This window comes from Arthrobacter sp. MDT2-16 (genome assembly GCF_054510925.1).
In genome coordinates, this window is the sequence record NZ_JBTNDP010000005.1 from 228,705 (window position 1) to 286,375 (window position 57,671).

Here is a 57,671-nt window from a genome sequence, read left to right on the forward strand (position 1 = left end):
CTCATCACCATCGGCGAGCCCAAGGTAGATCATCGTCTTGCGCAGTGCGCCAGCCATGGTGACTCCTGTTCTGAGAGAGAGTGGATTGGGGGGTTCCGGGGGGTGGGCCGCACGAAGCGCACCCACCGGTCCGGCTGCCCGTGGTGCCGCCGTTCCAGCTCAGAGGCTACCCCACGGCCGGACGCGGACCGAGGACATCAGAACCGATCCGCAGGTGTGTCGCACCGGCGGCGACGGCGGCCTCGAGATCGCCGCTCATGCCGGCGGAGATGCCCGTCGCCGAGGGGTCCACGGCCTGCACGACGGCGGCGATCCGCAGCAGCTGCGCGAATGCGTCGGCCGGCTCCGCGCCGAGCGGTGCGACCGCCATGACGCCGGCGAGGCGCAGTCCGGTCGTTCCTGCGACGGCGGTGGCCAGCCCGGCCGCCTCCTCGGGGAGGGCACCGCCCCGGCCCGACGTGGCACCGGGATCGAGCGTGAACTGCAGGTAGCACGCGAGGTCCCCGCGCGGGGGCAGCCCCTCCGCCGTCCGCCGTGCCTGTTCTGTGCCCATCGCCTTCCCGAGCGCCGCGACGAGCGGAGCGCGGTCCACCGAGTGCACGCTGGAGGCGTACCTGACCACCGATCTGGCCTTGTTGGTCTGCAGCTGTCCGATGAAGTGCCACCGCACGTCCAGGTCCTCGAGCTCGGTGGCCTTCGCGGCGGCCTCCTGGTCCCGGTTCTCGCCCAGGTCGGTGACCCCGAGTCCGGCGAGGATCCGCGCATCGGACGCCGGGAAGTACTTGGTGACGACGATCAGCTCCGGTTCGCTCCGCCGGGCCGCCGCCGCGGCTGCGGTGATCCGGGCACGGACGGCATCGAGCCTGCCGGCGAGATCTCGGACCCGGTCCTGATCGGGTGCGGCGCCTCCCCCGTCGACACTCACGTCCGCCAGACCAGTCCGGCGATGCGGCCGGCTCCCGGGGCGCGACGGTGGGAGTAGAGTCCCGCGTTCTCCAGGGTGCAGGGCGCTCCGGCACCGGACAGCTGCCCCACCACCACGCCCGCATCGTCGAGCTGACGTCGGACCGCCGCCGGCAGGTCCAGGGCAGGCCTCCCGCTGGGCGTCCGCGATGCGGCCTCGGGCAGGGACTGCGCCATGGCGAGCATCATGTCCTCGGGTACCTCGTAGCAGGATCCGCAGACCGACGGCCCGATCCACGCCGTGAGGTCCCCGGCGCCCTGGTCCCTGAGGGCGGTCGTCGCCTTGGTGACGATCCCGTTGCCGACGCCTGCGCGGCCGGCATGCACGACCGCCGTCGCGCCCGTCCCTCCGTCCGTGACCGACGCGTCGGCGAGGACGATCGGCACGCAGTCGGCCACCAGGACCGCGAGCGGGTGCGTCCCGGTGCGGGACACCATGCCGTCGGCGTCCGGCGCGCCGGGATGGTCCTCCACCGCGCCGGCGGTGGGAACGGTGGATCCGAGGACGGCCACGCGGTCGGAGTGCGTCTGGCTCATGAAGCGCAGCGATCCCGAGGGGATCCCCATGGACGCCTCGAGCCGCCGACGGTTGCCGCGGACCCCGTCCGCGTCGTCCCCGACGTGCAGCGCGAGGTTACCCGCGGCCGCCGAGGTGAAGGCGACCCGGAGCCCCGGACGGACCTCCTCGTTCCAGTAGAACGGGGAGTCCTGTCCGGGACCCGCGGCAGCGTGCACCGACTACTTCAGGAAGTCGGGTACGTCGAGGTCGTCCGAACGGCCGGCCGAGAGGTCGGGCTCCACGATCGCGGGGAGGTCGACGTCGAAGCCGGAGTCGGCGGGTACGGCCTGCATGTTCTGCGCGCGCTGCTGCGACCAGGCGCCGAGGCCGGCGGTCGCCGGTACACGCTGGTGGTCGCTGCCGACGCTCGGGGCCACGGCGGGACGCGATGCGGGTGCAGCGGCGGCGGCGGGCTGCGAGGTGGCGTCGACCTGGTCGAAACCGGCAGCGATGACCGTCACCCGTGCCTCGTCGCCGAGCGCATCGTCGATGACGGCACCGAAGATGATGTTCGCCTCCGGGTGCGCGACCTCCTGGACGAGGCGGGCGGCCTCGTTGATCTCGAAGAGGCCGAGGTCCGAGCCGCCCTGGATCGACAACAGGACGCCGTGGGCGCCGTCGATCGACGCCTCGAGCAGCGGCGATGCGATGGCCAGTTCCGCCGCCTTGACGGCCCGGTCCTCGCCGCGGGCGGAGCCGATGCCCATGAGGGCCGAGCCGGCGCCCTGCATGACGGACTTCACGTCGGCGAAGTCGAGGTTGATCAGGCCCGGTGTGGTGATGAGGTCCGTGATGCCCTGGACACCGGAGAGCAGCACCTGGTCGGCCGAGCGGAACGCGTCGAGCATCGAGACGTTGCGGTCGCTGATGGACAGCAGGCGGTCGTTCGGGATGACGATGAGGGTGTCGACCTCCTCGCGCAGCGTGTCGATGCCGCTCTCGGCTTGGTTGGAACGGCGCCGACCCTCGAACGTGAAGGGGCGCGTCACCACGCCGATGGTCAGGGCGCCCAGGGAGCGTGCGATGCGCGCCACGACGGGGGCGCCGCCGGTCCCGGTCCCGCCACCCTCGCCGGCGGTCACGAAGACCATGTCGGCCCCGCGCAGGACCTCCTCGATCTCCTCCGAGTGGTCCTCGGCGGCGCGGCGACCGACCTCGGGGTCCGCTCCTGCGCCGAGGCCGCGCGTGAGCTCGCGTCCGACGTCGAGCTTGACGTCGGCGTCACTCATGAGCAGCGCCTGGGCGTCCGTGTTGATCGCGATGAACTCCACGCCGCGGAGCCCGACCTCGATCATCCGGTTGACGGCATTGACGCCGCCGCCGCCGATGCCGACGACCTTGATGACGGCCAAGTAATTCTGAGGTGCTGCCACGTCCTGTGTCCCTTGTTCGAATCTGTGTGCTGTACGGGGGCCGCCGAGGTTTCGGCGTGAACCTTCATGTGAAAAAACGTTAACGCTCAGGTTGAGAGTTAATGTTATGTCAGGTAACTTCTATGTTCGACGCTAGGTGTATATGTCCCGCGTTGCAAAGACCGGGCGTTGTGTGTCGGGCGTGTCGGCCGTGTCCTGCCCGTTCGCGCCGTCCTCGAGGGGTCATACTGCGCTCCCCCTCCGCGGCGTCCGCCCCGCTCGTGAGCCGTTCCTCCCGCCGCCTGCCTCACCGGGTGACCGGCCGGTCCGGGGTGCTGACATCGAACTCGCGCACGGGCGGATCACCGGCCGGCATGGCCAGCAGCGCTTCCAGGACCCGGGCCTTCTCCGCGCTGCGTTCGGAGCTGCCCCAGAAGATCCTCTGGTCCCCCGAGAGGGACAGGCGGATGGAGTCGACGCTCGACGCCGAGGCATGGTTCAGCCGCGACAGGACGCCGACGGGCAGCTCGGCCAGGACGGCGGTGATCGAGGAGAACACCTCCGAGTTGACGGCATTGGTCCCGCCGTCGATCAGCGGGAGCTTGACCTCGTCCCGCTGGGCCACGCTGGCGAGCTGCCGGCCCTCGGAATCGATCAGCACGAACTCCTGCCCGTTCTGCAGGACCGCGACGGGCACGCGTTCCCGGACCGTCACCACGAGCGTGGAGGGCGGCTCCGCCGCGATGTCGACGTCCTCGATGGGGGCCTTCGTCGCCAGCAGCCCGCGGACCTGTCCGGCCGAGATCCTGGTCAGCGACGTCCCGATCAACGGGGCGAGGGCGGTGTCCACCTCCTGCGTGGACACCAGTACGTTGCCCTCGACCACCACGGTCCGCAGGGCCAGGGCCGGCGAGAACACGGCGTAGGCCACCACGCCTCCGAGGACCAGCGCCAGCGCCACGAGCGCGAGGAGGGTGTTCCGCAGCCTATGGGACTTCCGCGGCGTCGGGAACTCGAGGACCGTTCCCGCCGACGAGGCACCGGCCGCGCGCCGGTCCGGCGGAGAGGCCGTGCCACCCGGGACAGCGGAGGTCCGGACGGCCCGCGTGGCGGGCGGCTTCCTCGGCGTCATCCGCGGGCCTCCGACGGCCCCGCTCCCGAGGCGCGCTCCCGCAGCAGCGTGACGAGCCGGACGCCGTACTGCGTGACGTCGCCTGCTCCGATGGTGAGGATGATGTCCCCCGGTCGCGCCTGGGCCGTGACGGTGTGCAGCGCGGCGTCGGGGTCCTCGATGTACGAGCCTCCGGACATGAGGTCGGTGATCGTCCAGCCCCCGACGTCGTCGACGGGGTCCTCCCGAGCTGCGTAGACCGGCAGCACTGTCGCGGTGTCGGCGAGCGAGAGCGCGTCCGCGAAACCGGTGGCGAACTCGCGGGTGCGCGAGAAGAGGTGCGGCTGGAAGAGGACGTGCACGCGGTGCTCCCCTGCCACGGTCCGGGCTGCCGTCAGGGCGGCCTGTACCTCCGTGGGGTGGTGGGCGTAGTCGTCGAACACGCGGACGCCGTCGCCCTCGCCGCGTGCCTCGAACCGGCGTGCCGCACCGGAGAACAGCGCCAGCCCCGTGGCCGCGACCGCGGGATCGACGCCGAGTTCCAGTGCTACGGCGAAGGCCGCGGCGGCATTGAGGATGTTGTGGCGGCCGGGGACGCCCAGCTGCAGCTCCTGCTCGGCGTCCAGGCCGTCGACCAGAAAGGAGAGCACGCTGTTCGTGGTGCTGCCCACGGCCCTCGTGGCACTGATCCGGAGGTCGGCGGTCTCCGCGTAGCCGTAGGTGCGGACCCGGCGCGGCTCCCCGACACCTGCCGCAAGGGCTGCGGCACCCGGGTCGTCCGCGCAGGCCACGAGCAGGCCGTCCTCGGGCAGGCGCTGCGCGAAGGCGCGGAAGGCGGCGTGGACGGCGTCGGCGGTGCCGTAGTGGTCGAGGTGATCCGCCTCGGCATTGGTGACCACGGCGATCCGCGGCGCGTAGTTGAGGAAGGAGCCGTCGGACTCGTCCGCCTCGGCGACGAAGACACCGCTGCCGGTCCATTCCGCGTTGACGCCGAGTGCCGCGACGTCACCACCGATCGCGAAGGACGGATCGAGCCCGGCCTCGCGGAGCAGGACCGTGATCATCGCCGTCGTCGTGGTCTTCCCGTGCGTCCCGGCGACCGCGATCGCCTGCTGTCCGTTCATCGCCGCCGCCAGCGCCTGTGAGCGGTGCAGGACGGGCAGTCCGCGCCGCCGTGCCTCGGCGAGTTCGGGGTTGGCCTCGCGGATCGCCGAGGAGACGACGACGGTCCCGCCGTCGGGCACGGCCCCGGCCGTGTGGCCCACGTGCACCTCCGCGCCGAGGGCCGCCAGGGCGCGGAGACCCTTCGAGTCGGCGGCGTCGGACCCCGACACGCGCAGACCCTGCCCGAGGAGGACCCGCGCGACGGCGGACATGCCCGCGCCGCCCAGGCCGATGAAGTGCACGGGTTCGCGCAGTACGGCGGGTTCCGCCGGTGCGCCGGGGTGGGTCCCCGACGTGTGCCGCGCCGGCGGGGCCGGGTGGCCGCCCAGGGGCGCGCGTCCGGCGTTCATCGCGCTCCCTGCGCGGCGTCGAGGACCAGCTCGGCCATCCGCCGGTCCGCGTCGCGCACGCCCTGCGCGTAGGAGGCCGCGGACATGGCGTGCAGCCGTCCGGGGTCCGTGGCCAGCGCCAGGACGTTCTCGAGGATCCAGGCGGGAGTGAAGGCGGCGTCCTCGACCTGGAGGGCACCGCCGGCGGCGACCAGGCCCACCGCGTTGTGCCGCTGCTCGCCGTTGCCGTGGGGCAGCGGGACGAGCACGGCGGGGAGGCCCACGGCGCTGATCTCGCTGACGGTGGCGGCGCCGGCGCGGGCGATGAGGAGGTCGGCGGCGGCGTACACGCGCTCCATGCCGTCCACGAACTCGACCTGGTGGTAGCCGGCGACGGCGAGGGGTGCGCCGTCGCCCCCGGCCACCTGCTTGCCGCGTCCGGTGATGTGGAGGACCTGCACGCCTGCCGCGGTCAGGTCGGGGACGGCGGCGGCGACGGCGCGGTTCAGGCTCGCAGCACCGGAGGACCCGCCGGTCACGATGACCGTGGGGCGCTCCGGGTCGAGCCCGAGGGACGCCCTCGCCTCCGCGCGGGCGGCCGCGCGGTCGAGGCCCGCGATGCTCCTGCGCATGGGCATGCCCACCAGCACCGCGTCGGCCAGTCCCGTGCCCCCGAAGGCGACGGCGACGCGCGACGCGATGCGCGCACCCACCCTGTTCGCCATGCCGGGGTGGGCGTTCGCCTCGTGGATCACCACGGGCACGCGCTGCGTCCAGGCGGCGAGGTAGACGGGCGTGGAGACGTAGCCGCCCACCCCCACGACGACATCGGCCGCGGCGTCCGCCACGATGGCGCGTGCCTGGCGGACGGCCCTGACGAGGCGCACCGGGAGCTTGACGAGGTCGATCGACGGGCGGCGCGGCATGGGTACGCGGTCGATGGTCCGGAGGTCGAAGCCGGCGGCCGGCACGAGGCGCGTCTCCATCCCGGCCTCGGTGCCGACGGCGGTGATGCGGGAGCCGGGTCGCTCCTCGAGGATCGCCCCGGCGATCGCGAGCAGGGGGCTGATGTGGCCGGCCGTGCCGCCACCGGCGAGGACGACCGACACGGGGCGTGCGGGAGAGGGGTGCGTCATGAAGGGGTGGGTTCTCTTCTGGAGGTGGAGGACGTCGGGGTGGCTGCCGCATCCGCGTCGGGCGCGTGCGGCGTCTTGCGGGCGAAGGACAGCAGGACGCCCACGGCGGCGAGCGTGAAGGTGAGGGCGGACCCTCCGTAGGAGATGAAGGGCAGCGGCACCCCGATGACGGGGAGCAGCCCGGTGACCATGCCGACGTTGACGAAGGCCTGGCCGATGAGCCAGACGAGGATCGAGCCCATCAGGATCCGTACGAAAGGATCGGTGTAGCGCAGCGCCACCCGGATGGTGGCGACGGCCAGGATGCCGAAGAGCAGGACCACCACGAGGGTGCCGAGCAGCCCGAACTCCTCGCCGATGATCGCGAAGATGAAGTCGTTGTGCGCCTCGGGGATCCAGTTCCACTTCTGGCGGCTCTGGCCCACACCCACCCCGAACCAGCCTCCGGAGGCCATGGCGAACAGCCCGTTGTCGGACTGCAGGCACAGGTCGGCGCCGTCGTCGCAGTTCAGGCGCAGCCAGGCACTGACGCGCCCGCCGCGGTTGGAGCTGGTGGCGACCATCAGGAGGGAGCCGGCCAGCGCCGCGAGGCCCGCGAGGGTGAACAGCTTCATCGGTGCCCCCGCGAAGAACAGCGCGGCTCCGGCGATCATCATCAGCACCAGGCCGGTGCCGAGGTCGCCGCCGATGAGCACGAGCCCGATCGGCAGGCCGCCGAACGGCAGGGCAGGGATCATCGCGTGCTTCCAGTCCCTGATCAGGGCCTTCTTGCGCTCGAGCACGGTGGCGAACCACAGGGCCAGCGCGAGCTTCGCCGGTTCGGAGGGCTGGAAGGACTGGCCGCCGATCATGATCCAGTTCTTGTTGCCGTTGATCTCCTCGCCGATCACGAGGACGAGGACCAGCAGCACGATCGCGATGACGAGGCCGGGCCAGGCCAGTGCCTTGTAGGCGCGGGGCCCGAGCCGGGAGAGGACGAACATCAGGACGATCCCGATGCCGGCCCAGACGGACTGCTTGAGGAAGAGGTCGAAGCGTTCCTTGCCCTCGGAGATCGCCTCCACGGAGGACGCGGAGAGGACCATCATGAGGCCGATGGCCGTGAGTGCCAGCGCGGCACCGAGGATGAGGTAGTAACTCGATCCCGAGGGCGTGCGGTCCGACCCCTCGAGGAGCATCCAGCCGCGCCGCAGCCGCGCTCGGAGACCCTTCGCAGGCTGCTCCTCGGGCTGGGCTACCGGCGCCGTCGCCGTGGTCGCACCGGCCCGGACGGTGTGCGCCTTGACTGCCGGACTGGCGGGGACGCGCGGGTGCACCGGACCGGACGGGCTCGCGGGCCGCGCCGCCTCCGTGCTCCGTGCCGGCCGGACGGAGGGCTTGCGTCCTCCTGGACGGGTTGGCGTGGCCATCACGACTCCTTCGCGGTTGTCCCCTGGCCGCGTGCCCCGACGGCGGCCATGAAGGCGGTGCCGCGGTGTGCATAGGAGGAGAACTGGTCCATCGATGCGGCGGCCGGTGCCATGAGCACGGTGTCGCCCTCACGGGCCAGACGTGCCGCCTCGGCGACGGCCCACTGCATCAGGGCCTCCCCGGTTGCCGGATCGGTCGATCCGCCGTCGTGCCCCCGACCAGTCTGGGGCTCGGGGTGGAGTGACACCGGGACATCGGGCGCGTGTCGGGCGAGCGCGTCCTGCAGCGGCGTTGGGTCGGCGCCGAGCAGGATCACGGCCCGGAGTCTCGCGGCGTGGTCCTTGACGATCTCGTCGTAGGACACGCCCTTGGACAGGCCTCCCGCGATCCAGACGACGGAGGAGAACGACGCGAGGGACGCCGAGGCCGCGTGGGGGTTGGTGGCCTTCGAGTCGTTGATCCACAGCACCCCCGCCTCGTTGGCGACCACCTGGATGCGGTGGTCCCCTGGCTGGAAGGCGCGGATGCCGTCACGGACCGCCGCCGCCGGGATGCCGGCGGCGCGCACGAGGGCCGCCGCCGCCAGCGCGTTGGCGACCAGGTGACGAGGGACCACCTCGCCGAGTTCCCCGATGGAGGCGAGTTCGGCGGCGGAGTCCTTGCGCTGCTCGATGAAGGCGCGGTCCACGAGCAGGTCCTCGACCACGCCCACCATGCTGATCGACGGCATGCCGGTGGTGAAGCCCACAGCCCGGCAGCCCTCGATGACGTCGGCGTCCTCGACCATGGCCTCCGTCTCCCGCTGCTCCACGTTGTAGACGCAGGCGATCCTCGTCCGCTCGTAGACCGAAGCCTTGGCCGCGCGGTACGCCTCGTAACTGCCGTGCCAGTCCACGTGGTCCTCGGCGATGTTGAGACAGACGCTCGCCAGGGGCGAGATGGAGTGGGCCCAATGCAGCTGGAAGCTGGACAGCTCGACCGCGAGGAAGTCGTAGCCCTGCGGGTCGCGGATGACGTCGAGGATCGGCGTCCCGACGTTGCCCGCCGCCACGGCCCGCTTCCCGGCGGCCAGGAGCATGGACTCGGTGAGGCCCACCGTCGTGGTCTTGCCGTTGGTCCCGGTGATGGTGAGCCACTCGGCCGTGGGACGTCCCCGGCGCTCGCGCACGCGCCAGGCCAGTTCGACGTCGCCCCAGATCGGCACGCCGGTGGCCGCGGCCTCCGCGAGCAGCGGCTGGGTGGGGCGCCAGCCGGGCGAGGTCACCACGAGCTCGGCCTGCCCGCCGTCGACGGGCGGGAGCGCGGCGGCGTGGTCGGCACCGAGCAGGACGTCGCGGGCACCGACGATCCGCAGGGTGTCCGCCTTCGCCCGGTTCTCCTCCGTGTCGCCGGCATCGACGACGACGACGACGGCGCCCAGCTCGATCAGCGTGTCCGCGGCGGAGAAGCCCGAGGCACCGATGCCGGCGACGACGACCCGCAGGCCGGCCCAGTCGGCGTCCCACGTGGTGAGTCCGCTCAGGCGCGGGGTCTCGACAGGGGTGGTTCCGTCCGGTGCGCTCATCCCACGACCCATTCCGCGTAGAAGATCCCGAGGGCCACAGCGACGAAGAGCCCGGCGACGATCCAGAATCGGACCACCACCGTGACCTCGGCCCAGCCCTTGAGTTCGAAGTGGTGCTGCAGCGGCGCCATCTTGAAGACGCGCTTGCCGCCGGAGAGCTTGAAGTACCCGACCTGGATGATCACCGACAGCGTGATGACCACGAAGAGTCCGGCCAGGATCACCAGGAGCAGCTCCGTGCGGGACAGGATGGCGAACCCTGCGATGGCGCCGCCGATCGCCAGCGAGCCGGTGTCGCCCATGAAGATCTTCGCGGGTGAGGTGTTCCACCACAGGAAGCCCACCAGCGCGCCGCACATGGAGCCGGCGATCAGGGCCAGGTCCAGCGGATCGCGTACCTCGTAGCAGACGCTCCCGGCACCGGGTGAGCCGCAGCTCTGGTTGCTCTGCCAGATGCCGATGAGCATGTAGGCGCCGAACACCAGGATGGAGGCACCGGCCGCGAGGCCGTCCAGCCCGTCGGCGAGGTTCACTCCGTTGCTGGCGCCGGTGATGATGAGGTTCGACCAGATCACGAAGAGGATGGCACCGAGGACCGTCCCGGCGAATGCGAAGTCGATGGGCGTGTCTCGGATGAAGGACACGGCCGTCGACGCCGGGGTCCGCCCCTCGGCGTTCGGGAACTGGAGGGCGAGGACGCCGAAGACCACGCCGACGGCGGTCTGCCCGATCATCTTGGCGGGGGCGCTGAGGCCGAGGCTGCGCTGCTTGGAGATCTTGATGTAGTCGTCCGCGAAGCCCACGAGCCCCATGCCCGCGGCCAGGAAGAGCAGCAGCAGGCCGGAGGCGCTGGGCCCGCCCACCGGGGAGCCGACGGCCATCATCAGCAGGTGCGTCAGGAAGTACGCGAGCAGCACCGACCCCACGATCACGGCCCCGCCCATGGTGGGCGTGCCGCGCTTCGTGTGGTGCGCCGTGGGTCCGTCGTCGCGGATGAACTGGCCGTACCCCTTGTTGACCAGGAGCCTGATGAACAGGGGCGTGCCGACGAAGGCGAAGAACAGTGCCGAGGCCGAGCCTATGAGGAGTGCTATCACGGCTGCTGGGCCTTTCCGGAGGCGTCGGGTCCGTCCGCCTCGATGAATACCGGGGAATCCTGCTCCTGCGGGGTACCGGACGGGTCCGGCCGGGCGATGCGGTCGCCGAGGAAGCGCAGTCCCGCGCCGTTGGAGGACTTGAGGAGCACGATGTCGCCGGGCGCGAGTTCGGCCGCGAGCATCCGCTCGGCCGCCGCGACGTCGTCGACGTGCACGGCCTCGCTCCCCCACGAGCCCTCGAGCACGGCGCCGTTGAACAGGGCCCGCGTGTTCGGTCCTACGCAGACGAGCTTGGAGATGTTGAGCCGGACCACGACGCGGCCGAGGAGGTCGTGCTCCTCGATGGAGCGGTCGCCCAGCTCCAGCATCTCGCCGAGCACCGCCCATGTCCGCCGGTGTCCGGTACGTCCGAGCTCGGCGAGGGTCCGGAGGGCAGCACGCATCGACTCGGGGTTGGCGTTGTAGGCGTCGTTGATGACGGTCACGCCGTCGGCCCGCTCGGTGCGTTCCATCCGCCAGCGGCTCGCGGCCCCCTGGGTACGCAGGCTCGACGCGATGTCCGCGGGAGCGCAGCCGACCTCGTAGGCGACGGTCGCGGCGGCCAGCAGGTTCGTGGTGTGGTGGAGCCCGAGCAGCGGGGAGACGATGTCGTGCTCGCTGCCGTCGGGGAAGCGGAGGGTGAAGGACGGGTTGCCGTCGGCCGTCGTCGTGCTGTTCCGTGCCCGCACCACGGGCGCGCCGTCCGCCGTGAAGTCGTCCGACGCCGTGAAGAAGGCCACGCCTGCACGGGTGCGGCCCTGCATGGCGAGGACGCGTTCGTCGTCGGCGTTGGCCACTGCGGTGCCGCCGGGGGTGAGGGCCTCGAAGAGCTCGCCCTTGGCGCGGGCGATGTTCTCCACGCCGCCGAACTCACCGGCGTGGGCAGAGCCCACGCCGAGGACGACGCCGACGTCCGGCTGCACGAGCGAGGCGAGGTAGGCGATGTGGCCGGGCTTGGTGGCCCCCATCTCGATGACGAGGTACCGGGTGTCCCAGTCCGCCTCGAAGACGGTCAGGGGCACGCCGACCTCGCCGTTGTAGGAGCCGCGGGGCGCCACGGTGGGTCCCTTCGCAGCGAGGACGCCGGCCAGCAGGTCCTTCGTGGTGGTCTTGCCCGCGGAGCCGGTGATCCCGATGACCGTCAGCTCGCCGTTGGCCCGCAGGCGGCGGACGGTCTCGGCGGCCAGCGCGCCCATGGCGAGGACGGCGTCGGGCACGACGACGGACGCGAACGGCACGCCGTCGGGTCCGGTCACCTCACGCTCGGCCAGGGCGAGGACGGCGCCGCGCTCGAAGGCGGCGCCGACGAAGAGGTGCCCGTCGGACTCCTCGCCGGGCTTGGCGACGAAGAGCGAGCCGGGGCCGCTCTCCCGGGAATCGGTGGCTGCGGAGGTGACGGTGAGGGCGGGATCGGCCCCGATGAGGGCTCCGCCGGTGAGTGCCGCGATCTCGGCTGCGCTGAATTCAATCATGACGGTTCAGGACTCTATCCCGGCCGGGGAAAGCCCAGAGAATCCGTGCCTTGTCAACGCGGACCGTAGCTCCACGCGGTCGTCGAGGGACAGATTGACGCCCTTCACTTCCTGCCAGACCTCGTGTCCGCGGCCCGCGATGATGACGGTGTCCGCGGCACGGGCGAGGGCGACGGCGCGGTCGATCGCCTCGGCGCGCGGGAAGACCTCCAGCACCTCGCACGCGAGTCCCTCGTCCCGGACGGCCGCCTCTGCGCCCTCACGCACCGCGCGGCGGATGACGGCGTCGTCCTCGTCGTGGGGGTCGTCGTCGGTGACGATGAGGATGTCGGACAGGCGTGCGCCGACGGCGCCCATGACGGGGCGCTTCGACTCGTCCCGCTGTCCGGTGGCGCCGAACACCGCGATGACGCGGCCGCCGGGCCTGCGGACCGAGCCGAGCGTGCGCTCGAGGGCATCGGGGTTGTGGGCGAAGTCGACGATCGCGGCCGGCTCCTCGCCGACGAGCTGCATGCGGCCGGGGACCTCGGTGGTGAAGGGGTCGGCGGCGTCGAGGGCGCGCTGGAGGTCCGCCAGCGGGACTCCCGAGGCCAGGACCATGACGGTCGCCAGGGCGGCGTTGGAGATGTTGAACGTCCCGGGCAGGCCGCTGCGGATCCGCAAGCGCTCCCCCGTCGGCGACCGCAGCACGAAGCCGTGCCCGAGCCCGCTGGGCTCGACGTCCGTGACGGTCCAGTCGGCCGCCGTCCCGCCGTCGGGCGCGGGATCGGGTGCGGGGTCGGTGCGGAGTGTCAGGACGGGCACCTCCGCGGACGCGGCGAGCCTGCGTCCCCAGGGGTCGTCGACGATGACGACGGCCCGGCGGCAGCGCGCCGGCGTGAAGAGCGATGCCTTGACCGCGTAGTAGTCCTCCATGGTGCCGTGGAGGTCGAGATGGTCCTGGGTGAGGTTGGTGAAGCCCGCGACGTCGAAGCGTACGCCGTCCACCCGCCCGAACTCGAGCGCGTGGGAGGACACCTCCATGGAGGCCGCACCGAGACCGCGCTCGCGCATCAGGGCGAGGAGACCGTGCACCTGCGGGGATTCGGGCGTGGTCAGCGCACTGGGGATGGCCTCGCGGCCCGCCCGGATCTCGATCGTGCCGATCAGTCCGGTGGAGTGCCCGAGCGCCTCCAGGAGGGCGTTGAGGAAGTAGGTCGAGGTCGTCTTGCCGTTCGTGCCCGTGATGCCGAAGAGCGTGGGTGCCGGAGCGTCGTCGGGCTGGCTGTCGAAGAGGACCCGGGCGAGGGGGCCCACGGCACGTCGGGGGTCCGGGACGACGACGACCGGCGGGAGGTCCGCGCCCGAGGCCGCGGCCAGGTCCTCGATGATGCGGGCGCCGGCGGCGTCCGTCAGGACGGCGAGTGCTCCGGCGCGGACGGCCTGGTCGGCGAAGTCGGCGCCGTGCCGCGTGGCCCCCGGTAGCGCGGCGTACACGTCGCCGGGCAGGACCGCCCGCGAGTCGAGGGTGATGCCGGTGACGGTGGGGAGATCCACCGGGACGGTCGGACCGGCAGGTGCGCCGATGGCGGCGAGGGCCGCCGACAGGCTGACCGGGTGCGGGGCATGCGGCCGCATCAGGGCAGCGGCGCTCCCCTGCGGCGTGTTCGATTGCACGGTGTTCTGGCCTCCGGGTCAGTATTCGACCGGGTAGATGTCCGGTTTGGTGGTCGAGGCCGGGACGTTGTCGGCGTTCAGGACCTGCTTCATGACCTTCTGGAAGGACTCGCCGGGGATCAGGTAGTAGAGATCGCCCTTGGGCCTCTGCAGCGTGATGACGACGACGTACTTCGGGTCCTCGATCGGTGCGATCCCGGCGTAGGACAGAGTGTAGCCGTCGTAGCCGCCAGACGGGCTCGGCGCCTCGGCGGTTCCCGTCTTGGAGCCGACCCGGTACTGCTCGAGCTCCCCGGACTTGCCGGAGCCCTCCTGGGTCACGGTCTCGAGCATCTTGCGCATCTCGGCGGCGGTGCCCTCCGAGACCACCTCCGTGCCCTCGGCCTGCGGCACCACGTGCTCGGTGCCGTCGGGGTCGATGTAGGCGTCGATGAGCCGTGGCTGGAGGCGGACGCCGTCGTTCGCGATCGTCTGGTAGACCATGGCGGTGTGGAGGGCCGTCTGTGTGAGGCCCTGGCCGAACAGCACGGTGTACTGCTGGCGGTCGTCCCACTTGTCCGGCGTGGTGAGCAGCCCCTGGTTCTCCTCGTTCATGCCCGTCCCGAGGGGCTCCCCGATCCCGAACTTCTTCAGCCAGTCGTAGCGTTCCTGCTTGGTCAGCTTCTCGCCGATCTGGACGGTGCCCGTGTTCATGGATTTGGCCAGGATGCCCGCCGCGGTGCGGTGCTCGGTGCCGTGCTCGGAGGAGTCCTTGAAGGTCTGGTCGCCCACGGTGTAGCGGTTCTCGAGCGTGAACTTCGACGTAGGCTCGATCAGTCCCTCCTCCAGCGCGGCAGCCAGCGTGATGACCTTCGTCGTCGAGCCCGGCTCGAAGGACGCGCTCAGGGAGTTGGGGCGACGCTGCTCGGGAGGGGTCGCCGTCGGGTCGTTGGGGTCCGGCGTCGTGGACTCGGCCATGGCGCGGATCGCACCGGTCGCGGTCTCGACGACCACGATGTTGCCCCATTCCGCCTTGTAGTCCTTCACCTGGGAGGCGATGGTCTGCTGCGCGAACCACTGCAGGTCCTGGTCGATGGTGAGCCGGACGTCCTGCCCGTCCACCGCCGGGATGTCCTCGTTGGTGGCGTAGGGGATGCGGATGCCGTCCCCGCCGATCTCGAACGTCCGCCGGCCGGGCGTGCCCTCCAGGGCGTCATTGAGGGAGTACTCCAGGCCCTCCTGGGGCTCACCGTTGGCGGACACGAACCCGATCACCGATCCCGCCACGGGGCCTGCGGGGTAGGTCCGGACGCTCGTCTCGTCGGCGTAGACGCCGGGGAAGCCGACGGCCATGACGCGGTTCTTGACCTCGGGTGTGACGGACTTCGCGACGTAGTTGAAGGTCGCCTCACCCATGATCGCTTCCTCGAGGGTCGCGGCGTCGATGCCGAGGATCGCCGACAGTTCGGTGAAGCCCTGCTCGATCGGCACGTCGGTCTCGCGCCGGACGCCGTTCTCCTCCTCCGGATCCTCCACGGTGCGGCTGAACTGTTCGACGGCGCTGAGCCGCTGGTCCACCACGATGTCGTAGCGCTCGACGCTGCGGGCGAAGTACTTCCCGTTCTTGTCGACGAGCGAACCTCTGACGGGCTGCACCTCGGTGGAGGTGAGCCGCTTGGACAGTCCGGCCTGCGCCATCCCGTTGAGGTCGAGCGCCTGCAGCTGGAACAGGCGTACGCCGAGGACCAGGAGGAGGATCAGGACGAAGGCCAGCCCCACGCGGAGCCGGGTCGAGCCGAGGGCCAGGCGGAGGCTGTCAGGGCTGCCGGAGCGTGCAGGGGTCACGGAGGAATCCTTGTCGATCGTCAGGTGCTGTGCGGGATGCGGCAGTCGTCGGCGTGTCGCCCCGCTAGCGGTCGGATCCGAGCTGCTCGGGGGCCGGGATGGTGCCCGAGGCCGAGCTGCCCGTCCCGTCGCCTGCAGCAGCGGCACCGGCATCGCCGTCGGCCACGGAAGGGGCCTCGCCCGCGTCGGCCGCCGGCTCCTCGGCGACCGGAGGGGAAGCGACGGCGGCCGGCGCCGGCTGCACCGTGTCCAGTCGGGGGGCTGCGATGAGCGCCCCGGGCTTGGGCCCTTCCTTCGCGGGCTCCGGCGTGCCCGTCATCCTCTTCGTCTCCAGGTCGATGGTCCCGAATGTCGGGGAGGAGACCATGCCGAGCTTCGTCGCAGCGGCCGCGAGGTTCTGGGGGGCTTCCTTGCCCTCGATCTCGAGCACGAGGGCCTCGTTCTGCTGGCTCAGCGCCACCTGCTGGTTCCGGAGCTGGACGAGTTCGTACTGGGTGCCGGAGACGGAGATGTTGAGCATGAGCACGGCCGCAAGTGCCGCACCGAGCACGAGCAGGATGAAGACCGCGAAGGGCACGCGCCGCCGGGCCGGGCGCGCGGGCACCACGGAGAGCGGCGTGCGAGGTCTCGGCTGCGGGGCCACGGCACCCGGGGCGCTCCCGGTCAGCCGCTCCGGGGCGACGGCGAGGGCGCCGTGTCCGGCGTAGGCAGTGGCGCGGTGGCGCTTCTCAGCAGTCAATACCTGGCTCATCTGGTCTTCCTGTCGACGGGTGCTGCCTTGATGCGTTCGACCGCGCGCAGCTTGGCGGATGCCGCACGTGGGTTCTCCTCGATCTCCGCTGCCGTCGGCGCTTCCGTGCCGCGCGTGAGCGAACGGAGGTACGCCTTGTGCTCCTCGAGCTCCACCGGGAAGCCGACGGGTGCCGAGGACCTCGTACCCGCGGTGAAGGCGCTCTTCACGATGCGGTCCTCGAGGGAGTGGTAGGACATCGCGACGACCCTGCCGCCCAGGACGACGGAGTCGACGGCCGCCGGGACCGCGCGCTCCAGCACGGACAGCTCCTGGTTGACCTCGATGCGCAGCGCCTGGAAGGTCCTCTTGGCGGGGTGTCCCCCCGTGCGGGCTGCGGAGGCCGGCACCACGCCGCGGATGACGTCGACGAGCTGGGAGGTCGTCCGGAGGGGCTCGGCCTCCCGTGCGGTCACGATCGCGGAGGCGATCCGCCCCGCGAACTTCTCCTCGCCCCAGGTGCGGATGATGCGCAGGAGGTCCTCGGAGGCGTAGGTGTTGACGACCTCGGCGGCCGTGATGCCGCTGCTCGTGTCCATGCGCATGTCCAGGGGCGCATCGTAGGAGTAGGCGAAGCCGCGATCGCGCTCGTCGAGCTGCAGGGAGGAGACGCCAAGGTCGAAGAGAACGCCGTCGACGCCCTCGATCCCGAGGTCGTCCAGCACCTCGGGCAGTTCGTCGTAGACGGCGTGGACCAGGTCGGTGCGGTCGGCGAAGGCCGCGAGGCGCTCCCCGGCCAGGCCGAGCGCCTCGGTGTCGCGGTCGATGCCCACCAGGTGGGCCGCGGGGAAGCGCTCCAGCATGGTCTGGGAGTGGCCGCCCATGCCCAGCGTCGCGTCGACGACGACGGGGCGGCGCCCTGCGGCCTCGGCGGAGGCTACGGCCGGGGCGAGGAGTGAGACGCAGCGGTCGCGGAGGACGGGGACGTGCCGGTCACCCGTCGGCCGGTCTCCGCCCATGCGTCCACTCCCTCCTGCAGCTCGCCGTAGATCGTCCCAGTGTGTTGCTGCAGGCCGGCGGGAGGCGGTTTCCTTCTCTTGAATCAGACCCCCATCCGGCCGGAGGGTCATCGCCTGGCTCCGGGGAAGTGGAGCCAGGTGGTGGACCGTGTCCGGCGGCTGGAGATCTCATCCAAGAGGATTCGCCCATCCGCGAGTACTTGCTGCGTCGTCGTGCTCTTCGTGCCTGTCGTGCGTGTCCTGCCGTATTTCAGATGATGCCCGGGAAGGCGTCCTCATCCGTTTCGGAGAAGGCCGTCTCCTTCTCCGTCAGGTAGGTGTCCCAGGCATCCGCTGCCCAGATCTCGGCGCGGCTTCCCGCTCCGATCACCGCGAGCTCCCGGTCCAGTCCTGCATACGTCCTCAGAGCCGGCGGGATGGTGATCCTGCCCTGCTTGTCGGGGACCTCGTCCGAGGCTCCCGACAGGAAGATGCGGTTGTAGTCCCTCGCCTGGCGTGACGAGATCGGTGCCGCGCGCATCTGCTCGTGAACCCTCTCGAATTCACTCATGCTGAAGACGTAGATACAGCGTTCCTGGCCCCTGGTGAGGACCAGTCCCTCGCTCAACTCCTCACGGAATTTCGCAGGGAGAATCAGCCTGCCTTTCTCGTCGAGGCGGGGGGTGTGAGTTCCGAGGAACATCCCTGACCGCCTGTTCTGAGTCCGCCAAGCCCAGCTCGTTGCTGCCTTGCTCTTATATTCCCCACTTTACTCCACAACTCTCCACGGTCAATGCATCCGCGCCGTGGCGCGCCCATTCCTGTGCCTCTCCGGGACCCTCCCGGCGCCTTGATCCCGGCAGCCCGTCGGGTCACGGACTCCGGGGAGGGAAATGGAGGAGGAACACATCGTTCGGGGCATGCGCGGACGCCTGGAAACGGTTCAACCGGTTAAAAGGGAAGAACCCGCCGCGGCGGGTTCTTCCAGGGGCTGTGCAGATCCGTCGGGATCGTGACGCAGGGGTCTAGCTCTGGTCGCGCTTGCGCTCGTCCCACTTGTCCTCGAGGCCGGACATGAAGCCGCTCTTCCCGCCGGTCGGGGTCTTCGCGGGCCTGCCGGGCGCTGTGCCCGCCTCCACCTGCCGGGACTTCGTGGTCGCGAAGTAGACACCGGCCCCCATGATCAGGAAGCCGAGCACCCCGACGACGGTCAATGCGTAGACGATGCCCGCGAGGAGGACCAGGATGCCTGCGATGGTGATGAGTGACCCGATGACCAGGCGCCGGGTCGACATCGATTTCCGCGTGTCCGAAGCCATCGAGTGGGCGAATTTGGGATCGTCGGCGTGTAATTGCTGTTCGAGCTGATCAAGCAACCTCTGCTCGTGTTCCGAGAGTGCCATGACCGCCTCCTTGAAGTGGATACCAACGTTCCTTTACCCAGACAACGACCCGCACCCGGCTCCGGTTCCCGGCAGGAGTGCCGTGGACCGCTGGTTCCGGATGGCGGAAAGTAGTGCTGGACGGCAGGTGTCTGCCTGCTTAAAGAGTAGTTTGCTCCCTGATGGGTGCAAAGTCACAACGTGGTGTTGTTCATGCGCTCCGCGGGATGCTACCCGACCCCTGGGTACCGTTCATTCGCGCGCTGTCCGGGGGTCCGTGACGGCCCGGTCCGGAAGCGGCCCGGAGGGGTAGGCCGGCCGGCGGGAGTACCCGGCCGGCGGTGTCGCAGCCGGCGTCCCGGTGGACATCTCCTCGGCGCCCGGGTGGGTCTCTCCGTCCACCCGCTGCCGGCCCTTGGGGCGGAGGAGGCCGGCGGGCATCACGCCCGCATCGCCGAACTTCCTGTTCACGTCGTCCAGTGCCCTCTCGGCGATCCGCCAGTTGTCGTCCCGCCGGTCGATGGTGAGCTGCGTGGACCCGTCCCCGCCCGTCTCGAGGGACTCCGCCCGCAGGCCGATCAGCCGGACGGCCATGGGCCGGTCCCCCAGCGCCGTGAGCAGCGCCGTCGCCGCTCCGTACAGTGCATTGGCACTGTCCACGGGCTCGTCGAGCTTCTTGGACCGCGTCAGAGTGGTGAAGTCGGCGTAGCGCAGCTTCAGCGCGACTCCCCCGGCACGGTGGCCCGAGGCACGGAGCCGGGTCGCCGTGCGGTGCGCGAGCCTCAGCAGCTCCCGCCGCAGGACGTCGGAGTCGTCGATGTCGCGGGAGAACGTCTCCTCGGCGCCGATACTCTTCTCGGGCCGGGCGACCACGACCCGCCGGGGGTCGCGACCCCAGGCGAGGTGATGGACGTGCTCCCCCGAGGACCCGAGCAGTTTCCTGAGCGTCGGGACCGGGGTGTGCGCGACGTCCTCGACGGTGCTGATGCCGATCCGCGCGAGAACCTCCTGCGTCTTGGCCCCGACACCCCAGAGCGCGGATACCGGCAGGGTGTGGAGGTAGGCGACGGTCTGATCCCCCGGGATGAGCAGCAGTCCGTCGGGCTTCGCACGCGCGGAAGCGATCTTGGCGACGAACTTCGTGGTCGCGGCTCCCACGCTCGCGGTGATGCCGAGCGTCGACTGGATCTCGGCGCGGATCTGCTCGCCGATCTCGCGCGGGCCGCCCAGCCGGCGCATGGAGCCGCCGATGTCGAGGAACGCCTCGTCCACGCTCAACTGCTCGACCTCGGGTGTCACCGAGCGGAAGATCCTCATCACCTCGCGGGAGACCTCCGAGTACCGCCGATGGTGGGGCGGCAGGATCACCGCGGTGGGGCACCGCCGCATCGCGATACTCATGGGCATCGCCGACCGCACGCCGAACCGGCGTGCCTCGTAGGAGGCGGAGAGCACCACGGACCGCCCGGACGGAGAGCCGACGACCACCGGGACGCCGCGCAGGTGGGGGTGGTCCAGGAGTTCGACGGAGACGTAGAACGCATCCATGTCGATGTGCAGGATGCGGCACTCCGCGTGCTCGACCCGCTGCGATACCTGATTCCTGGACACGCATCAATCGTACGCAGCGCCACTGACGCCGGGACGGGCAGCCGGGGCGGGCAGCCGGGACGGGCAGCCGGGACGGCGCCCCCTCGACGACCGACTCCGGCCGTCGAGGCAGGCACGGGGCACGGCGGGCACGTCCGGACCGACGGATAGAGTGGGGTCACCACGTCCAGCCGACCCGCCCGGGAGATCCATGCTGTCCGCACCCGCTACACCCGAGAAGGACGGATTCGTTCCCGATGCCATCTCCGAGGAGCAGGACCGGTTCCGCTCCTCGCTCACCAGGACCATCGAGGACTTCCTCGCCGAGCAGCGCGACGTACTGGTGGGCATCTCGGGAGAAGCACTGCCCCTCCTCTCGAGCATCGCGACCCTGACGAGTGGCGGCAAGAGGATGCGGGCGCTGCTCTGCTACTGGGGATGGCGGGCTGCCGGCGGGTCGCCGACGGCGCCTGCCCCGGTGGTCGCGGGGACCGCGCTCGAGTTCTTCCAGGCTGCCGCCCTGATCCACGACGACATCATCGACCGGTCGGACACACGGCGCGGACGGCCCAGCGTCCACCGGCAGTTCACGGCGCGGCACACCGACGCCGGCTGGCACCTCGACCCCGAGCGGTTCGGGGTCTCGGCGGCCATCCTGGCGGGCGATCTCTGCCTCGCCTTCAGCGAGGAGCTCTTCACGGCGGCCTGCGCCGGCACCACGGGCGACGCCGCCCGCACGATCTTCAACCGCATGCGGACCGAGGTCATGGCCGGTCAGTACCTCGACCTCCTGGAGGAGGCCGTGGGGCCCGACCAGACGCCGGAGGTCGCGGCGGAACGCGCGCTGAACATCCTCCGGTTCAAGTCCGCCAAGTACTCGATGGAGCGTCCGCTCATGCTCGGCGGGGCCCTGGCGGGCGCTGACGACCGTCTGCTGGCGGCCTACTCGGCGTTCGCCCTGCCGCTGGGCGAGGCGTTCCAGCTCCGCGACGACGTGCTGGGCGTCTTCGGCGATCCGGAGGTGACGGGCAAGCCGGCAGGGGACGATCTCCGGGAGGGCAAGCGCACCTTCCTGATCGCCCGCGCTCTTCAAGCGAGCTCCGGGGAGGACCGCGCCAGGATCAATGCGATGCTCGGCGACACGTCCCTCGACGACAACGCCGTCGCCATGCTGCGCAGCCTGATCGTGGACAGCGGTGCCCTGGTGCACACGGAGCAGCTCATCGCGCAGAAATCCGGGGACGCCTTCGCGGCACTGGAGCGGCTCGGGATCGATACCGTCTCCCGGCGCGCCCTCCACCTGCTCGCGGAAGCGGCGGTCACGCGCAACGCCTGATGCCCCGGACGCCCCGGTTCCGCATCACGCGGTGACGGAGTCCACCCTGCCTCGGGCGGACACACGCTCCTACCAGGCGGCTGCCTGGGCACGGCGCCGGATCTCCGTCTTCCGCCCCTCACGCAGGGCGTCGATCGGACGACCCGGCAGGGATTCGTCCTCGGTGTAGAGCCAGCGGATGATGTCCTCGTCGCCGTACCCGGAGTCCGCGAGGACGAGCACCGTCCCCTTGAGGCTCTCCAGGACTGCTCCGTCGGCGAGGAAGTCGGCCGGGACGCTGCGGATGTTGCGTTCCCCGATCCGTACGCTGACGAGCGACCTCTCGCTGATGAGCGAGTGCACGCGCGTGATGGGGAGGCCGAGGGCCTCGGCGACCTCCGGGAGGTTCAGCCAGGCCGGTACGAGGTGTTCGAGTTCAGTCACCGTCCAAGGGTGCCACGCTCCCGCATCCATCTCCACTCGACGGCCCAGGGGCGCTCCGAGGCCCGGGAGACCGGCGCAGGACCGGCGCAGCTCCGGAGCAGGACCGACGCAGGATTCCCACAGGACTGGAGCAGCCCCCGGCAACACGGCCATGCCTCCGGCGCGACACGCCAGAGCGGAGGTTCAGGCCCTTTGGAGACCTCTTGTGCTACTCCCCTTTTCGTGTAAGTTCACAGGAGTCACAGAAGCAACAGTAACAACACGTGACACAACAGCATCACCAGCACTTGCATGTGCCCAGCCGGGAAGCACCATCTCGGGTACGTGCGTCCGCGCGGACTCAGCCGCCAACAGACGAGGAACGAAAACATGACTGCCCAGCGATCGAATGCACCGCTGAACGGCACCCGCAGGAAGGCCGCCGGCGCCAGCCGTCGCGGCCTGAACGTCGCCGTGACCACCGCCGCCCTGCCCGCGGTGCTTCTCTCTTCCGTCGCCTTCGCCCAACCGGCGACGGCAGCACCCGCTCCGCAGGCATCTGCGGCCCGCCACCTGGCCGCGGCCCCCACGCAGGTTCCCGCGCGGGCCGTCGTGCCCGCCGCCCTCGTAGCCGGTACCGTCCCCGCGCAGAAGACCGCGGTGACCGTGCAGACCGCCCCGACCGCGCCGACCGCGCCGAGCGAGTACACCATCAAGCCGGGAGACACCATCGGTGCCATCGCCAGGCTCCATGGCCTGTCGACGGAGGCCGTGCTCGAGCTGAACAAGTTGACCGCGCGCACCATCATCTACCCCGGACAGAAGATCAAGCTGACCGGCAGTGCCGCACCTGCCCCCGGAGCGGCCCCCGCCGCTCCTGCGCCCGCTCCCCAGCAGTCCGCCGGGACCTACGTGGTCAAGCCCGGTGACACCCTCGGCGCGATCGCCATCCGCAATGGGGTGGGCCTCCAGGACCTCCTGACCGCCAACAAGCTCTCCATGACCTCGGTCATCTTCCCCGGGCAGAAGATCACCCTGGGCGGTGGCGCACCGGCACCCGCCCCTGCACCCGCGCCCGCACCGAACAAGCCCGCAGCCGCACCTGCGCCGGCTCCCGCTCCCGCTCCCGCTCCCGCCGGCACGTACATCGTGAAGCCCGGTGACACCCTCGGCGCGATCGCCTCCCGCAACGGTGTGGGCCTGCAGGCCCTCCTGACTGCCAACAACTGCACGATGACGTCGGTCATCTACCCGGGACAGAAGCTCACCCTCACCGGCGGGGTCACCGCTCCGGCTCCCGCGCCGGCGCCGACGGGCCTCGTCCCCTCGACGTTCTTGGGCTACACCTACCCCGACAAGGTGGTCGCGGACGCAAACTCGAACAAGGCGCTGCTCAACTCGATGCCCGCGCCCTCGCCGGCCGAGATGCGGCAGATCGTCGCCGACACGGCGCGTTCGATGGGCGTCGACCCGAGCCTCGCGCTCGCGTTCGCGCACCAGGAGTCGGGCTTCAACCAGCGCGCGGTGTCCCCGGCGAACGCCATCGGGACCATGCAGGTCATCCCGTCCTCGGGCCAGTGGGCGAGCGACCTCGTGGGCCGCAAGCTGAACCTGCTGGACCCGTACGACAACGCGACCGCCGGCGTCGCGATCATCCGCTCGCTCGTCCGCACGAGCCCATCGCTGGACATCGCGATCGCCTCCTACTACCAGGGTCAGTACTCGGTGCAGAACCGCGGTATGTTCGAGGACACGAAGCGGTACGTCGCGTCCATCAAGGCGCACCAGAAGAACTTCGCGTAGGCCGTCCCGGCCCGGGTGCCGGGCCGGGCGGAGGGGGTGGGATCGCGTGGTGGTCCTGCCCCCTTCGTCTGCACCCGATTAGTATCGGAGGGTGCACCAGCTACGGAAGGATCCGCTCGAGGGAGCCACGGTGGACGGGCGGTACGTCGTCCATTCACGGCTGGCCCGCGGCGGCATGTCCACCGTGTACCTGGCCACCGACCGCCGACTCGACCGACGGGTCGCGCTCAAGGTCCTCTACCCCCACCTCGCCGAGGAGCCCGGCTTCACCGAACGCTTCGAGCAGGAGGCGAAATCGGCCGCGCGCCTGTCGCACCCCCACGTGGTGGGCGTGCTCGACCAGGGCGTCGACGAGATCGGGGGGCAACCCGTCGCCTACCTCGTCATGGAGTTCGTCTCCGGCAGGACGCTGCGGGACGTGCTGCGCGATCACGGCCGGCTCACGCCGCGTCACGCGCTCACACTGCTCGACGCCGTCGTGGAGGGACTCGCGGCGGCCCATGAGGCGGGACTCATCCACCGCGACGTGAAACCCGAGAACGTCCTGCTCTCGGACGCGGGGGCCGTGAAGATCGCCGACTTCGGTCTCGCGCGCGCCGTCTCGGCGTCCACCGGGACCGCCACGCTCGTCGGGACCGTCGCCTATCTCTCCCCCGAACTCGTGCTCGGCAGGCCGGCGGAAGCCCAGAGCGACATCTACTCGACGGGTGTGATGCTCTTCGAGCTGCTGACCGGCAGGCAGCCCTTCACCGGGGAGACCCCCATCCAGGTGGCGCTGCAGCACGCGCAGTCGGACGTCCCCGCACCGTCCTCGCTCCTTCCCGGCCTCGCCCCCGACATCGACGAACTCGTCCAGTGGTGCACCTCGCGGGACCCCGAGGACCGCCCGGTGGACGGCGCCGCGCTCCTCGGCGAACTCCGGCACATCCGGGCAACCCTCAGCGAGGAGGACCTGGACTTCGACCCGTCCGACGTGCCGGATCCCGGTCCGGAGCAGGACCAGCTGACCGCCGCCGTCGTCCCCCGCCTCCCCGCCGGTGACGAGCGGACCGAGGCCCTGCCGCGCGATGCGTTCCTCCCCCGCGCCGCAGGCGCACACACCGCGCAGCAGCGGTCCGGACGGACCGAGGTCCTGCCCGCGGCCGGACGCCGGGACGACCGTACCGGTGTCATCGATCGCAGCCACCATGCGACGAGGGTCATCGGCGCCATGCCGGCGACGCCCCCGCCGGGTGCGCCGTCGTCGATCGGCACGGCCCCCTCCGGACAGGCCGGCGGCCCCGGCACCGGCGAGGCGTGGGCGCCCGACACGCACGACGGTCCGTCGAGGACCCTGCACAAGGCGGAGCCGGACGACGGCGCCCGACCGGCAGCCAGGCGCCCCGCCGGCAGTTCGGTCCGCCCGCCGTCCAGGAGGCAGCAGGCGCGCGAGGCACAGCGACCACAGAAGACGCTGCAGGGCCGGGCGGCGCGCCGGTCCGTGCGGATCCTCGCGGTGCTGCTGGTCCTCCTCGCGGGCCTCGTGGCCGGTGCAAGCTGGCTCTTCGGTGCCGGCCCGGCGGGAACGGTGTCGCTGCCCGACGTCGCCGACACTCCCCTCGCCGAGGCCCGTACCGTCCTCGAGGGGCAGGGGCTCGCGTCCCTGTCCACGGAGGAGGTCTTCGACGAGCAGGTCACCGCGGGGCTGGTCGTCGGCACCGACCCCGCCGCCGCGTCCCTGGTCCGCCGCTTCGAGCCCGTCGAACTACTCGTGTCGAAGGGCCCCGAGCTGTCGACCGTCCCGGACGTCACGGGACTTCCCGAGGAGGAGGCCGTCGCGGCTCTCGAGCGCGCAGGGCTCGGGGCGACGGTGACCGATGCCCGGAAGTACAGCCAGACCGTGCCGGAGGGCGCCGTGGCCCGTCAGGACCCGTCCGGCACCGAGGTCCGACGCGGGACACGGGTCACGCTGACGCTGTCGCAGGGGCCCCGCATGGTGGGGGTCCCCACGGTGTTCTCGTTGCCGGAGGAGCGTGCGATCGCGACGCTCGAGGCCGCCGGTTTCAAGGTGCAGGTCGACTACACCTTCGGCAGCGCCGTCCTCGGTCTCGTGGCCGGCCAGAGCCCCGCGGGCGAGCAGCCCGAAGGCACCACGATCCGGATCACGGTCACCTGACGCGCAGGCGGACCGGACGCGACGGCGGCCACCGGTGGTGGCCGCCGTCGCGTCGTGTCCAGGGCAGGGTCACCCTGCCCTGGGGTCAGCTCTTCGAGAGGGCCCCGGCGACGAGGAAGGCCATCTCGAGCGACTGCATGTGGTTCAGGCGCGGGTCGCACACCGACTCGTAGCGTTCCAGGAAGGCGTCCTGATCGATCGGGTCGGCGCCGCCGAGGCACTCGGCGACGTCGTCGCCCGTCATCTCGACATGCAGGCCGCCGGGGAACGTCCCCAGGGCGTTGTGCACCTCGAAGAAGCCGCGCACCTCGTCGATCACGTCGTCGAAGTTCCGCGTCTTGTACCCGTTCGGCGAGGTCACCGTGTTGCCGTGCATCGGATCGGTGACCCAGAGGACCTGTGCCCCGGAGGCGGTGACGCGCTCCACCAGGGACGGCAGCTTCTCCCTGATGTTCTTCGCCCCCATCCGGGTGATGAAGGTGAGTCTGCCCGGCTCGCGGTTCGGATCGAGCTTGTCGATCAGGGCGAGGGCGTCGTCAGCCGAGGTGGAGGGTCCGAGCTTGACGCCGATCGGGTTGCGTACGCGCGACAGGAAGTCCACGTGCGCGCCGTCGATGTCGCGGGTGCGCTCCCCGATCCACAGGAAGTGCGCCGAGGTGTCGTACGGCAGGGAGGTGCGCGAGTCGATGCGGGTCAGTGCACGCTCGTAGTCGAGGAGCAGCGCCTCGTGGCTGGCGAAGAACTCCACGCGCTTCAGCGCTTCGAAGTCCGTGCCGCAGGCGTCCATGAACCGCACGGCCCTGTCGATCTCGCGGGCCAGCGACTCGTAGCGCGAGTGCGCGGGGTTGGCCATGAACCCCTTGTTCCAGTGGTGGACCAGCCGCAGGTCCGCGAACCCGCCCTGGGTGAACGCCCGGATGAGGTTCAGCGTCGATGCGGACGTGTGGTACGCCTTCACCATGCGCGAGGCGTCGTGCCCGCGGCTCTCGGGGGTGAAGTCGTACCCGTTGACCATGTCGCCCCGGTAGGCGGGCAGGGTGACGCCGTCGCGGGTCTCGTCGTTGGAGGATCGCGGCTTGGCGAACTGGCCGGCCATGCGCCCCATCTTGATGACGGGCAGCGACGCACCGTAGGTCAGGACGACGGCCATCTGCAGGATCGTGCGGACCCGCGCACTGATCTTGTCCGCCGTCGCGCCGTCGAAGGTCTCCGCGCAGTCACCGCCCTGGAGGAGGAAGGCCTTGCCCTGCGCCGCGGCCGCGAGCCGTTCGCGCAGTACGTCCACCTCACCGGCGAACACCAGCGGAGGAAGGGTCGAGAGTTCCTTGACCGACGCCGAATAGACCCCGGAGTCTTGCCAGGATGGCTGCTGGACCGCCGCCATCGAGCGCCAGGCATCGAGGCCGGCTGTACTGGAGGAGACGGGGTCCGCGGTACGCGGGAGTACGGGAGCTAGCGAATCAGTCACAGGGGAATTCTACGGGCTGGCCGTCGGAGGCCCGATTCGGCCCGTCATGGGATGCCGCTGCCGGGTCACACAGCCGGGTTTCGTGCCGGCGCCGGCGAACGGCACGCGCGGCCGGAGGATGCAGCACTGCGGTCGCGTCGCACGGCGAGCGGACGAGCCCGTCCGCTCACCCGGCGTCGGACTGCTTCGTCGGCTCGTCGGCGGTGGTGCGGTGTGCGGAGGAAGGAGAATCGCCGACCGCCGGCGGGCGGCCGATCTCGGTGACCGCGCCCGGCACCGGAGCGGAGTCGGTCGAGATCCTCACCGCTGCCCTGCGTGTGTCGGCGCCGGGCTTCGGCGTCTTCCGTCCCGCTGCCTTCTCGGCGGCGAGGCGCTCCTTGACCGTGCTCGCGTAGGCGTCCACGTACTCCTGGCCGGACAGTCGCATCAGCTCGTACATGATCTCGTCGGTGACGGAGCGCTGCACGAAGCGATCGTCCTCGAGCCCCTCGTAACGGCTGAAGTCGAGCGGCTCACCGATGATGATGCCCACCCGGCGGATGTTCGGGATGCGCCGGCCGATGGGCTGCACCTTGTCCGTGCCGATCATCGCCACGGGGATCACCGGCACGCCCGTCGCGAGCACGAGCTTCGCGACCCCGGTCTTGCCGCGGTACAGGCGTCCGTCCGGGCTCCGAGTCCCCTCGGGGTAGATGCCGAGGACGCCGCCCTCGTTGAGGATCTCCATGCCCGCGCTGAGGGAGGACGATGACGCCGCCCCGCCGGAACGGTCCATCGGCAACTGGTTCGACAGCCGGAAGAAGAGGGCCGTCAGCCTTCCCTTGATCCCCTTGCCCGTGAAGTACTCGGACTTCGCGAGGAAGACGACCGTCCGGGGGACCACGATGGGCAGGAAGATCGAGTCGGAGAAGGACAGGTGGTTGCTGACGATCACCGCCGGTCCCGTCGCCGGGACGTTGTCGAGTCCCTTGACCCAGGGCCGGAAGAGGAGATTGAGGATCGGACCGACGACGATCCGCTTCATCACCCAATAGAACACGCTGCCAGCCTCCCTGCATGGACGGTGCGGCATGAGGCATGCTGCCCGCTTTTTCTTGTGGAAGCCTACTCTAAGGATGCCGGGCACACGGGCGCCGTCCCGTGGACGCGTGGGCGGGTGACGCGGGAGTCCCCGCGCCGCCTCACCGCGGGACGTGTGCCCCGCCGACCGGAGCGGCGGTCGCACCGGGTACGGCGCCCGACACGCACGGAATCGGTTGACGTGGCGGCGCACGGTGTCCACGATGGAACGAGCACGCCCTCTGATTCCCAGGAAGCCGGGTAGCAACGTATGGGCCCCCGAGGTCAGGAACCGAACGAATCCACCGACGACGCCGTCTGGCAGGACCTTGTCGCGCGCCTGGAGGGTACCGCCGCCGATCCCGGCTCCCCCGACGCCGGCCGCCTCCTTCCGCCGGCCGCACCCGCGGATCCCCTCGGCACCCGGTCGGACGAACGCGGCGGCGCTGACGCGCCCGGCGCGCGCGGCGGCGAGGACCTGACGGACCGCGAGCGCGCGGATGCGATCTTCAGGGACCAGCCGTTCCGGCCCATGGGGCCCCGCGACTACTCCGCACCGCAGAGGGCGGACGAACCGGACGACGACGAGGGCTTCACCCCGGAGGAACCCCCGCCCCTCGGCTCCGGTGATCCCCTGACGGTCCTGGCCTGGGTCGGTGCCGCCGGCGGCCCGATCACGCTGCTGCTGTTCGCCATGTTCTGGCGGGACGCTCCCCTGGCGGCCACGCTCGGCGTCCTCGCGCTGTTCCTGGCGGGTGCCGGCTATCTCGTGACACGGCTGCCGAAGCACCGCGACATCGGCGACGACGGCGCCGAGGTCTAGGCCGCCCGGGCGGGCCACGTCTCAGGTGCCGCTGCGGGAGAGCGTCCGTGACAGGTCGGCCGCTCCGATCAGACCGGCCTCGGGGCCCAGCGCCGCCCGCTCGATGCGCGCCGCCGGCCGGAAGCCGCGACCCGTCAGATTGCGTCCGAAGGCCCGTCGCGCGGGCTCCAGCAGGAGTTCGTCCGCAGCACTGAGCCCCCCGCCGATGACGAACGTCCCCGGATCGAGTGCAGCGGCCAGATTGGCGAGGCCCAGCCCCAGCCACTGCCCGACGTCGTCGACCAGTTCGCGGGACGCGGGATCGCCCTCCATCGCGAGGCGGGTCACGAGCGCACCGGTGATCGCCGAGCCGTCGCCGGGTGCCGCATCGATGATGGCCCTGGCCACCGGGGAGTTCGCGGCGGCGAGTTCCCGAGCCTCGCGACCCAGGGCGTTGCCGGAGGCGTACTGCTCCCAGCAGCCCCGGTTCCCGCACTCGCACCGGTGACCCTGCGGCACGATGATCTGGTGCCCGAACTCCCCGGCGACGCCGTGCCGTCCGCGTTCCACCCGTCCGCCCATGATCATGGCTCCCCCGATCCCGGTGCCGAGGGTGACGCAGACCAGGCGGGACTCACCGCGGCCCGCACCGAAACGCCACTCCGCCCACGCGGCCGCGTCGGCGTCGTTGACCACCGTGACGCGGCGGCGCAGCAGTTTCTCCAGGTTCCTCCGCAGCGGCTCGTTGCGCCATGCCAGATGCGGGCTGAAGAGCACGGTGCTGTTGGACAGGTCCATCCAGCCCGCGGCGCCGATCCCGACCGAACGGATCCGGTACTCCCGCGACAGTTCGCGGACGAGTTCGGTGATGACAGCTTCGACGGCGCGTGGATCCTGCCCGGGAGTCGCCCTGCGCGCCTCGGCGAGGATCCTGCCTCGCACGTCGACGACGCCCGCCGCGACCTTCGTACCGCCGATGTCGACGCCGATCGAGAGCCCGCGACGCGTCGGGTCGGGGACGGTGGAGCGTGCCGCCCGCGCTGCCAGGAGCGCTCCGCGTCCCGCCGACCCCGCATCGGTGTGCGGCCGACGGCCGCGGAGCCCGGCCCGGTCAGGCAGCACCGGCATGCGTCCCCTCCCTCGTCCTGGCGGTATGGCGCTGACGCGCCACCGTTATCGACTTGTACATTACGGGACGGTCATCCGGCCAACTGAACCTATAGGCTGGAATCCGCCTCACCGTCGAGGCGATACCGAAGGAGCTATCGTGCGCGACATCAGCGTTCCCGTCCTCGTGGACGTCCCCCGCCAGACCAACACCACGGACCTGGTGGTACGGCAGGCGGCCAAGCCGTCCAACCCCGCGCTGTTCGCCGTCAAGGGCGCGTCGGGTGAGTGGGAGAACATCACGGCCACCGAGTTCCGGCGCCAGGTCGAGGACCTCGCGAAGGGCCTGATCGCCTCGGACGTGCAGCCCGGGGACAGGGTGGCCATCATGGCCCGCACGCGCTACGAGTGGTCGCTGGCCGATTTCGCCATCTGGTTCGCGGGCGCCGTCTCGGTGCCCGTGTACGAGACCTCCTCCCCCGCTCAGGTCGCCTGGATCCTGAGCGACTCGGGCGCCGTCGGGGCCTTCGTCGAGTCCGCCCGGCACGAGAGCGTGGTCCGCGAGGCCGTCGCCCTGGAGGGCATCGATTCCCTGCAGCACGTCTGGCAGTTCGACGGCGGCGGCCTCGACACCCTGCAGACCGCCGGTGCCGGCACCGACGAGCAGGTGCTGTCCGACCGCCGCTCCACGGCCGGCCTCGACGACGTCGCCACGATCATCTACACCTCGGGCACCACCGGCAAGCCCAAGGGCTGCGAGCTGACGCACGGCAACTTCGTGGAGCTGTCCGAGAACGCCGCGGCGGCCCTCCCCGAGGTGGCCCGCGAGGGCGGCCAGACGATCATGTTCCTCCCGCTCGCGCACGTCTTCGCGCGGTTCATCTCCGTGCTGTGCGTGGCGGCGGGCGCCACGGTGGCCCACACCCCGGACGTGAAGAACCTCCTGCCGGACCTGCAGAGCTACAAGCCGACGTTCATCCTCGCCGTCCCGCGCGTCTTCGAGAAGGTGTACAACAACTCGATGCTGAAGGCCGAGGACGGCGGCAAGGGCAAGATCTTCCACGCCGGGGCGGACGTCGCCATCGCGTGGTCGAAGGCTGAGCAGGCCGGGAGGATCCCGCTGGGGCTCAAGGTCAAGCACGCCGTGTTCGACCGGCTGCTCTACGGCAAGATCCGCACCGCCATGGGAGGCCGCGTGCAGCACGCGGTCTCGGGCGGCGCGCCCCTCGGCGACCGCCTCGGCCACTTCTTCCACGGCATCGGCCTGATGGTGCTCGAGGGCTACGGCCTGACCGAGACCACGGCACCCATCACGGTGAACACGCCCAAGCGCATCAAGATCGGGACCGTCGGCGCGCCGCTGCCGGGCAACGCGGTGAAGATCGCCGACGACGGCGAGATCCTGGCCAGGGGCGTCTGCGTGATGAAGGGGTACTTCAACCGCCCCGACCTCACCGACGAGACGTTCGTGGACGGCTGGTTCCGCACGGGGGACATCGGCGAGCTCGACGACGACGGCTTCCTGCGCATCACGGGCCGCAAGAAGGAGATCATCGTCACCGCCAGCGGGAAGAACGTCATCCCGGCGATGCTCGAGGACACCATCCGCGCCAACGCGCTGGTCTCCCAGTGCGTGGTCGTCGGCGACCAGCGTCCCTTCATCTCGGCGCTCATCACCCTCGACGAGGAGGCCCTACCCGGCTGGCTCGAGCGGCACCAGCTGCCCGCAGGGACCACGATGGCGGAGGCCGCGGAGCACCCGAAGGTCCTTGCGGAGATCCAGGAGCTCGTGGACGACGCCAACACGACCGTGTCCCGTGCCGAGGCCATCAAGGTGTTCCGGATCGTCCCGACCGACTTCACCGAGACCACCGGCCACCTCACGCCGTCCCTCAAGATCAAGCGCGCGCAGGTCCTGAAGGACTACTCCGGGATCGTGGAGTCGATCTACTCCTCCGCGAAGGTCTAGACCTGGCGGTCCCCTCCGACGCCCAACCTGCGCTGGGGACCGGTCAGTCGGCCTCCAGGCCGAGCAGCGCGTTCTCGAGGACCTCGGTGAGCGCCGGATGGATCCAGTACTGTCCGCGAGCCATCGTCAGCGCATCGAGCCCGAAGGACATGGCCTGGACGACGGGCTGGATGATGATCGACGCCTCATGACCGAGGACGTGGGCACCGAGGAGACGCCCCGTGGGGCGCTCGGCGATGACCTTCACGAATCCCTGCGTGTCCTCCATGGCCCACCCGTATGCGGTCGAGCCGTAGTGCCGGACCGCCGTCACGATCGGGGTGCCGGTCTCCTCGGAGTGGTGGAGGGCCTGCTCCCCCGTCATGCCCACCGAGGCGATCTGCGGGGAGGAGAACACGGCGGCGGGCACGAAGCGGTGGTCGCTGGCGCGCAGCGCGTCCGGGTGCAGCAGGTTGTGCGCGACGACTTTCGCCTCATGGTTCGCCACGTGCTTGAGCTGGTAGTCGCTGCTGGCGTCGCCGAGTGACCAGAGACCGGCCACCGGTTCACCCCCGCGCAGGACCCGCTGGTATCCGTCCACCACGAGGCGGCCGTCGTCGTGCAGGTCGAGACCGGCGTCCACCGCGCCGAGGGCGTCGGTGTTCGGGGTCCGCCCCACGGCGACGAGCACGGCGTCGACCACGAGGTCCGCCGGCCCCGCCGGGCCGCTCAGGCGGGCGGTGACGCTGCCGTCGTCGTTGGCGGTGACCTGCGTGACGTCGGTGTCCCGCCGGAGGTCCCACTGACGCGCTGCGTGCTCGGTGAAGGCCTCGGAGACCGATGCGTCGAGGGTCCGCAGCATGCCGCCGGAGCGCACGGCGATGGTCACGCGGGCGCCGAAAGCCCCGAAGACGTGCGCGAATTCCGCCGCGATGTAACCGCCACCGATGATCAGCAGCCGCTGCGGGAACTCGTCGATGCGCATGATGGTGTCGGAGGTATGGACCTGGGGCAGCCCGATGCCGGGGATCTCCGGCAGGACGGCACGGGAGCCGGTGGCGATGACCACCTGGTCCGCGGTGATCTCCTCGCCGGACGCCGTCTCGAAGGCCTTCTCCCCTGTGAGCCTCACGCGTTCCTCGACCAGGGTCACGTTCGCGAGCTCGTCGGCGCGATAGGTCCGACCACTGCTCGAGATGGCGTCGATCCGGGTGAAGATCCGGTCGCGGATGTCCCTCCAGCGCACCCGTTCCAGGGCGAGGTCCACCCCGAGCCGCGATGAGCGCGCGGGCGCGGATGCCAGATCGGCGGGATGCACGAACATTTTCGTCGGGATGCACCCCACGTTGAGGCAGGTGCCGCCGAACGTGCCTCCTTCGACGAGGACCACCTTGCGGTCGTCCCACTCCGGTGAGATGAGCGTGTTGCCGGAGCCTGAGCCGATGATCGCGAGGTCGTAGTGGGTCACACCCGCAGTGTAGCCGCGGTCAGGACGCCAGCTGGTCCACCACGAGCGCCGCCAGCTCCATGACGGCCCTGCGCGTCGCGGGGTTCAGCCGGGCCAGCTCGATCCGCGAGCCCTCGGCCAGGTGCCGGTCGTACGGGATGCGGACCACGGTGTTCACGCGGGAGCGGAAGTGCTGCTCGATCTGCTCGACGTCCACCTGCGTGCCGTTCCCGGAGGACAGGTTGATCACCACGATCGCCCGGGCCACGAGGTCGTGCCGGTCGTGGGCCTCCAGCCAGCTGAGGGTCTCGGACGCGAGCCTCGCCTCGTCCACGCTCCCCCCGGACACGAGCACCACCGCGTCCGCCTTCTCGAGCGTGCCCCGCATGACCGAATGGACCATGCCGGTCCCCGAATCGGTCAGGACGATCGAGTAGTAGCGGCTGAGGAGGTCGGTGACCGCGCGGTAGTCCGAGTCGTCGAAGGCCTGCGCCACGGTCGGGTCCGTGTCGGAGGCGAGGACGTGCAGGCGGGAGCCGTCGCGCGTGACGAAGGCGGCGAGCTGGGAGAAGGACTCGATGGCATAGCGGTTCCGGACCAGCTGCCGGGCGGTGTGGTCGGCACGCCCGGGCGACCGGTCGGAGAGGGTGCCTCGGTCGGGGTTGGCGTCCATCGCGATGATGCGGTCCTCGCGGACGTCGGCCAGCGCCATGCCGAGGAGGGTGGTCACGGTCGTCTTCCCCACCCCGCCCTTGCGGGAGAGCACCGGCACGTAGCGGGTCCGGTCGCCCAGCCGCACCGCGATGCGGTGTTCGAGGGCGCGCTGGACGCGGACGGCGTCGGAGTCCCCGAGGTTCACCCGACCGAAGGTCGCCGTGTAGACGAAGCGGCGCCACCCCGAGACGGGCGGGCGGCGCACCCCGGCCAGCAGGCGATCAGCGGTGAGTGACGACGCCGGTTCCGGCCCGCTGTCCTTCCCGCGCCGGCCCGTCCGCTCGGCTCCGATCGGCACCGCCACCGCAACGCCCGAGCCTGTGCCCCCGGACTGCGTGCCGGGGTTCGAGGACGCCCTCGACGAGGAGCCCGACGGCTGCCAGCCTGTCTGCGCCGCGCCGTCCCCGAGGCCGTCCGCGGGCGACGGGTCGGTGGAGGAGGAAGCGGAAGCAGCGGGGAGTCCGGCCGTGGTGTCACCGGAGGACGGGGCCGGGATGCTGAGCGTGGGCCCCCGGAGTAGCGGGACTCCCGGCACGATGGGGACGCCCTGCGTCGGGTCCGGGGAGACGGAGTTCGGGGACTCGGTGCCCTGCGCCGAGCCATCCACGCCGGCGTGCCCGACGGCGTCCTGCGGCTCGACCCCGGGTAGGGGGTCGCCCGGGGCGGAATCCTCGGGCACGGGGTCCTGGTCGGCGCCCTGCGGCACGGCGCCCGGCAGGGCCTCCGGGTCCGCCGCGGTGCCCCCGGTGCCGGGTGTCGGGGAATCGGTCGGGTCGCTTGGCATGGTGACTTCCGTTCGGTCGATCCGGTCGCTCCGGGCGGAGCCGCGGTACTGATGGTTCCGGCATCCCACTCTAGCCCGACGGCCGGGCAGCCGGTCCGGAGGGAGGTCCTCAGGACGGGGCGATCACGAGGAGGAGGTCACCGCCCTGTGCAGGGCCGGGACCGGTGAAGGCGACGCGCTGCACGGTGCCGGCGATCGGCGTCGTGATGCTCGCCTCCATCTTCATGGCCTCGATGGTCGCGACGGTGTCGCCGGCCGCGACGGCGTCGCCCTCGGCCCGGGACACGGTGACGGACCCGGCGAAGGGCGCGGCGATCTGGCCCGGGCTGCCCGGGTCCGCCTTCTCGGCGGCCCGGGCGTCGCTGTCGATGCTCGTGTCGCGGACGCTCACCGGCCGCATCTGGCCGTTGAGGGTGCACATGACGGTGCGCATGCCCTTCTCGTCCGGTTCGGACACGGCCTCGAGGGTCGCGATGAGCCGGACGCCCTTCTCGAGCTCGATCACGTGCTCTGTCCCCGGCTGCAGTCCGTAGAGGTAGTCGGCGGTCCCGAGGAGGGACACGTCCCCGTAGGTGTCGCGGGTGGCGCGGAACTCCCGCGTGGGCGCGGCGAACAGCAGGGTGTTCAGGGCGTTCCGGCGCTCGCCGGAGGTCCCGGCCAGCTTCGCCTCGTCCGCGGCCGTGAGCTCGGCGTCGCGCGGCTTGAGTTCGCGGCCCTGCAGGGCCTTCGTGCGGAAGGGCTCGGGCCACCCGCCGGGCGGGTTGCCCAGTTCCCCGTTGAGGAATCCGATGACGGAGTCGGGGATGTCGAAATCCTGAGGATTCTGCTCGAACGCCGCCGGGTCGGCATTCCTGCCCACGAGGGCCAGGGCGAGATCGCCCACGACCTTCGAGGACGGGGTGACCTTCACGAGCCGGCCGAGGATCCGGTCCGCGGCGGTGTACATGTCCTCGATGGCCTCGAACCTCTCCCCCAGTCCGAGCGCGATGGCCTGCTGGCGGAGGTTGGACAGCTGGCCTCCAGGGATCTCGTGCCGGTACACCCGCCCCGTCGGGCCCGGCAGGCCCGATTCGAACGGTGCGTACATGCGCCGCACGGCCTCCCAGTAGGGCTCGAGCGCGCACACGCTGCCGAGGTCGAGGCCCGTGTCGCGGGGCGTGTGGGCCAGGGCCGCCACGAGGGCTGACGCTGACGGCTGGCTGGTCGTCCCGGCGAGCGCGGCGCTGGCGACGTCGACGGCGTCGACCCCGGCGTCCACGGCGGCGAGCAGAGTGGCGAGCTGTCCGCCGGCGGTGTCGTGGGTGTGCAGGTGCACGGGCAGGTCGAAGCGTTCGCGCAGGGCGGTCACGAGTTTCGCGGCGGCGGCCGGGCGGAGCAGGCCCGCCATGTCCTTGATGGCCAGGATGTGCGCTCCGGCGTCGACGATCCGCTGGGCGAGCTCGAGGTAGTAGTCGAGGGTGTAGAGCGTCTCGGCCGGGTCGAGCATGTCGGCGGTGTAGCACAGGGCCACCTCGGCGACGGCGGTCTCCGTCTCACGCACCGCCCGGATGGCCGGTTCCATCTGGGTGACGTCGTTCAGAGCGTCGAAGATGCGGAAGATGTCGATACCGGACGCCGCGGCCTCCTGCACGAACGCGGTGGTGACCGCCTCCGGGTAGGGCGTGTACCCGACCGTGTTCCGTCCACGCAGCAGCATCTGCAGGCAGATGTTCGGCACCTCGCGGCGCAGCGCGTCCAGACGCTCCCACGGGTCCTCCCCCAGGAACCGGAGTGCGACGTCGTACGTCGCCCCGCCCCACGCCTCGACGGACAGCAGGCCGGGGGTCAGCCGGGACACACTCGCACCGGCGGCGACGAGGTCGCGGGTGCGCACGCGCGTCGCGAGCAGCGACTGGTGCGCGTCGCGGAAGGTCGTGTCCGTCACCGCGACGGCCGTCTGCTCCCGCAGCGCCTTCGCGAAGCCCTCGGGCCCGAGCTCGAGCAGCCGCTGGCGGCTCCCCTCGGGGGGCGGGGCCTTCCGCTGGGCCTCCTCGAGCTCCGGCAGCTTCTCCCGCGGATCCAGGTGTGCCGGGCGTGCCCCGTGGGGCTGGTTCACGGTCACGTCGGCGAGCCAGGTCAGCAGCTTGGTGCCGCGGTCCGCCGGCACGCGGGCCGTGAGGAGCTCGGGGCGCTCGTCGATGAACGAGGTCGCGACATTCCCGGCGATGAAGTCCGGGTCGTCGAGGACGGCCTGGAGGAAGGAGATGTTGGTCGAAACCCCGCGGACCCGGAACTCGGCCAGGGCGCGCCGGGCACGGGTCACCGCGGACGGGTAGTCCCGGCCCCGGCAGGTGAGCTTGACCAGCATCGAGTCGAAATGGGGGCTGATCTCCGCCCCCGCATAGACGGTGCCGCCGTCCAGGCGCACCCCGGCGCCGCCGGCGGACCGGTAGGCCGAGATACGGCCCACGTCCGGGCGGAACCCGTTGGCCGGGTCCTCCGTGGTGATCCTCGACTGCAGCGCCGCGCCGCGCAGGGTCACCGTCTCCTGGCTGAGCCCGAGATCCGACAGCGTCTCACCCGCCGCGATGCGCAGCTGCGACTGGACGAGGTCCACGTCGGTCACCTCCTCGGTCACCGTGTGCTCCACCTGGATCCGTGGGTTCATCTCGATGAACACGTGCTGGCCGGCGCGTTCGCCGACCGTGTCCACGAGGAACTCGACGGTCCCGGCATTCACGTAGCCCAGGGCGGTCGCGAACTTCACCGCATCACGGTGCAGGGCCTGCCTGATGCCCTCGTCCAGGTTCGGGGCGGGGGCGATCTCGATGACCTTCTGGTGCCTGCGCTGCAGCGAGCAGTCCCGCTCGAACAGGTGCATCACATTGCCCTCGGCGTCGGCGAGGATCTGCACCTCGATGTGGCGAGGACGCAGGACCGCCTGCTCCAGGAACATCGTGGGATCGCCGAAGGCGGACTCGGCCTCCCGCATCGCCGCCTCCAGCGCCTCCGGCAGCGCCTCCCGCGTATCGACCCGGCGCATCCCACGACCGCCGCCGCCGGCCACCGCCTTCGCGAACACCGGGAACCCGATCTCGTCCGCCGCAGCGATCAGCTCGGCCACGTCCGCGCTCGGACGCGACGAGGCGAGCACGGGGATCCCCGCGGCCCGTGCGGCGTCCAGTGCCTTGACCTTGTTGCCCGCCAGTTCCAGGACATCGGCCGGCGGTCCCACGAACGTGATCCCTGCCTCGGCCGCGGCCCGCGCCAGGCCTGGGTTCTCGGACAGGAACCCGTAGCCCGGGTAGATCGCGTCGCAGCCCGCTTCGTGGGCCACGCGGATGATCTCGTCGATGTCCAGGTAGGCACGCACGGGGTGACCCTCGGTCCCGATCAGGTACGCCTCGTCCGCCTTTTGGCGGTGGATGGAGTTGCGATCCTCGTGGGGGAAGACGGCCACTGTCTTCGCTCCCGCCTCGTACCCGGCCCGAAGGGCCCGGATGGCGATCTCACCGCGGTTGGCTACCAGAATCTTCGAGAACATCGCACTCCTGAATCCTTGCGGGTCGGGTCCTGCACGCTGGACTGATAGTACCCGGCAGGCCCCGTCAGTCCATGGCATCGGCCGCATCGTGGGACGCCCTGCCCGCCGGGTCGGCTCGGACCCGGAGTCCAGGGGGCCCTGCCGCGTCGCCCTATGATTGATCGGTGATCATTCAGGACAGCCGAGTCCCGGCGGCGCCCACCGATAGGTACAGGTTCAACACGTGCAGATAGTGAGCATCAGCAGCCTCAAAGGCGGCGTGGGCAAGACGTCGGTCACCCTGGGGCTGGCCTCCGCCGCACTGGCAGCGGGGATCCCCACGCTCGTCGTCGACCTGGATCCGCATGCCGACGCCACGACCGGTCTCGGGGTGCGCCCGTCGGGGCAGATCGACATCGGGCGTCTGCTGAAGAACGCGCGGCGCGGAGATCTCGCTGCCAACCTCGTGCCGAGCGGCTGGGTGGCGACCGCCTCCGGGTCGGCGGGGACGGGAAGTCGACGGCTCGACGTCGCCATGGGCTCGGCCTACTCGGGCATCTACGACCGTCCGGACCTCGCGCGCCGCGACCAGCGACGGCTCTCCACTCTCCTGTCCCGTGTGCAGGGGTACAGCCTCGTCCTCATCGACTGCCCGCCCTCCCTCAACGGCCTCACCCGGATGGCCTGGACCGCGAGCCACAAGGTCCTCCTCGTCGCAGAGCCCGCCCTGTTCTCGGTCGCGGGGACGGAGCGGACCATGCGGGCGCTCGACCTGTTCCGGCGCGAGTTCGCACCGCACCTGCACACCGCGGGCATCGTGGCCAACCGTGTGCGACGTACGTCCACCGAGCACGCGTTCCGGCTCGATGAGATGCGGCAGCTGTTCGGCGACCTGCTCCTGAGCCCTGCCATCCCCGAACAGCCCGACTGGCAGCAGATCCAGGGTGCCGCCCACTCCGTGCACCACTGGCCGGGCGAAGGGGCGCAGCAGGCTGCAGGCCATTTCGACGAACTGCTGAGGGGGGTCACGGACTCCGGCAGGATGCGCAGCCGCACCGGACGACGGTGAGCGCTCACTGAGCCACTGCGGTCGGCGCGGGGCGCGAGGGTGGCGAGAAGGGCTGCTAGCTGATCTTGCGGGTGGCGCGGCGCTTGCTGAGCTCGTCGCCCGGGAAGTCCTGGTCGGTCGCGTGCTCGCTGGGCAGCGCTGCGAGGCTGCCCTCCACCTCGCGCCAGACCCGGCCGACGGCGATGCCGAAGACTCCCTGCCCGCCCTGCACGAGGTCGATGACCTCGTCCGCCGATGTGCACTCGTACACGCTGGCGCCGTCGCTCATGAGCGTAATCTGAGCGAGGTCCTCGACGCCGCGCTCGCGGAGGTGCTCGACGGCGGTGCGGATCTGCTGGAGGGAGACGCCGGTGTCCAGGAGGCGCTTGACGACCTTGAGGACCAGGATGTCCCGGAAGCCGTAGAGGCGGTGCGTGCCGGAGCCGGAGGCTCCGCGGACGGCCGGCTCCACGAGACCCGTCCGGGCCCAGTAGTCGAGCTGGCGGTAGGTGATGCCGGCGGCCTTGCAGGCCGTGGGCCCGCGATATCCGGCGTCCTCGTCGAGGACGGGGAGGTCTTCGGTGAATAGTAAGCCCTGGGCGCTCGCTGGGACACCAGCGCCTGCCGGGCTGGTTGCCTTGCCGGCGTCACCCTTCGGACTCACGTGCTGCCTCCTGGTCGGGTTCCCGGGGAAGTTTGCTCATCCGTCGGAACCTCAGGATGTGCACTCAAGTGTGCCCCGAGCCCCCCACACACGCAATGGGAACTGTATTCTTCGACGTTAGATCGCGGGAGGGGCGAGGTCAAAGACGCTGCCCCGCTAGGTTTGCGTGTCGTCAGCGCTCGAAGTCCTCGGGCTCCACATCGGCGAGGAACTCGCGGAACTGGAGGACCTCCTTCTCCGCGGTCTCCTCCGTGTCGCCCTCCTCCGCGTCCTCGGCGTCGGCGATCTCGACGCCGGCGACGGCCAGGACCTCGTCGGCACAGTAGATGGGGCAGGGCACGCGCAGGGCCACGGCCAGGGCGTCGGACGCCCGCGAACTCACCGTCACGCCGTCGGTGAACACGAGCTGGGCGTGGTAGACGGTGTCCTCCACGGAGGTGATGCGCACTTCGCGGATCTCCTTGCCGGCCGCCGCCACCACGTCGACCAGGAGGTCGTGGGTCATGGGACGAGGCGGCACGATACCCTGCTGGACGAAGGCGATGGCGCTCGCCTCGGGGGCACCGATCCAGATGGGCAGGTGCCGTTCCCCTGCGGTCTCCCGCAGCAGGACCAACGGCTGGTTGGACGGCAGTTCGATACGAACGCCCACCACTTCTACTTCGATCACGGGGAAGCCGCCTAACTGTCCATACGGGCTATGGAACTGTGCACGAGGGCACTGTGCAGTCCCAGGCACAGCTCGCTGATCTCCCGTGCGGTCTCCGCCGCACGTGCCTTCGAGGCGACATCCTTGCGGGAGGCCACCGGGGCCACCACGCGCTCGACCAGACCCAGTTCGCGGTCCGCTGCGGCACGGAAGGGGCGCAGGTGCCGCGGTTCGATCCCGTGGCGCTCCAGCTGCACACAGGCCCGGGTGATCTTCAGCGCGTGCTCGTCGAACCGGTTCTCGACGGCGGTGATGAGTCCGAAGCTCACGAGGTCGTCCACAAGTCGGCGGGGCGCTCCCGCCTCGGCGGCCAGCGTCTCGGCGGTGAGCCGCCGCGCGTGCGCGCTCAGCTCCTGCGAGAGCTGGTCGGAGACGACCCGCGGCGCGAGGGTCATGCCGCCGGGCAGCGACTCGGGCCGCTCGCCGCGGTCGATCGCCTCGACGTAGTCCTTGATGACCTTGAGCGGCAGGTACTGGTCGCGCTGCAGGGCCAGCACGAAGCGCAGGCGCTCGACGTCGTGCGCTCCGTACTTCCGGTACCCGGCGCGTGTGCGCTGCGGCGTGATGAGGCCCTTCTCCTCCAGGAACCGGATCTTGGAAGCCGTGACCTGGGGGAACTCCGCTGCCAGCTCACGCAGGACCTCGCCGATGGTGAGGACACCGGCGATCGGATGACCGGGAGCGACACCGGCCGGACGGCGGGCGGGGTGGGAGGCAGGCATGGAGCGGGCTAGGCCTGTGCTGTCGTGTGCTGCGCGGACTGGCCGGGGACCGTGCGTGCCGCGTAGAAGGTGAGGCGGAACTTGCCGATCTGGACCTCGTTGCCGTTGCGGAGGGTGACGCTGTCCACGCGGTCGTTGTTCACGTAGGTTCCGTTGAGGCTGCGGGTGTCCACGACCGTGAAGCCGTTCTGCGTGCGCCGGAACTCCGCATGCTGGCGGGACACCGTCACGTCATCGAGGAAGATGTCGGCGTTCGGGTGCCGTCCAGCCTTCGTGACGTCCTCGTCCAGGAGGAACCGGGCGCCGGCGTTCGGGCCCGAGTGGGCGATCAGCAGCGCCGAGCCTGCGGGAAGAGCGGCCACGGACGCCTGCTCCTCGCGCGTCAGGTGCCGTTCGTACTCTCCCATGGCGATCTGCGGCGGCAGCCCGATCGAGGTTGTCTCGGGAGACGTCATATTCGGCTCTTCTCCATTTCCGCCAGGATTCCTGTGGTGCACCATCGGTTTTCCTCCCCCTACTGCATGGCGCGGCGGGCTGCTCCGGACTGCGCCACCCCTGCTTCCGGTAGGACTAGCCTACCTGCTGGGAGTAGTCGGCTGAACTCAACAGGTCCTGTACCACGGACGGATCGGACACCTTGATCTCGAGCAGCCAGCCCTCGCCGTAGGGGTCGGAGTTGATGAGCGAGGGATCGTCGTCGAGCGCCTCGTTGCGGGCGACGACCTGCCCGCTGACGGGGGCGTAGATGTCGCTGACGCTCTTGGTGGACTCGACCTCGCCGATCACGTCCGACCCCGTGACGCCGGTGCCCTCCTCGGGCATCTGGACATAGACGACGTCGCCGAGCGCGTCCTGGGCGAAGTCGGTGATACCCACGCGCACGGTGCCATCCACCGCGGGCTCGCTGACCCACTCGTGTTCAGCGGTGTAGTAGAGGCCTTCGGGGATGTTGCTCATGGCTGCCTTTCGGACGCGCGGTCATCGGAGGCGCCTGGGTGCCGTCCGGTACGGATACTGGTCGAGTATAGGCACAACTCCGGGTCCACGTGACGCGCCTCTCACCCCGCCGGGCATGCAGCGGCTCCTCTCCCCCGGGCATGCAAAAAGCCCGTCCCCGCCGGCTGTTCACCGGTGGAAACGGGCCCTGCAGTGTCGGGATGACAGGATTTGAACCTGCGACCCCTTGACCCCCAGTCAAGTGCGCTACCAAGCTGCGCCACATCCCGATCTGCTCGGCCCAGCGGGCCAAACCACTCGGATAACTGTACAGCATTTTCCGGGGCGGGCGGCACACCGGGGAAGGGGTCAGCGGTTCCGGCTGCGCTTCTCGCGGACGCGCATGTTGACCTCGATGGGCGTGCCCTCGAAGCCGAACGTCTCGCGCAGGCGGCGCGTGATGAAGCGGCGGTAGCCGGGATCCAGGAAGCCGGTGGTGAACAGGACGAACTTCGGCGGGCGGCTCGAGGCCTGCGTGCCGAAGAGGATGCGCGGCTGCTTGCCGCCGCGGACCGGGTGCGGGTGGGCGGCCACGAGCTCGCCGAGGAACGCGTTCAGGCGACCCGTCGGGATACGCCGGTCCCAGGACTCGAGGGCGACGTCGAGCGCGGGCACCAGGCGGTCCCTGTGCCAGCCGGTCAGCGCCGAGATGTTCACGCGCGGCGCCCACTCCACGTGCGCCAGGTCCTGCTCGATCTCGCGTTCGAGGTACCGGCGGCGCTCGTCGTCGAGGAGGTCCCACTTGTTGAAGGCCAGGACGATCGCCCGGCCGGACTCGATGGCCATGTTCAGGATGCGGATGTCCTGCTCGCTCAGGACCTCGTCGACGGCGAGGAGCACCACGGCCACCTCGGCCTTCTCCAGCGCCGCCTGCGTGCGCAGCGACGCGTAGTAGTCGGCACCCTGCTGCATGTGCACGCGGCGGCGGATACCGGCGGTGTCGACGAAGCGCCACGTGCGCCCCCCGAGCTCGATCATCTCGTCCACGGGGTCGCGCGTGGTGCCGGCGAGCGGGTCCACGACCACGCGGTCGGAACCGGCCAGCTTGTTGAGCAGGGAGGACTTGCCCACGTTCGGCCGTCCGATCAGGGCGATGCGCCGGGGTCCGCCGGAGCGCTCGATCCCGCCGTGCTCCGAGAACTCCGGGAGGATCCCGTTGACGTGGTCCAGCATGTCGGCGGTGCCGCGCCCGTGCAGGGCGGACACGGGCCACGGCTGCCCGAAGCCGAGTCCCCACAGCGCGGAGGCGTCGGCCTCGTTCTGGATGTCGTCCACCTTGTTGGCCACGAGGATGACGGGCTTGTTCTTGCGGCGCAGCATCCGCACCACGGCCTCGTCGGTCGCGGTGGCGCCGACCGTCGCGTCGACCACGAGCAGGACGGCGTCGGCCATGTCGACGGCGATCTCCGCCTGGCCGGCGACCCGCGCGGCGATGCCCTTGGCGTCGTGCTCCCAGCCGCCGGTGTCCACGAGCGTGAAGTTGCGGCCCGACCACTGCGCCGGGTAGGACACGCGGTCGCGGGTGACGCCTGGGGTGTCCTCGACGACGGCCTCGCGGCGGCCGAGGATCCGGTTCACCAGGGTGGACTTGCCGACGTTCGGGCGGCCCACGATGGCGAGGACGGGGTTGAGGCGGCCCTCCGCCTCGTCGTCGAAGTCCTCGTCCTGACGGGCGAGGAGCGCGGCGTCCTCCTCGTCGAGCTCGTAGTCCTCGAGGCCGGCACGCAGGGAGGCCGCGCGCTGCTCGGCGTCGGCGTCGTCGAGCGTCTCGAGCAGCTCACCGACCTGGTCCTCGCCGGTCGGCTCGTAGTCCTCGTCGGCTCCGGAGGCCTGGTCCGTCGCATCCGGCGAAAGGTTCTCGCTCATTGTTCTGTCCTTCGGTTGGTGGTCGCCGTCTCCCGACGGCAATACTGTCGGGCGGCCGGCGGGCTCGCCCGTGAAACGTGGAGGTGCCGGCTAGTGCGCCACGGTGCGCACGATGCCGAGGACCGCCGTGACGGTCTGCTCGAAGTCGAGGTCGGACGAGTCCAGCGTGACCACGCCGTCCGCCGCCTGCTGGAAGTCCACCACGGTGGAGTCCTTGGCGTCGCGCTCGGTGACCTGCTGCCGCAGCTGGGCATCGGACTGGGTCCCCCCGAGCTGGTCGCCGCGGCGACGCAGCCGGGCCTCCTCGGTGGCCGTGAGCAGGATGCGCACCTCGGCGTCGGGGGCGACGACGGTGGTGATGTCGCGCCCCTCCGCGACGATCCGGTGACCGGCGCCGGCGATCAGGGCGCGCTGGCGGCGGATGAGCTCCGCGCGGGCGCCCATCGTGGTCGCGACGGCGCTCACGGCGGAGGACACCTCGGGCTCGCGGATGGCGGCGGTGACGTCGTCGCCCGCGATGGTCACCGACTCGTGGTCGGGGCTGGTGCTGATGAACAGCTCGATGTCGCGTGCGGCGGCCTCGACCGCGGCGCCGTCCTGCAGGTCCACTCCCGTGGCGACGCAGTGCAGCGTCACTGCCCGGTACATGGCGCCGGTGTCCAGGTACGCGGCGCGGAGGCGGCGTGCCACCTCGCGGCTGACGCTGGACTTGCCGGATCCGGACGGGCCGTCGATGGCGACCACGAGGGACTTGCCGAGGCGGAACCCCGAGTAGGGGCTCGAGGACGCCGTGTGCGCCGCCGGTCCCGGGGCGGCGGTCTGCGTGGTGTCTGCTGATACCTGGATCACTGCACTACCTTCCAGCCCCGCCGTGTCAGGGACTCCGTCAATTCGTGGCGCCGTCCGGGGAGGACCGAGAGCTCCGCGAGTCCTACCTCGCGCCCGGGCGAGTGTTCGAGCCGGAAGTCCTCGACGTTGATGCCGGTCTGCCCGATCTCGGTGAGGAGCTTCGCGATCTGCCCCGGCACGTCGTCGACGAGCACGGTCAGGCGCGCGAAGGAGTTCGGCGGGGTGCCGTGCTTGCCGGGGACCCGGGCCTGCCCGGCGTTCCCCTCGGACATCAGCTGCGCCATGTCGAGGCGTGCTCCCCCGGCCGTCGGGTCCTCGAGGGTGCCGATCAGCCGGTTCAGGTCCTCGCGCACCCCGTACAGGATGTCGACGAGCCGGCCCGCGTTGGCGGAGAGGATCTGCACCCACAGGCGGGGGTCGCTCGCCGCGATGCGCGTGACGTCCCGCAATCCGTTGCCCGCGAGCGAGAGTGCATGCGCCGGTGAGTCCTGCAGCCTGCTCGCGACGAGCGAGGAGACGACCTGCGGCAGGTGGGAGATGAGGGCGACGGCCTCGTCGTGCTCCTCGACCGACATGCGCGCGGGCACGGCGCCGAGATCCACGGCGAGGGACTCCGCGCACAGGACGGCCTCGGGGGCGCTGCCGCTGTGGGCGCACAGCACCCACGGTGCGCCGCTGAACAGCTCGGCGCGCGCCGCGACGGGACCGGACTTCTCGCGGCCTGCCATGGGGTGCGTGCCGATGTACCGGGACACGTGCGCGGCCACCCCGGGGGTCGCGAGGAGCTCGCGCAGGATGGCCTCCTTCACGCTGCAGATGTCCGCGACCACGGCCTCGGGGTAGGCCAGGAGCGCTTCGGCGGCCACCCGTGCCGTGACATCGGGGGGTGTCGCGACGACGACGAGTTCCGGGACCACGCGCTCCCCCGCGTCCCGTGCCTCGGAGAGGAGCCTGCCAGCTCCGATGTCGCGGGCCACGGCCTCGGTGGACGGTGAGCTGTCGGACAGGACGACGTCGATCCCGCGGGCGCGCAGGCCCAGCCCGATACTCGCCCCCAGCAGGCCTGCCCCCACGACGAGGACGGGACCTGCGAGGTGCGTCCCCTGTTCCGTGCGCGCGACCATCGGCTAGAGGCCCACCGATGCCAGCAGGTGCCCGACCTCCTGGCGTCCGAGCACGCGGATGCTGCCCTGGCGCTGGTCCCCGATGCGGATGGGGCCCACCTGGGTGCGCACCAGGCGCTCGACCGGATGGCCGACGGCGTCGAACAGGCGCCGGACCACGCGGTTGCGTCCGGAGTGCAGCACCACCTCGACGAGGATGTGCCCGGGCGTCGAGTCGACGAGCTTGAAGGAGTCCACCTGGGCGAGGCCGTCCTCGAGCTCGATGCCCTCCTTCATCTGGGCGCCGACGCCCTGTGCCATGGGCCCGCGGACCTGCACGAGGTAGGTCTTCGGCACCTCGTAGGACGGGTGCGTGAGCCGGTTGGTCAGTTCACCGTCGTTCGTGAGCAGGAGCAGGCCCTCCGTCTCGGCGTCGAGCCGTCCCACGTGGAAGAGCCGCTCGCTCTTGTCCTTGTTCTTGAGGAAGTCGCTGATGCACCGCCGCCCCTCCGGGTCCTCCATCGTGGAGACGACGCCGCGCGGCTTGTTGAAGACGTAGTACTTCAGGTGCTCGTTGAGCTGGAGCCGGATGCCGTCCACATGGATGGCCACCTGCTCGGGGTCCACCCGGACGCCGAGTTCGGTGACGATGTTTCCGTCCACCTCCACGCGTCCGTCGAGGATCATCTCCTCGCACACGCGGCGGGAGGCGACACCGGCGAGCGCCATGATCTTCTGCAGGCGCACGCCCTCGGGGTTGTGGACGTCGATCTCGTCGGCCGGGCGGCCGGCACGCTTGGGCTTCGGTGCGCGCACCGGGCCGAGGTCCTGGCCGAACCGCTCACGCCCGAAGGCCTTGGCACCGGGCGGCTTCGGGCGTCCGCCCTGCCCGCCGGAGCGCGCTCCCGGCGCTGCACCGGGCCGGCCGGGCTTGCTGCCGGCGCGCCCGCCGGTCTTGGCACCGAACCGGCCGGCCGGTGTCCCGGCCGACGGCCGACCGGCCGCCGCGCGGGCCCGGCCGTCGGCGGACTCGCGACGGTCGCCGCCGGCGGGCGGACGCCCCTCGGACGACCGGCCGCCCTCCCGGCCGCGATCGGCGGCGGAACGCGGGGCCGCCGGACGACCGCCGCGGCGCTCACCGCGGTCGGGGAACGAGCGGCCCTCACCGGGACGACCGCCGGTGTGCTCCCCGCGCTCGGAGAAGGGCCTGCCCTCGCCGGTCCGTCCTGCGCCGCCCTGCCCGGAGCCGTTGCGGGGGGATGCGCCCCTGCCGCGGGCACCGTCGGGGCGTCCGGCCGATCCGCCGCGGCGCGGCGTGTTGCGTCCGGAACCGGATCCTGGCGGCTGTGTCATGGAGAAAATCCTTCGTGTAGGTAGTGCTCAGTACGTCGTCTCGTCATACTCCCCAAGGCTCTCGAGGCCCGGCAGGTGGGGAGCGATCCGGGGCAATTCGTCGACGCTGCCCAGCCCCAATCTTTCCAGAAAGAGCGGAGTGGTCCCATAAAGCACCGCTCCGGTCTCCGGATCGGTCTCCATCTCGACAACCAGCCCGCGCTGGAGCAGGGTACGGACCACGGAATCCACGGTGACGCCACGGATCGCGGAGACCCGGGCGCGGGATACGGGCTGGCGGTACGCGATGACCGCCAGGGTCTCGAGCGCCGCCTGCGACAGCCGGGCTGACTGGCCGTCGAGCACGAAGTCGGCGACGACGGACGCGAAGTGCTTCCGGGAGAAGATGCGCCACCCGCCGGCGATGGTCCGCAGCTCGAAACCGCGTGGCGATGGAGCGTCGGTGCTTCGGGGGCCTGGCCCAGTATAGCCGTCGTACTCGCGCTGCAGTCCCACGAGGACGGCGTGCACCTGCTCGACCGGGCGATCGAGCACTGCCGCGAGCTGACCCTCGGCGACCGGCCGGTCGGCCACCATGAGGACGGCCTCGACGGCGCCGCGCAGTCCTCCGGGCAGCTCCTCGACCGGCAGGTCCTGTCCGTCCTCCCGCACGTCGTCCGTCCCGTCCGGTTCATCCATGGTCCGCTCCTCTCCCGTGCACGAGGTCCGGGCCGTCCTCGAAGTCCTCCGCCGGCAGGTCGGCGGTCCACACGCCGTCCTTCGCGCTCCACCCCACCAGCAGCTCCGACAGCGGCGCCGCCTGCTCGAACGACACGGCCCCGTCGCGGAACAGCTCCAGCAGGGCGAGGAACCGGACCACGAGCACCATGCGCGATCCGGCGTCCTCGGTGAGCTGCCGGAAGGTCAGCGGGCCCCTGGTGCGCAGCTGGTCCTGCAGGATCTGCGCCTGGTCGCGGACACTGACGGGCGGCGCATGCAGGTGCGTGAGGCCGACCTCGGCGGGCGGCTCCTGCCGCGGGGCGAGGACCTTCGCGGCGAGCGCGGCGAAGTCCTGCGGCGAGTGCTTCCAGATCAGCTCCGGCAGCAGGCGGGTGAAGGAGGGCTCGAGGGGCACCAGGCGTGCGTGGCGGGCGTCCTCCTCCTCCAGTCGTGCCGCGAGCTGGCGGGCCATCTCCTTGAACGCCCGGTACTGCAGGAGCCGGGCGAACAGCAGGTCCCGGGCCTCGAGGAGCGCGATGTCCTCCTCGTCCTCGACGGCGCCGACGGGCAGGAGCCGGGCGGCCTTCAGGTCGAGGAGCGTGGCGGCGACGACGAGGAACTCGCTCGCCTCGTCGAGCCTCCATTCGCCCTCGGTGGCCTGGATGCGGCGGATGTGCGCGATGAACTCGTCGGTGACCTGCGCCAGCGCGATCTCCGTGATGTCGAGCTCGCGCCGGGAGATGAGGTTCAGCAGCAGGTCGAACGGGCCGCTGAAGTTGGTCAGCTGCACCTCGAACACCGTCTGGTCGGCCACCTACGGGACCCGGGCGGACCCGGAGGGTACCGGCACTAGGGTGCTCCGCCCCTGCTGATGAGCTCCTTCGCGAGACTGCGGTAGGCATCGGCGCCCGAGTGGTTCGCCGCGTAGGAGGTGATGGGCTCGGCGGCCACGGTGGCGTCCGCGAACTTGATGGTGCGCTTGATGACGGTCTCGAAGACCTTGTCCCCGAATGCCTCGACGAGGCGCGCGATCACCTCGCGGCTGTGCAGGGTCCGTGCGTCGTACATCGTGGCGAGCACGCCGTCGATCTGCAGGCGCGGGTTGAGCCGGTCCTGGACCTTCTCGATGGTCTCGACCAGGAGCGCCACCGCGCGCAGGGCGAAGAACTCGCAGATGAGCGGGATGATGACACCGTGCGCGGCCGTGAGGGCGTTCACGGTGAGGAGACCGAGGGAGGGCTGGCAGTCGATGAGGATGACGTCGTAGTCGTCCGAGACCTTGCGCAGCGCGCGGTCGAGGACCTGCTCGCGCGCCACCTCGTTGACCAGCTGCACCTCGGCCGCGGACAGGTCGATATTGGCGGGCAGCAGGTCGATGTTCTCGATCGCGGTGTGCTGGATGGCGTCCTGGATGGAGACCTTGCGGTCCATCAGCACGTTGTACACCGTCACGTCGAGCTCGTGCGGATTGGTGCCGAGGCCCGCGGAGAGCGCGCCCTGCGGGTCGAAGTCGACGAGCAGCACCTTGCGGCCGGCCTCGGCGAGCGCGGCACCGAGGTTGATGGTCGACGTCGTCTTGCCGACCCCGCCCTTCTGGTTGACCATCGCGATGACCCTGGCCGGGCCGTGCGAGTCGAGGATCCTGGGTTCAGGGAACTCCGTCACAGGGCGGCCGGTGGGGCCGAATCCCGCGTCCACTGCGCTGGGCAGAGTTGTGGAACCCTGTTCACTACTCACGTATTTCTCCACGCTTCCATCAGAATCGGTGCGGGCCGGTCGACGATCGGCAGCCGAGTGGCTTTTCTTCTAGTCAACGGTACAACGCCCGCACCGGCGGCCGCGAAGCCTGACCCCGAGCGACCCCGAGCCTTGATCCTCAACCTGAGGTCGAAGCTGCGCAGGTGATCGGACCGGTGACCGGAGGCGGCGGCGGCTCGGATGTGCTCCGGGCCGCCGCCGTCGTCGTGTGTCGGACCTGTCAGGGCCCGGCCTGCCCGCGGATCAGCGGGTGGTGGTGCCGCGCACCGCGGCCTCGGTCCTCGCCGCGGCCCCGTCCTCGACGTCGTCGCTCGAGGCGCCGTTCTCGAAGCGGTGGTCGGTGCTCATGGTGCTCTCGTCGAAGGGCAGGTGCCCCTCGAGGACCTGGTCCACGCGGGGGCGGTCGAGTTCACCCGTCCACTTGCCGATGAGCACCGTGGCGACGGCGTTCCCGGTGAAGTTCGTGAGCGCGCGGGCCTCGGACATGAAGCGGTCGATCCCCACGATCAGGCCGACGCCGTCCACGAGGTCGGGACGGTGCGACTGCAGGCCGCCCGCCAGGGTGGCGAGGCCCGCACCTGTGACGCCGGCGGCGCCCTTGGAGGCGATGATCATGAAGACCAGCAGGGAGATCTGCTCGCCGAGGGCCAGCGGCGTGCCCATGGCCTCGGCGACGAACAGCGCGGCCATGGTCAGGTAGATGGCCGTGCCGTCGAGGTTGAAGGAGTAGCCGGTTGGGACGGTGACGCCGACGACGGGCTTGGAGACGCCGAGGTGTTCCATCTTCGCGATGAGGCGCGGGAGGGCGGCCTCGGAGGAGGAGGTGCTGAAGATCAGCAGGTACTCGCGGCCCAGGTACTTCATCAGCTTGAGGATGTTCACGCCGGTGACGATCTTCAGCAGGCCGCCGAGGATGACGACGATGAAGAGGATGCAGGTGATGTAGAACGCGACCATGAGGGTCGCCATGCTGATGATCGCCTGGACGCCTGTCTCACCGACGACGGCGGCGATGGCACCGAAGGCACCGATCGGGGCCAGCCACATGATCATCACGAGGATGCGGAACACGAGCGCCTGGACGTGGCCGATCCCGCGGAGGACGGGCTTGCCGGCGTCGCCCATCTTCTGCAGTGCGAAGCCCACGAGGAGCGCCACGAAGAGGGTCTGCAGGATGCTCGGACCCGTCAGGGCGGAGAGGAGCGTGGTGGGGATGACGCCGAGGAGGAAGCCCACGGTGCCGCTCGACGCGCCTTCCTCGGGCTCGGGCAGGTCGTAGCTCGACGACGAGATGTCGAGGCCCTCACCCGGCTGGATGAGGTTGCCGACCACGAGGCCGATCGCGAGCGCGAAGGTCGACATCAGCATGAAGTAGCCGAGCGCGAGGCCTCCCACCTTGCCGACCGTCGCGGCCTTGGCGATGGAGCCGATGCCGAGGACGATGGTGCAGAAGATGATGGGGGCGATCATCATCTTGATGAGATTGATGAAGCCGGTGCCGAGCGGCTTGAGGGCCTTGGCGAATTCGGGGGCCGCGAGTCCGAGGATCGCGCCGAGGACGACGGCCACGATGACCGCGATGTAGAGGAAATGGGTCTTGTCGACCTTCTTGCGGGGTTGCGCCGGTCCACTCTCGGACCGCGACGATGCGATGGCCATGGTGATCTCCCTTGATGTCTGCCGCCCCGCGGCGCCCACGACGAAGAACGGTCTTCGTCGTGGGGGTCTTCTCGGGAGGCGTAGATTGAATTGGTCCCCTTCGATCATGACAGTCGGCGTGATAGGGGTCACAATTGAGTTCATACTGGTCGTGGACCGGCATGGCCTGCGTGCCGATCCGGCCCGGGCGGAAACCGGAAGGAGCAGGATCGCGGAGTGCGTCGATGGAGCCTCGCCCGGCAGGTCTTCCTGGCCCAGCTCGTGTTCGTCCTCGTCCTCTCGGCATCGCTGTCCGTGATCCTGTACGCCGATGCCGAGCAGGGCGTCAACGATGCCGCGGCCGAGCGGATGATGGCGGTCTCGACGGCCATCGCACTGGATCCGGCCGTCCTGGCCGCCGTCCGGGGACCGGACCCCACCGCCTCCCTCCAGCCCTACGCCGTCGAGGTGATGGACCGCCTGGGCGTGGACTTCATCACCATCATGGGCACCGACCGCACCCGGTTCACCCACCGCAACGCCGGGGAGATCGGCAAGCCGTACATCGGCTCCGTCGACGACGCCCTGGCCGGACGGACGTACACCGAGACCTACGCGGGAACGCTCGGCCCGTCGATCCGTTCGATCGTGCCGGTGGTCGACGACGACGGGACGGTGCGCGCGATGGTCGCGGCGGGTATCACCGTGGACCGCGCCGCCATCGCCCGCAACGCGCAGCTGCCCCTCGTCGCGCTCATCGCACTCGGCGCCCTGGCGCTCGGTTCGCTGGCCTCGTTCCTGCTCAGCCGGCGCCTGCGCGAGGCGACGCTGGGCATGGGGCCCGCGGAGCTCTCGCGCACCTTCGTCTTCTACGACGCCGTCCTGCACTCGGTGCGGGAGGGGCTGCTGTTGACCGATGCCGCGGGGCGCCTCGTGCTCTACAACGACCAGGCGGCACGCCTGCTGGGACTGGACGGGACGCAGGAGCCCGTGCAGGCGTCGCGCCTCGCGGTCCCGCCGTCGCTGCGCGCCCTCCTCGCCTCGGGCCGCAGCGCGCACGACGAGGTGCACCTGACCGACAGTCGCGTCCTGGTCGTCGACCAGCAACCGGCCGTCCCGCCCGCGCCTCCCGGACGCGGCGGGCATCCCCGTGCGGCCCTGGGCACGGTGACCACGCTGCGCGACCACACCGAGGTCGAGGCGCTCACCGGGCAGGTCGAGACCATGCAGACGCTGACGGATGCCCTGCGCTCGCAGACCCACGAGCACGCCAACCGCCTGCACACCATCGTCTCGCTGGTGGAGCTCGGCCGGAACTCCGAGGCGCTCGACTTCGCGACCCGCGACCTGCAGCAGTCGCAGCGACTCACCGACGAGGTGGTCCGGGCGATCGACGAGCCCTTCCTCGCGGCCCTCCTGGTGGGCAAGGCGGCCCAGGCGCACGAGCGCGGGATCGAGCTGACCACGGACATCGCCCCCGACGCGCAGGCCGGCTCGCTCGATCCCGTGGACCTCGTCACGATCATCGGCAACCTGCTGGACAACGCCTTCGACGAGGCGGCGGTGTCCGAGGAGCCGCGCGTGGCCCTCACGGTGAGGCGCGCGACCTACGACGACGGGGCACCGGTGCTGGAGGTCGTCGTCGAGGACAGCGGCAACGGGCTGCCGGACTCCGAGAAGGCGAGGATCTTCGAGTTCGGGTACAGCACGAAGGCTGCGGACGCGTCCAAGGCCGCCGGGCGCGGCCTGGGGCTGGCCCTCGTCCGGCAGGCGGTGCGGCGCTTCGGGGGATCGGTCGAGGTCACGGACACCGACGACGGCGGGGCGCTCTTCTCGGTGCGCCTCCCCCTGCCCGTGGCCGCTCCGGACGGCGCCGGGCCGGGACCAGGCGACCCCGGCCACCCTGGCGACCCCGGCCGGCCCGGAGACTCCGGCCACCTGATCGCCACCGGGCCTCCGGCCGTCCGCGCGCACGACCGTGCGGCGATGCCGCAGGGTGCACGGAACCGGGACCGGGCGTGAGCGCCATCCGCGTCCTGGTCGTCGAGGACGACCCGGTGGCGGCGGACGCCCACGCGGAGTACGTCCGGCGGCTCCCCGGCTTCGAACTCGTGGGCATCGCCCGGAGCGGGGCCGACCTCGCGGGCTTCCTGCATCCGGCCGGCGAGGAGCCGGGCCGGACCCGCATCGCCGTGGACCTCATGCTGCTGGACATGAACCTGCCGGACGCCCACGGTCTGGACATCATCCGCCGGGTGCGCGGGCTCGGCCTGCCCCTGGACATCATCGCCATCACGGCCGTGCGGGACCTGCAGGTGGTTCGGGCCGCCATCTCCTCCGGGATCGTCCAGTACCTCATCAAGCCGTTCACCTTCTCGGCGTTCAGCGAGAAGCTCGGCGCCTACCGGGAGTTCCGGCGGAACCTGGTGGAGCAGGCGTCCAGCACCACGCAGGCAGAGGTCGACTCCGCCTTCGCCTCGCTCCGCCCGGCCATGACGGCCACGCTGCCCAAGGGACTCTCGGCGGAGACGCTGCGCGCGGTGTCCCGGCTCCTGAGGGAGCTCTCCGCGCCGACGTCGGCGATCGAGGTCTCGGAGGCCCTGTCCATGTCACGGGTCACCGCGCGGCGCTACCTCGAGTACCTGGCCGACCAGCAGTCGGCCCTGCGCACGCCCCGCTACGGGACGCGGGGGCGCCCTGAGTTCGAGTACAGCTGGGCACGGACGGTGTCCGAGCGATAGGCTCCGGCGTCCTGTATACACGAGCACGCCTGATCTCCGCGTGGATGCTGATACGCCTTGTGTCCACGCCGGCCTGTGTATACATTGAGGCGATGCGCGTGCCCGCTCGGGCCGCTGACAGGGCGACGGGGAGGCACAGCATGCGGGCCGGTGATCGCGCCTACTCCCTGCTCCGTTCGGACATCGTCGAGTGGCGGCTCTCACCCGGCGACCTGCTGGCCGAGGTCGAGCAGTCGGCCCGCCTCGGCGTCTCCCGGACTCCCCTGCGCGAGGCGCTCGCCCGGCTCGTCGCCGAAGGGCTCGCCGCTCCCCATGCCGGCCGCGGCGTCGTCGTCTCCGCCATCTCCCTCGAGGCCGTCACCGACCTGTTCGAGGTCCGCCTGCCGCTCGAGTGCGCCGCCGTCCGGCGGGCGGCCTCACGGGGAGACCGGGACGTCTTCGCGGATATCGCCGGGGAGTTCGCCCGGGCCGGCCGGCTCATCGAGGACGACGACGGGGGCCAGGACGCGTACTACGCCCTCGTCGCGCGGCTGGACCAGTGCATCGACGACGCCGCCGCGAACCGCTTCCTCCTGCAGGCGCAGAAGCCGATCCGCACCCACCTCGCCAGGGTGCGGAGACTCGCACGCGACAACCCGCCGCGACTCCTGGCCTCCGCGCGCGAGCACGAGCAGATCGCCCTCGCGCTCGCCGCCGGCAACGCCGACCTCGCCGAGGCGTCCATGCGGGTGCATCTCCACCACAGCCTGCAGCACCTGCTCGCCTCGCCGCGGGACTCCGAGACGCCACGGGCGCGGCCAGGCTGACACCGCATCACCGACACCGCGCCACCGACTCCGCTCCACCGACACCGCACCACCCAGCCCCACCGAGAGGAACACCATGGTCGAACTCCATCCCGTCCGCGTCCACCGCAGCGAGGAGAACCTCCCCCGGACCGGGCAGCTCGCCTGGAAGATCGCCGAGGTCGCCACCGACCCGGTGGAGGTCGCGCCCGAGGTCACGGACATGGTGATCAACCGCATCATCGACAACGCCTCCGTGGCCGTCGCGTCGCTGACCCGGGCGCCCGTCGTCGCCGCCCGCGCCCAGGCGCTGAGCCACCCGGTGTCCGCGCACGGCGCGGGAGCGGCCGTGTTCGGGGTCGACGGCCCGGTCTCGGCGGAATGGGCTGCCTGGGCCAACGGCGTCGCGGTGCGCGAACTCGATTACCACGACACCTTCCTCGCCGCGGACTACTCGCACCCGGGTGACAACATCCCGCCCATCCTCGCCGCGGCCCAGCACACGGGCGCCTCGGGCAGGGACCTCGTGCGCGCGCTCGCCACCGGGTACGAGATCCAGGTGGACCTCGTGAAGGCCATCTGCCTCCACGAGCACAAGATCGACCACGTGGCGCATCTGGGCCCGTCCGCCGCAGCGGGCATCGGCACCCTGCTGGACCTCGATGCAGACGTCATCTTCCATGCCGTCGGTCAGGCGCTGCACACGACCACGGCGACCCGCCAGTCGCGCAAGGGAGAGATCTCGACGTGGAAGGCGCACGCGCCGGCCTTCGCCGGCAAGATGGCGGTGGAGGCGGTGGACCGGGCGATGCGCGGGCAGACCTCGCCCACGCCCATCTACGAGGGCGAGGACGGCGTGATCGCCTGGCTCCTCGACGGACCGGATGCCTCCTACGAGGTGCCCCTTCCCGCGCAGGGCGAACCCAAGCGCGCCATCCTCGACACCTACACGAAGGAGCATTCCGCCGAGTACCAGGCACAGGCCTGGATCGACCTCGCGCGACGGCTCCACGGCGCCCACCCGGAGGTGACGGACCCCGGGAACGTCGCCTCCGTGGTCATCTCCACCTCGCACCACACGCACTTCGTGATCGGCTCCGGCGCCAACGACCCGCAGAAGTACGACCCCACCGCGTCGCGGGAGACCCTCGACCACTCCATCCCGTACATCTTCACCGTGGCACTGCAGGACGGCCGCTGGCACCACGAGGACTCCTACGCACCGGCCCGTGCCGCGCGCCCGGACACGGTGGCGCTGTGGCGTAAGGTCACCACGCTCGAGGACCCGGAGTGGACCCGGCGCTACCACTCCCTGGACATCGCGGAGAAGGCGTTCGGCGGGAGGGTCGAGATCACCCTCACGGACGGCAGGGTCATCACCGACGAGATCGCGGTCGCGGACGCGCACCCGCTCGGCGCCCGGCCGTTCGCCCGCGCGGATTACGTCGCCAAGCTGCGCATGCTGGCAGCAGGCATCGTGGAGGACGCGGAGCTCGATCGCTTCCTCGCCGCCGTCGAGCAGCTGCCGGACCTGCCCGCCGGGTCCCTCGGCCGGCTGAACATCGTGGCCCGTCCCGGCCTCCTCGACGCGGCCGGCGCGCCGCAGGGACTCCTGTAGGGGGGCCGCCGTGCTGTACTCGAGCATCACCCCCGAGCAGAAGCGCCGCGCCTTCAGGGACGGGCTCGCCTCCGGACGGATCCAGCAGTTCCCCGGAGCGTTCAACCCCCTGTCGGCCCGTCTCATCGGCGACAAGGGCTTCGACGGCGTCTACATCTCCGGCGCCGTGATCGCGGCCGATCTCGGCCTCCCGGACATCGGCCTGACGACCCTCACGGA

49 protein-coding genes and 1 tRNA gene (2 of these 50 cut by a window edge) are annotated in these 57,671 nt (G+C 70.9%); 11 read left to right on the plus strand and 39 right to left on the minus strand.

Features of this window, described 5'->3' with window-relative positions:
- The 18 genes from ACX80N_RS11105 to dinB all read right to left on the minus strand — a co-directional run.
- Positions 1 to 57, minus strand: the beginning of a protein-coding gene (locus ACX80N_RS11105; RefSeq protein ID WP_105030540.1) for a cell division protein SepF. The gene continues 465 nt to the left of window position 1, outside the view; the window shows 57 of its 522 coding nt (coding positions 1–57); the start codon lies at positions 55 to 57; its stop codon lies off the left edge, out of view.
- Between the two features lie 109 nt (positions 58 to 166).
- On the minus strand, positions 167 to 925 hold the full coding sequence (locus tag ACX80N_RS11110) for a YggS family pyridoxal phosphate-dependent enzyme (protein WP_420808207.1): 759 nt from the start codon (positions 923 to 925) through the stop codon (positions 167 to 169).
- On the minus strand, positions 922 to 1,698 hold the full coding sequence (locus ACX80N_RS11115; RefSeq protein ID WP_459339435.1) for a polyphenol oxidase family protein: 777 nt from the start codon (positions 1,696 to 1,698) through the stop codon (positions 922 to 924). The genes ACX80N_RS11110 and ACX80N_RS11115 overlap by 4 nt, the downstream gene beginning before the upstream one ends.
- Before the next feature lie 3 nt (positions 1,699 to 1,701).
- Positions 1,702 to 2,895, minus strand: a complete 1,194-nt coding sequence (ftsZ, locus tag ACX80N_RS11120; protein ID WP_105030542.1) for a cell division protein FtsZ — start codon at positions 2,893 to 2,895, stop codon at positions 1,702 to 1,704.
- Positions 2,896 to 3,181: 286 nt separating this feature from the next.
- Positions 3,182 to 4,006, minus strand: coding sequence for a cell division protein FtsQ/DivIB (locus ACX80N_RS11125; RefSeq protein ID WP_459339436.1), 825 nt, complete (start codon positions 4,004 to 4,006; stop codon positions 3,182 to 3,184).
- Positions 4,003 to 5,499: a UDP-N-acetylmuramate--L-alanine ligase gene (gene murC, locus ACX80N_RS11130; protein WP_459339437.1), complete on the minus strand. Its 1,497-nt coding sequence runs from the start codon at positions 5,497 to 5,499 to the stop codon at positions 4,003 to 4,005. Before murC ends, ACX80N_RS11125 begins: the two co-directional genes overlap by 4 nt.
- Positions 5,496 to 6,614, minus strand: coding sequence for an undecaprenyldiphospho-muramoylpentapeptide beta-N-acetylglucosaminyltransferase (murG, locus tag ACX80N_RS11135; RefSeq protein WP_459339438.1), 1,119 nt, complete (start codon positions 6,612 to 6,614; stop codon positions 5,496 to 5,498). Before murG ends, murC begins: the two co-directional genes overlap by 4 nt.
- Positions 6,611 to 8,023 carry a putative lipid II flippase FtsW gene (ftsW, locus tag ACX80N_RS11140; RefSeq protein ID WP_105030546.1) on the minus strand — a complete coding sequence of 471 codons (1,413 nt, stop codon included), beginning with the start codon at positions 8,021 to 8,023 and terminating at the stop codon, positions 6,611 to 6,613. The genes murG and ftsW overlap by 4 nt, the downstream gene beginning before the upstream one ends.
- Positions 8,023 to 9,588 carry a UDP-N-acetylmuramoyl-L-alanine--D-glutamate ligase gene (gene murD, locus ACX80N_RS11145; RefSeq protein WP_459339439.1) on the minus strand — a complete coding sequence of 522 codons (1,566 nt, stop codon included), beginning with the start codon at positions 9,586 to 9,588 and terminating at the stop codon, positions 8,023 to 8,025. Before murD ends, ftsW begins: the two co-directional genes overlap by 1 nt.
- The gene (gene mraY / locus ACX80N_RS11150) at positions 9,585 to 10,685 is read right to left on the minus strand and encodes a phospho-N-acetylmuramoyl-pentapeptide-transferase (RefSeq protein ID WP_105030548.1); all 1,101 of its coding nucleotides are present in this window, start codon (positions 10,683 to 10,685) and stop codon (positions 9,585 to 9,587) included. The genes murD and mraY overlap by 4 nt, the downstream gene beginning before the upstream one ends.
- The gene (locus tag ACX80N_RS11155) at positions 10,682 to 12,196 is read right to left on the minus strand and encodes a UDP-N-acetylmuramoyl-tripeptide--D-alanyl-D-alanine ligase (RefSeq protein WP_459339440.1); all 1,515 of its coding nucleotides are present in this window, start codon (positions 12,194 to 12,196) and stop codon (positions 10,682 to 10,684) included. Before ACX80N_RS11155 ends, mraY begins: the two co-directional genes overlap by 4 nt.
- Positions 12,197 to 12,202: 6 nt before the next feature.
- Positions 12,203 to 13,813, minus strand: coding sequence for a UDP-N-acetylmuramoyl-L-alanyl-D-glutamate--2,6-diaminopimelate ligase (locus ACX80N_RS11160; protein ID WP_459339484.1), 1,611 nt, complete (start codon positions 13,811 to 13,813; stop codon positions 12,203 to 12,205).
- A gap of 57 nt (positions 13,814 to 13,870) precedes the next feature.
- A complete protein-coding gene (locus ACX80N_RS11165; RefSeq protein WP_459339441.1) occupies positions 13,871 to 15,676 on the minus strand; it encodes a peptidoglycan D,D-transpeptidase FtsI family protein in 1,806 nt (601 codons plus the stop codon).
- Positions 15,677 to 15,740: 64 nt separating this feature from the next.
- Complete coding sequence (locus ACX80N_RS11170) at positions 15,741 to 16,427, minus strand: hypothetical protein (protein ID WP_459339442.1); 687 nt, start codon at positions 16,425 to 16,427, stop codon at positions 15,741 to 15,743.
- Positions 16,424 to 17,425 (minus strand): 16S rRNA (cytosine(1402)-N(4))-methyltransferase RsmH, encoded by a 1,002-nt coding sequence (gene rsmH, locus ACX80N_RS11175; protein WP_459339443.1) that lies wholly within the window; start codon positions 17,423 to 17,425, stop codon positions 16,424 to 16,426. The genes ACX80N_RS11170 and rsmH overlap by 4 nt, the downstream gene beginning before the upstream one ends.
- Positions 17,426 to 17,675: 250 nt before the next feature.
- The gene (mraZ, locus tag ACX80N_RS11180; protein ID WP_459339444.1) at positions 17,676 to 18,107 is read right to left on the minus strand and encodes a division/cell wall cluster transcriptional repressor MraZ; all 432 of its coding nucleotides are present in this window, start codon (positions 18,105 to 18,107) and stop codon (positions 17,676 to 17,678) included.
- Between the two features lie 322 nt (positions 18,108 to 18,429).
- A complete protein-coding gene (locus ACX80N_RS11185; RefSeq protein ID WP_459339445.1) occupies positions 18,430 to 18,807 on the minus strand; it encodes a DUF3040 domain-containing protein in 378 nt (125 codons plus the stop codon).
- 231 nt (positions 18,808 to 19,038) lie between these two features.
- Positions 19,039 to 20,397, minus strand: a complete 1,359-nt coding sequence (gene dinB / locus ACX80N_RS11190; RefSeq protein WP_459339446.1) for a DNA polymerase IV — start codon at positions 20,395 to 20,397, stop codon at positions 19,039 to 19,041.
- 190 nt (positions 20,398 to 20,587) lie between these two features.
- On the opposite strand from dinB, the gene ACX80N_RS11195 reads away from it, so the two are divergent.
- Positions 20,588 to 21,712, plus strand: a complete 1,125-nt coding sequence (locus ACX80N_RS11195; RefSeq protein ID WP_459339447.1) for a polyprenyl synthetase family protein — start codon at positions 20,588 to 20,590, stop codon at positions 21,710 to 21,712.
- Between the two features lie 69 nt (positions 21,713 to 21,781).
- On the opposite strand, the gene ACX80N_RS11200 is transcribed toward ACX80N_RS11195, so the two are convergent.
- Positions 21,782 to 22,135, minus strand: a complete 354-nt coding sequence (locus ACX80N_RS11200) for an Rv2175c family DNA-binding protein (RefSeq protein ID WP_205753546.1) — start codon at positions 22,133 to 22,135, stop codon at positions 21,782 to 21,784.
- Between the two features lie 369 nt (positions 22,136 to 22,504).
- Here ACX80N_RS11200 and ACX80N_RS11205 point away from each other — a divergent pair, with 369 nt between their 5' ends.
- On the plus strand, positions 22,505 to 23,917 hold the full coding sequence (locus tag ACX80N_RS11205; RefSeq protein ID WP_459339448.1) for a lytic transglycosylase: 1,413 nt from the start codon (positions 22,505 to 22,507) through the stop codon (positions 23,915 to 23,917).
- A gap of 91 nt (positions 23,918 to 24,008) precedes the next feature.
- A complete protein-coding gene (locus tag ACX80N_RS11210) occupies positions 24,009 to 26,072 on the plus strand; it encodes a protein kinase domain-containing protein (RefSeq protein ID WP_459339449.1) in 2,064 nt (687 codons plus the stop codon).
- Positions 26,073 to 26,157: 85 nt separating this feature from the next.
- Here ACX80N_RS11210 and ACX80N_RS11215 read toward each other — a convergent pair whose 3' ends face one another.
- Both ACX80N_RS11215 and ACX80N_RS11220 read right to left on the minus strand, forming a co-directional pair.
- Entirely contained in the window at positions 26,158 to 27,540 is a 1,383-nt protein-coding gene (locus ACX80N_RS11215) for a class II 3-deoxy-7-phosphoheptulonate synthase (protein WP_459339450.1), read from the minus strand.
- A gap of 166 nt (positions 27,541 to 27,706) precedes the next feature.
- Positions 27,707 to 28,579 (minus strand): lysophospholipid acyltransferase family protein, encoded by an 873-nt coding sequence (locus ACX80N_RS11220; protein ID WP_459339451.1) that lies wholly within the window; start codon positions 28,577 to 28,579, stop codon positions 27,707 to 27,709.
- Positions 28,580 to 28,870: 291 nt separating this feature from the next.
- Here ACX80N_RS11220 and ACX80N_RS11225 point away from each other — a divergent pair, with 291 nt between their 5' ends.
- A complete protein-coding gene (locus tag ACX80N_RS11225) occupies positions 28,871 to 29,422 on the plus strand; it encodes a hypothetical protein (RefSeq protein ID WP_459339452.1) in 552 nt (183 codons plus the stop codon).
- A 21-nt stretch (positions 29,423 to 29,443) separates the two neighbouring features.
- Here ACX80N_RS11225 and ACX80N_RS11230 read toward each other — a convergent pair whose 3' ends face one another.
- Positions 29,444 to 30,529 (minus strand): ROK family glucokinase, encoded by a 1,086-nt coding sequence (locus ACX80N_RS11230; RefSeq protein ID WP_459339453.1) that lies wholly within the window; start codon positions 30,527 to 30,529, stop codon positions 29,444 to 29,446.
- A gap of 139 nt (positions 30,530 to 30,668) precedes the next feature.
- Between ACX80N_RS11230 and ACX80N_RS11235 the strand changes: the two genes are divergently transcribed.
- Entirely contained in the window at positions 30,669 to 32,477 is a 1,809-nt protein-coding gene (locus tag ACX80N_RS11235) for an AMP-dependent synthetase/ligase (RefSeq protein ID WP_459339454.1), read from the plus strand.
- 43 nt (positions 32,478 to 32,520) lie between these two features.
- Here the strand turns inward: ACX80N_RS11235 and ACX80N_RS11240 are convergent, their stop codons facing one another.
- From ACX80N_RS11240 to ACX80N_RS11250, 3 genes are all read right to left on the minus strand, one after another.
- A complete protein-coding gene (locus tag ACX80N_RS11240; RefSeq protein ID WP_459339455.1) occupies positions 32,521 to 33,924 on the minus strand; it encodes a mycothione reductase in 1,404 nt (467 codons plus the stop codon).
- A gap of 19 nt (positions 33,925 to 33,943) precedes the next feature.
- The gene (locus ACX80N_RS11245; protein WP_459339456.1) at positions 33,944 to 35,401 is read right to left on the minus strand and encodes a MinD/ParA family ATP-binding protein; all 1,458 of its coding nucleotides are present in this window, start codon (positions 35,399 to 35,401) and stop codon (positions 33,944 to 33,946) included.
- A gap of 109 nt (positions 35,402 to 35,510) precedes the next feature.
- Complete coding sequence (locus ACX80N_RS11250) at positions 35,511 to 38,924, minus strand: pyruvate carboxylase (RefSeq protein ID WP_459339457.1); 3,414 nt, start codon at positions 38,922 to 38,924, stop codon at positions 35,511 to 35,513.
- Between the two features lie 223 nt (positions 38,925 to 39,147).
- Here ACX80N_RS11250 and ACX80N_RS11255 point away from each other — a divergent pair, with 223 nt between their 5' ends.
- Complete coding sequence (locus tag ACX80N_RS11255) at positions 39,148 to 39,972, plus strand: ParA family protein (protein ID WP_459339458.1); 825 nt, start codon at positions 39,148 to 39,150, stop codon at positions 39,970 to 39,972.
- A gap of 55 nt (positions 39,973 to 40,027) precedes the next feature.
- Here ACX80N_RS11255 and ACX80N_RS11260 read toward each other — a convergent pair whose 3' ends face one another.
- The 14 genes from ACX80N_RS11260 to ACX80N_RS11325 all read right to left on the minus strand — a co-directional run bounded on the left by ACX80N_RS11260 (position 40,028) and on the right by ACX80N_RS11325 (position 52,329).
- Positions 40,028 to 40,615: a MerR family transcriptional regulator gene (locus ACX80N_RS11260; RefSeq protein ID WP_105030567.1), complete on the minus strand. Its 588-nt coding sequence runs from the start codon at positions 40,613 to 40,615 to the stop codon at positions 40,028 to 40,030.
- A gap of 172 nt (positions 40,616 to 40,787) precedes the next feature.
- Positions 40,788 to 41,285, minus strand: a complete 498-nt coding sequence (locus tag ACX80N_RS11265; protein ID WP_105030568.1) for a bifunctional nuclease family protein — start codon at positions 41,283 to 41,285, stop codon at positions 40,788 to 40,790.
- Positions 41,286 to 41,296: 11 nt separating this feature from the next.
- Positions 41,297 to 42,046, minus strand: a complete 750-nt coding sequence (ftsR, locus tag ACX80N_RS11270) for a transcriptional regulator FtsR (protein ID WP_105030569.1) — start codon at positions 42,044 to 42,046, stop codon at positions 41,297 to 41,299.
- An 8-nt stretch (positions 42,047 to 42,054) separates the two neighbouring features.
- Complete coding sequence (locus ACX80N_RS11275) at positions 42,055 to 42,546, minus strand: FHA domain-containing protein (protein WP_105030570.1); 492 nt, start codon at positions 42,544 to 42,546, stop codon at positions 42,055 to 42,057.
- Between the two features lie 70 nt (positions 42,547 to 42,616).
- Positions 42,617 to 43,003, minus strand: coding sequence for a glycine cleavage system protein GcvH (gene gcvH / locus ACX80N_RS11280; protein ID WP_105030571.1), 387 nt, complete (start codon positions 43,001 to 43,003; stop codon positions 42,617 to 42,619).
- Between the two features lie 195 nt (positions 43,004 to 43,198).
- Positions 43,199 to 43,272: transfer RNA gene (locus ACX80N_RS11285), tRNA-Pro, on the minus strand.
- A gap of 79 nt (positions 43,273 to 43,351) precedes the next feature.
- Positions 43,352 to 44,908 (minus strand): ribosome biogenesis GTPase Der, encoded by a 1,557-nt coding sequence (gene der, locus ACX80N_RS11290; RefSeq protein ID WP_105030572.1) that lies wholly within the window; start codon positions 44,906 to 44,908, stop codon positions 43,352 to 43,354.
- 90 nt (positions 44,909 to 44,998) lie between these two features.
- Positions 44,999 to 45,652: a (d)CMP kinase gene (gene cmk, locus ACX80N_RS11295; protein ID WP_459339485.1), complete on the minus strand. Its 654-nt coding sequence runs from the start codon at positions 45,650 to 45,652 to the stop codon at positions 44,999 to 45,001.
- A 101-nt stretch (positions 45,653 to 45,753) separates the two neighbouring features.
- Positions 45,754 to 46,881, minus strand: a complete 1,128-nt coding sequence (locus ACX80N_RS11300) for a prephenate dehydrogenase (protein WP_459339459.1) — start codon at positions 46,879 to 46,881, stop codon at positions 45,754 to 45,756.
- Positions 46,882 to 46,884: 3 nt separating this feature from the next.
- Positions 46,885 to 48,213: a pseudouridine synthase gene (locus ACX80N_RS11305; RefSeq protein WP_459339460.1), complete on the minus strand. Its 1,329-nt coding sequence runs from the start codon at positions 48,211 to 48,213 to the stop codon at positions 46,885 to 46,887.
- Between the two features lie 27 nt (positions 48,214 to 48,240).
- Positions 48,241 to 48,891: an SMC-Scp complex subunit ScpB gene (gene scpB / locus ACX80N_RS11310; RefSeq protein WP_105030087.1), complete on the minus strand. Its 651-nt coding sequence runs from the start codon at positions 48,889 to 48,891 to the stop codon at positions 48,241 to 48,243.
- Positions 48,884 to 49,726: a segregation and condensation protein A gene (locus ACX80N_RS11315; protein ID WP_459339461.1), complete on the minus strand. Its 843-nt coding sequence runs from the start codon at positions 49,724 to 49,726 to the stop codon at positions 48,884 to 48,886. Before ACX80N_RS11315 ends, scpB begins: the two co-directional genes overlap by 8 nt.
- A 35-nt stretch (positions 49,727 to 49,761) precedes the next feature.
- Positions 49,762 to 50,649, minus strand: a complete 888-nt coding sequence (locus ACX80N_RS11320) for a ParA family protein (RefSeq protein WP_105030089.1) — start codon at positions 50,647 to 50,649, stop codon at positions 49,762 to 49,764.
- A gap of 264 nt (positions 50,650 to 50,913) precedes the next feature.
- Positions 50,914 to 52,329 (minus strand): cation:dicarboxylate symporter family transporter, encoded by a 1,416-nt coding sequence (locus ACX80N_RS11325; RefSeq protein ID WP_459339462.1) that lies wholly within the window; start codon positions 52,327 to 52,329, stop codon positions 50,914 to 50,916.
- Positions 52,330 to 52,545: 216 nt separating this feature from the next.
- On the opposite strand from ACX80N_RS11325, the gene ACX80N_RS11330 reads away from it, so the two are divergent.
- The 5 genes from ACX80N_RS11330 to prpB form a co-directional block, all read left to right on the plus strand.
- Positions 52,546 to 54,330 carry a sensor histidine kinase gene (locus tag ACX80N_RS11330; protein ID WP_459339463.1) on the plus strand — a complete coding sequence of 595 codons (1,785 nt, stop codon included), beginning with the start codon at positions 52,546 to 52,548 and terminating at the stop codon, positions 54,328 to 54,330.
- The gene (locus ACX80N_RS11335; protein WP_459339464.1) at positions 54,327 to 55,049 is read left to right on the plus strand and encodes a response regulator; all 723 of its coding nucleotides are present in this window, start codon (positions 54,327 to 54,329) and stop codon (positions 55,047 to 55,049) included. The genes ACX80N_RS11330 and ACX80N_RS11335 overlap by 4 nt, the downstream gene beginning before the upstream one ends.
- 140 nt (positions 55,050 to 55,189) lie before the next feature.
- Positions 55,190 to 55,855 (plus strand): GntR family transcriptional regulator, encoded by a 666-nt coding sequence (locus ACX80N_RS11340; protein WP_459339486.1) that lies wholly within the window; start codon positions 55,190 to 55,192, stop codon positions 55,853 to 55,855.
- Between the two features lie 76 nt (positions 55,856 to 55,931).
- Positions 55,932 to 57,452, plus strand: coding sequence for an MmgE/PrpD family protein (locus ACX80N_RS11345; protein ID WP_105030081.1), 1,521 nt, complete (start codon positions 55,932 to 55,934; stop codon positions 57,450 to 57,452).
- 10 nt (positions 57,453 to 57,462) lie between these two features.
- Positions 57,463 to 57,671 carry the beginning of a methylisocitrate lyase gene (gene prpB, locus ACX80N_RS11350; RefSeq protein ID WP_459339465.1) on the plus strand. It continues 748 nt past the right edge of the window, so 209 of the gene's 957 nt are visible here — the first part of the coding sequence; it begins with the start codon at positions 57,463 to 57,465; its stop codon lies off the right edge, out of view.

What these genes read in the sequence shown, in the direction of transcription:
- murD (WP_459339439.1), bottom strand. Translation starts at nt 9,588, where the DNA reads ATGAGCGCACCGGACGGAACCACCCCTGTCGAGACCCCGCGCCTGAGC.
- ACX80N_RS11340 (WP_459339486.1), top strand. Translation starts at nt 55,190, where the DNA reads ATGCGGGCCGGTGATCGCGCCTACTCCCTGCTCCGTTCGGACATCGTC.
- ACX80N_RS11230 (WP_459339453.1), bottom strand. Translation starts at nt 30,529, where the DNA reads ATGCCGGTGCTGCCTGACCGGGCCGGGCTCCGCGGCCGTCGGCCGCAC.
- ACX80N_RS11245 (WP_459339456.1), bottom strand. Translation starts at nt 35,401, where the DNA reads ATGCCAAGCGACCCGACCGATTCCCCGACACCCGGCACCGGGGGCACC.
- gcvH (WP_105030571.1), bottom strand. Translation starts at nt 43,003, where the DNA reads ATGAGCAACATCCCCGAAGGCCTCTACTACACCGCTGAACACGAGTGG.
- ACX80N_RS11195 (WP_459339447.1), top strand. Translation starts at nt 20,588, where the DNA reads ATGCTGTCCGCACCCGCTACACCCGAGAAGGACGGATTCGTTCCCGAT.
- murG (WP_459339438.1), bottom strand. Translation starts at nt 6,614, where the DNA reads ATGACGCACCCCTCTCCCGCACGCCCCGTGTCGGTCGTCCTCGCCGGT.
- mraZ (WP_459339444.1), bottom strand. Translation starts at nt 18,107, where the DNA reads ATGTTCCTCGGAACTCACACCCCCCGCCTCGACGAGAAAGGCAGGCTG.
- rsmH (WP_459339443.1), bottom strand. Translation starts at nt 17,425, where the DNA reads ATGGGCGGAGACCGGCCGACGGGTGACCGGCACGTCCCCGTCCTCCGC.
- ACX80N_RS11225 (WP_459339452.1), top strand. Translation starts at nt 28,871, where the DNA reads ATGGGCCCCCGAGGTCAGGAACCGAACGAATCCACCGACGACGCCGTC.
- ACX80N_RS11325 (WP_459339462.1), bottom strand. Translation starts at nt 52,329, where the DNA reads ATGGCCATCGCATCGTCGCGGTCCGAGAGTGGACCGGCGCAACCCCGC.
- ACX80N_RS11205 (WP_459339448.1), top strand. Translation starts at nt 22,505, where the DNA reads ATGACTGCCCAGCGATCGAATGCACCGCTGAACGGCACCCGCAGGAAG.
- ftsR (WP_105030569.1), bottom strand. Translation starts at nt 42,046, where the DNA reads ATGCCTGCCTCCCACCCCGCCCGCCGTCCGGCCGGTGTCGCTCCCGGT.
- ACX80N_RS11275 (WP_105030570.1), bottom strand. Translation starts at nt 42,546, where the DNA reads ATGGTGCACCACAGGAATCCTGGCGGAAATGGAGAAGAGCCGAATATG.
- ACX80N_RS11170 (WP_459339442.1), bottom strand. Translation starts at nt 16,427, where the DNA reads ATGAGCCAGGTATTGACTGCTGAGAAGCGCCACCGCGCCACTGCCTAC.
- ACX80N_RS11305 (WP_459339460.1), bottom strand. Translation starts at nt 48,213, where the DNA reads ATGACACAGCCGCCAGGATCCGGTTCCGGACGCAACACGCCGCGCCGC.
- murC (WP_459339437.1), bottom strand. Translation starts at nt 5,499, where the DNA reads ATGAACGCCGGACGCGCGCCCCTGGGCGGCCACCCGGCCCCGCCGGCG.
- der (WP_105030572.1), bottom strand. Translation starts at nt 44,908, where the DNA reads ATGAGCGAGAACCTTTCGCCGGATGCGACGGACCAGGCCTCCGGAGCC.
- ACX80N_RS11160 (WP_459339484.1), bottom strand. Translation starts at nt 13,813, where the DNA reads ATGCGGCCGCATGCCCCGCACCCGGTCAGCCTGTCGGCGGCCCTCGCC.
- scpB (WP_105030087.1), bottom strand. Translation starts at nt 48,891, where the DNA reads ATGGATGAACCGGACGGGACGGACGACGTGCGGGAGGACGGACAGGAC.
- ACX80N_RS11250 (WP_459339457.1), bottom strand. Translation starts at nt 38,924, where the DNA reads ATGTTCTCGAAGATTCTGGTAGCCAACCGCGGTGAGATCGCCATCCGG.
- ACX80N_RS11155 (WP_459339440.1), bottom strand. Translation starts at nt 12,196, where the DNA reads ATGATTGAATTCAGCGCAGCCGAGATCGCGGCACTCACCGGCGGAGCC.
- ACX80N_RS11185 (WP_459339445.1), bottom strand. Translation starts at nt 18,807, where the DNA reads ATGGCACTCTCGGAACACGAGCAGAGGTTGCTTGATCAGCTCGAACAG.
- ACX80N_RS11300 (WP_459339459.1), bottom strand. Translation starts at nt 46,881, where the DNA reads ATGGTCGCGCGCACGGAACAGGGGACGCACCTCGCAGGTCCCGTCCTC.
- ftsW (WP_105030546.1), bottom strand. Translation starts at nt 8,023, where the DNA reads ATGGCCACGCCAACCCGTCCAGGAGGACGCAAGCCCTCCGTCCGGCCG.
- ACX80N_RS11125 (WP_459339436.1), bottom strand. Translation starts at nt 4,006, where the DNA reads ATGACGCCGAGGAAGCCGCCCGCCACGCGGGCCGTCCGGACCTCCGCT.
- ACX80N_RS11345 (WP_105030081.1), top strand. Translation starts at nt 55,932, where the DNA reads ATGGTCGAACTCCATCCCGTCCGCGTCCACCGCAGCGAGGAGAACCTC.